54 protein-coding genes, 4 pseudogenes and 1 riboswitch (1 of these 59 only partly in view) are annotated in these 49,240 nt (G+C 40.7%); of the genes and pseudogenes, 42 read left to right on the top strand and 16 right to left on the bottom strand.

What is annotated here, in order from left to right:
• The 4 genes and pseudogenes from FKZ59_RS14705 to FKZ59_RS06510 form a co-directional block, all read left to right on the top strand.
• Positions 1-748, top strand: a pseudogene (locus tag FKZ59_RS14705) (IS21 family transposase); the annotation flags it as partial.
• 123 nt (positions 749-871) lie between these two features.
• A pseudogene (locus FKZ59_RS06520) lies at positions 872-1,108 on the top strand (ATP-binding protein); the annotation flags it as partial.
• Positions 1,109-1,648 (top strand): hypothetical protein, encoded by a 540-nt coding sequence (locus FKZ59_RS14700; protein ID WP_181733212.1) that lies wholly within the window; start codon positions 1,109-1,111, stop codon positions 1,646-1,648.
• Positions 1,649-1,661: 13 nt separating this feature from the next.
• Entirely contained in the window at positions 1,662-1,958 is a 297-nt protein-coding gene (locus tag FKZ59_RS06510) for a hypothetical protein (RefSeq protein WP_100664556.1), read from the top strand.
• Between the two features lie 472 nt (positions 1,959-2,430).
• On the opposite strand, the pseudogene FKZ59_RS06505 reads toward FKZ59_RS06510, so the two are convergent.
• From FKZ59_RS06505 to FKZ59_RS06485, 5 genes and pseudogenes are all read right to left on the bottom strand, one after another.
• A pseudogene (locus tag FKZ59_RS06505) lies at positions 2,431-3,572 on the bottom strand (IS256 family transposase).
• Positions 3,573-3,786: 214 nt separating this feature from the next.
• On the bottom strand, positions 3,787-4,356 hold the full coding sequence (locus FKZ59_RS06500; RefSeq protein ID WP_141601949.1) for a manganese catalase family protein: 570 nt from the start codon (positions 4,354-4,356) through the stop codon (positions 3,787-3,789).
• Between the two features lie 29 nt (positions 4,357-4,385).
• A complete protein-coding gene (locus FKZ59_RS06495; protein ID WP_141601936.1) occupies positions 4,386-4,649 on the bottom strand; it encodes a spore coat protein CotJB in 264 nt (87 codons plus the stop codon).
• The gene (locus FKZ59_RS06490; protein WP_141601935.1) at positions 4,646-4,870 is read right to left on the bottom strand and encodes a spore coat associated protein CotJA; all 225 of its coding nucleotides are present in this window, start codon (positions 4,868-4,870) and stop codon (positions 4,646-4,648) included. The genes FKZ59_RS06495 and FKZ59_RS06490 overlap by 4 nt, the downstream gene beginning before the upstream one ends.
• A 253-nt stretch (positions 4,871-5,123) precedes the next feature.
• A pseudogene (locus FKZ59_RS06485) lies at positions 5,124-5,447 on the bottom strand (ATP-binding cassette domain-containing protein); the annotation flags it as partial.
• 252 nt (positions 5,448-5,699) lie between these two features.
• Between FKZ59_RS06485 and FKZ59_RS06480 the strand changes: the two are divergent.
• The gene (locus FKZ59_RS06480; RefSeq protein WP_141601934.1) at positions 5,700-6,692 is read left to right on the top strand and encodes a lipoate--protein ligase; all 993 of its coding nucleotides are present in this window, start codon (positions 5,700-5,702) and stop codon (positions 6,690-6,692) included.
• Between the two features lie 166 nt (positions 6,693-6,858).
• Complete coding sequence (locus tag FKZ59_RS06475; RefSeq protein ID WP_141601933.1) at positions 6,859-7,356, top strand: GNAT family N-acetyltransferase; 498 nt, start codon at positions 6,859-6,861, stop codon at positions 7,354-7,356.
• 266 nt (positions 7,357-7,622) lie between these two features.
• Here the strand turns inward: FKZ59_RS06475 and FKZ59_RS06470 are convergent, their stop codons facing one another.
• Positions 7,623-8,360, bottom strand: coding sequence for an SDR family NAD(P)-dependent oxidoreductase (locus FKZ59_RS06470; protein ID WP_141601932.1), 738 nt, complete (start codon positions 8,358-8,360; stop codon positions 7,623-7,625).
• 378 nt (positions 8,361-8,738) lie between these two features.
• Between FKZ59_RS06470 and FKZ59_RS06465 the strand changes: the two genes are divergently transcribed.
• The 9 genes from FKZ59_RS06465 (at position 8,739) to FKZ59_RS06420 (ending at position 16,094) form a co-directional block, all read left to right on the top strand.
• On the top strand, positions 8,739-9,014 hold the full coding sequence (locus FKZ59_RS06465) for a GNAT family N-acetyltransferase (protein ID WP_246045835.1): 276 nt from the start codon (positions 8,739-8,741) through the stop codon (positions 9,012-9,014).
• 657 nt (positions 9,015-9,671) lie between these two features.
• Complete coding sequence (locus FKZ59_RS14695) at positions 9,672-10,058, top strand: hypothetical protein (RefSeq protein WP_181733211.1); 387 nt, start codon at positions 9,672-9,674, stop codon at positions 10,056-10,058.
• Positions 10,059-10,171: 113 nt separating this feature from the next.
• Positions 10,172-10,780 carry a DUF3267 domain-containing protein gene (locus FKZ59_RS06450; RefSeq protein WP_141601930.1) on the top strand — a complete coding sequence of 203 codons (609 nt, stop codon included), beginning with the start codon at positions 10,172-10,174 and terminating at the stop codon, positions 10,778-10,780.
• A 183-nt stretch (positions 10,781-10,963) separates the two neighbouring features.
• Complete coding sequence (locus FKZ59_RS06445; RefSeq protein ID WP_141601929.1) at positions 10,964-11,359, top strand: hypothetical protein; 396 nt, start codon at positions 10,964-10,966, stop codon at positions 11,357-11,359.
• 182 nt (positions 11,360-11,541) lie between these two features.
• Positions 11,542-12,051, top strand: a complete 510-nt coding sequence (locus tag FKZ59_RS06440; RefSeq protein WP_141601928.1) for a type 1 glutamine amidotransferase domain-containing protein — start codon at positions 11,542-11,544, stop codon at positions 12,049-12,051.
• A 417-nt stretch (positions 12,052-12,468) separates the two neighbouring features.
• The gene (locus tag FKZ59_RS06435; RefSeq protein WP_141601927.1) at positions 12,469-13,464 is read left to right on the top strand and encodes a helix-turn-helix domain-containing protein; all 996 of its coding nucleotides are present in this window, start codon (positions 12,469-12,471) and stop codon (positions 13,462-13,464) included.
• 349 nt (positions 13,465-13,813) lie between these two features.
• Positions 13,814-14,872: a site-2 protease family protein gene (locus FKZ59_RS06430; RefSeq protein ID WP_181733210.1), complete on the top strand. Its 1,059-nt coding sequence runs from the start codon at positions 13,814-13,816 to the stop codon at positions 14,870-14,872.
• Positions 14,873-14,928: 56 nt separating this feature from the next.
• Complete coding sequence (locus tag FKZ59_RS06425) at positions 14,929-15,153, top strand: hypothetical protein (protein ID WP_141601925.1); 225 nt, start codon at positions 14,929-14,931, stop codon at positions 15,151-15,153.
• Between the two features lie 254 nt (positions 15,154-15,407).
• Positions 15,408-16,094 carry a DUF2225 domain-containing protein gene (locus FKZ59_RS06420; RefSeq protein ID WP_141601924.1) on the top strand — a complete coding sequence of 229 codons (687 nt, stop codon included), beginning with the start codon at positions 15,408-15,410 and terminating at the stop codon, positions 16,092-16,094.
• Positions 16,095-16,400: 306 nt separating this feature from the next.
• Here FKZ59_RS06420 and FKZ59_RS06415 read toward each other — a convergent pair whose 3' ends face one another.
• Positions 16,401-17,150, bottom strand: a complete 750-nt coding sequence (locus FKZ59_RS06415) for a glucose 1-dehydrogenase (RefSeq protein ID WP_141601923.1) — start codon at positions 17,148-17,150, stop codon at positions 16,401-16,403.
• Positions 17,151-17,531: 381 nt separating this feature from the next.
• Between FKZ59_RS06415 and FKZ59_RS06410 the strand changes: the two genes are divergently transcribed.
• Genes FKZ59_RS06410 through ssuD form a run of 4 tightly spaced genes read left to right on the top strand, consistent with a single transcriptional unit; the run spans position 17,532 to position 21,289 of the window.
• The gene (locus FKZ59_RS06410) at positions 17,532-18,299 is read left to right on the top strand and encodes an ABC transporter ATP-binding protein (protein ID WP_141601922.1); all 768 of its coding nucleotides are present in this window, start codon (positions 17,532-17,534) and stop codon (positions 18,297-18,299) included.
• A gap of 12 nt (positions 18,300-18,311) precedes the next feature.
• Positions 18,312-19,307 carry an aliphatic sulfonate ABC transporter substrate-binding protein gene (locus FKZ59_RS06405; RefSeq protein WP_141601921.1) on the top strand — a complete coding sequence of 332 codons (996 nt, stop codon included), beginning with the start codon at positions 18,312-18,314 and terminating at the stop codon, positions 19,305-19,307.
• A 1-nt stretch (position 19,308) separates the two neighbouring features.
• The gene (locus FKZ59_RS06400; RefSeq protein WP_141601920.1) at positions 19,309-20,130 is read left to right on the top strand and encodes an ABC transporter permease; all 822 of its coding nucleotides are present in this window, start codon (positions 19,309-19,311) and stop codon (positions 20,128-20,130) included.
• Positions 20,131-20,158: 28 nt separating this feature from the next.
• On the top strand, positions 20,159-21,289 hold the full coding sequence (ssuD, locus tag FKZ59_RS06395; protein WP_141601919.1) for an FMNH2-dependent alkanesulfonate monooxygenase: 1,131 nt from the start codon (positions 20,159-20,161) through the stop codon (positions 21,287-21,289).
• Between the two features lie 161 nt (positions 21,290-21,450).
• Here the strand turns inward: ssuD and thiO are convergent, their stop codons facing one another.
• Complete coding sequence (gene thiO / locus FKZ59_RS06390; protein ID WP_141601918.1) at positions 21,451-22,596, bottom strand: glycine oxidase ThiO; 1,146 nt, start codon at positions 22,594-22,596, stop codon at positions 21,451-21,453.
• Positions 22,597-22,716: 120 nt separating this feature from the next.
• A riboswitch (TPP riboswitch) is annotated at positions 22,717-22,824 on the bottom strand.
• Positions 22,825-22,973: 149 nt separating this feature from the next.
• On the opposite strand from thiO, the gene FKZ59_RS06385 reads away from it, so the two are divergent.
• The 3 genes from FKZ59_RS06385 to FKZ59_RS06375 all read left to right on the top strand — a co-directional run bounded on the left by FKZ59_RS06385 (position 22,974) and on the right by FKZ59_RS06375 (position 26,465).
• A complete protein-coding gene (locus tag FKZ59_RS06385; RefSeq protein ID WP_141601917.1) occupies positions 22,974-24,158 on the top strand; it encodes a class I SAM-dependent rRNA methyltransferase in 1,185 nt (394 codons plus the stop codon).
• 278 nt (positions 24,159-24,436) lie between these two features.
• Positions 24,437-25,117: a response regulator transcription factor gene (locus FKZ59_RS06380; RefSeq protein ID WP_141601916.1), complete on the top strand. Its 681-nt coding sequence runs from the start codon at positions 24,437-24,439 to the stop codon at positions 25,115-25,117.
• A complete protein-coding gene (locus FKZ59_RS06375; RefSeq protein ID WP_141601915.1) occupies positions 25,107-26,465 on the top strand; it encodes a sensor histidine kinase in 1,359 nt (452 codons plus the stop codon). The genes FKZ59_RS06380 and FKZ59_RS06375 overlap by 11 nt, the downstream gene beginning before the upstream one ends.
• Before the next feature lie 180 nt (positions 26,466-26,645).
• On the opposite strand, the gene FKZ59_RS06370 is transcribed toward FKZ59_RS06375, so the two are convergent.
• Genes FKZ59_RS06370 through FKZ59_RS06355 form a run of 4 tightly spaced genes read right to left on the bottom strand, consistent with a single transcriptional unit; the run spans position 26,646 to position 29,099 of the window.
• Positions 26,646-27,197, bottom strand: coding sequence for a ferric reductase-like transmembrane domain-containing protein (locus FKZ59_RS06370; protein ID WP_141601914.1), 552 nt, complete (start codon positions 27,195-27,197; stop codon positions 26,646-26,648).
• Entirely contained in the window at positions 27,181-28,128 is a 948-nt protein-coding gene (locus FKZ59_RS06365) for an FAD:protein FMN transferase (RefSeq protein WP_141601913.1), read from the bottom strand. The genes FKZ59_RS06370 and FKZ59_RS06365 overlap by 17 nt, the downstream gene beginning before the upstream one ends.
• A complete protein-coding gene (locus tag FKZ59_RS06360) occupies positions 28,103-28,345 on the bottom strand; it encodes a hypothetical protein (protein ID WP_141601912.1) in 243 nt (80 codons plus the stop codon). Before FKZ59_RS06360 ends, FKZ59_RS06365 begins: the two co-directional genes overlap by 26 nt.
• 13 nt (positions 28,346-28,358) lie before the next feature.
• Entirely contained in the window at positions 28,359-29,099 is a 741-nt protein-coding gene (locus FKZ59_RS06355; protein ID WP_141601911.1) for a copper amine oxidase N-terminal domain-containing protein, read from the bottom strand.
• 253 nt (positions 29,100-29,352) lie between these two features.
• Between FKZ59_RS06355 and FKZ59_RS06350 the strand changes: the two genes are divergently transcribed.
• Together FKZ59_RS06350 and FKZ59_RS06345 are read left to right on the top strand one after the other, a co-directional pair.
• On the top strand, positions 29,353-30,195 hold the full coding sequence (locus tag FKZ59_RS06350; protein ID WP_141601910.1) for an ADP-ribosylglycohydrolase family protein: 843 nt from the start codon (positions 29,353-29,355) through the stop codon (positions 30,193-30,195).
• A gap of 143 nt (positions 30,196-30,338) precedes the next feature.
• Positions 30,339-30,977, top strand: a complete 639-nt coding sequence (locus FKZ59_RS06345; RefSeq protein WP_141601909.1) for a hypothetical protein — start codon at positions 30,339-30,341, stop codon at positions 30,975-30,977.
• A gap of 11 nt (positions 30,978-30,988) precedes the next feature.
• Here the strand turns inward: FKZ59_RS06345 and FKZ59_RS06340 are convergent, their stop codons facing one another.
• Positions 30,989-31,615, bottom strand: coding sequence for a LysE family translocator (locus FKZ59_RS06340; RefSeq protein WP_141601908.1), 627 nt, complete (start codon positions 31,613-31,615; stop codon positions 30,989-30,991).
• Positions 31,616-31,786: 171 nt separating this feature from the next.
• Between FKZ59_RS06340 and FKZ59_RS06335 the strand changes: the two genes are divergently transcribed.
• The 3 genes from FKZ59_RS06335 (at position 31,787) to FKZ59_RS14910 (ending at position 33,047) form a co-directional block, all read left to right on the top strand.
• A complete protein-coding gene (locus FKZ59_RS06335) occupies positions 31,787-32,032 on the top strand; it encodes a hypothetical protein (protein WP_141601907.1) in 246 nt (81 codons plus the stop codon).
• Between the two features lie 212 nt (positions 32,033-32,244).
• Positions 32,245-32,595 (top strand): VanW family protein, encoded by a 351-nt coding sequence (locus FKZ59_RS14915; RefSeq protein ID WP_246045834.1) that lies wholly within the window; start codon positions 32,245-32,247, stop codon positions 32,593-32,595.
• A complete protein-coding gene (locus FKZ59_RS14910) occupies positions 32,511-33,047 on the top strand; it encodes a VanW family protein (RefSeq protein WP_342777675.1) in 537 nt (178 codons plus the stop codon). The genes FKZ59_RS14915 and FKZ59_RS14910 overlap by 85 nt, the downstream gene beginning before the upstream one ends.
• Before the next feature lie 150 nt (positions 33,048-33,197).
• On the opposite strand, the gene FKZ59_RS06325 is transcribed toward FKZ59_RS14910, so the two are convergent.
• Complete coding sequence (locus FKZ59_RS06325; protein WP_328215923.1) at positions 33,198-34,076, bottom strand: cation diffusion facilitator family transporter; 879 nt, start codon at positions 34,074-34,076, stop codon at positions 33,198-33,200.
• Positions 34,077-34,364: 288 nt separating this feature from the next.
• On the opposite strand from FKZ59_RS06325, the gene FKZ59_RS06320 reads away from it, so the two are divergent.
• The 10 genes from FKZ59_RS06320 (at position 34,365) to FKZ59_RS06285 (ending at position 42,545) form a co-directional block, all read left to right on the top strand.
• A complete protein-coding gene (locus FKZ59_RS06320; protein ID WP_141601906.1) occupies positions 34,365-34,553 on the top strand; it encodes a PLD nuclease N-terminal domain-containing protein in 189 nt (62 codons plus the stop codon).
• On the top strand, positions 34,550-35,434 hold the full coding sequence (locus FKZ59_RS06315) for an ABC transporter ATP-binding protein (protein WP_141601905.1): 885 nt from the start codon (positions 34,550-34,552) through the stop codon (positions 35,432-35,434). The genes FKZ59_RS06320 and FKZ59_RS06315 overlap by 4 nt, the downstream gene beginning before the upstream one ends.
• On the top strand, positions 35,431-36,210 hold the full coding sequence (locus FKZ59_RS06310) for an ABC transporter permease (RefSeq protein ID WP_141601904.1): 780 nt from the start codon (positions 35,431-35,433) through the stop codon (positions 36,208-36,210). Before FKZ59_RS06315 ends, FKZ59_RS06310 begins: the two co-directional genes overlap by 4 nt.
• 258 nt (positions 36,211-36,468) lie before the next feature.
• Positions 36,469-36,639, top strand: a complete 171-nt coding sequence (locus FKZ59_RS14690; protein WP_181733209.1) for a hypothetical protein — start codon at positions 36,469-36,471, stop codon at positions 36,637-36,639.
• A 271-nt stretch (positions 36,640-36,910) separates the two neighbouring features.
• The gene (locus FKZ59_RS06305) at positions 36,911-37,894 is read left to right on the top strand and encodes a tRNA dihydrouridine synthase (RefSeq protein WP_246045833.1); all 984 of its coding nucleotides are present in this window, start codon (positions 36,911-36,913) and stop codon (positions 37,892-37,894) included.
• Between the two features lie 145 nt (positions 37,895-38,039).
• Entirely contained in the window at positions 38,040-38,900 is an 861-nt protein-coding gene (locus tag FKZ59_RS06300) for a zinc ribbon domain-containing protein (RefSeq protein WP_141601902.1), read from the top strand.
• Between the two features lie 304 nt (positions 38,901-39,204).
• Positions 39,205-39,681, top strand: a complete 477-nt coding sequence (locus tag FKZ59_RS06295; protein ID WP_141601901.1) for a BTB/POZ domain-containing protein — start codon at positions 39,205-39,207, stop codon at positions 39,679-39,681.
• A 47-nt stretch (positions 39,682-39,728) separates the two neighbouring features.
• Positions 39,729-41,042, top strand: coding sequence for a DUF2642 domain-containing protein (locus FKZ59_RS06290; RefSeq protein ID WP_141601900.1), 1,314 nt, complete (start codon positions 39,729-39,731; stop codon positions 41,040-41,042).
• Positions 41,043-41,069: 27 nt separating this feature from the next.
• A complete protein-coding gene (locus tag FKZ59_RS15095) occupies positions 41,070-41,204 on the top strand; it encodes a hypothetical protein (RefSeq protein WP_281279197.1) in 135 nt (44 codons plus the stop codon).
• Positions 41,205-42,545 carry an arsenic transporter gene (locus FKZ59_RS06285; RefSeq protein ID WP_141601899.1) on the top strand — a complete coding sequence of 447 codons (1,341 nt, stop codon included), beginning with the start codon at positions 41,205-41,207 and terminating at the stop codon, positions 42,543-42,545.
• A 115-nt stretch (positions 42,546-42,660) separates the two neighbouring features.
• On the opposite strand, the gene FKZ59_RS06280 is transcribed toward FKZ59_RS06285, so the two are convergent.
• Positions 42,661-43,728 (bottom strand): CotH kinase family protein, encoded by a 1,068-nt coding sequence (locus FKZ59_RS06280; RefSeq protein ID WP_141601898.1) that lies wholly within the window; start codon positions 43,726-43,728, stop codon positions 42,661-42,663.
• A gap of 100 nt (positions 43,729-43,828) precedes the next feature.
• On the opposite strand from FKZ59_RS06280, the gene FKZ59_RS06275 reads away from it, so the two are divergent.
• From FKZ59_RS06275 to FKZ59_RS06250, 5 genes are all read left to right on the top strand, one after another.
• Positions 43,829-44,320: a hypothetical protein gene (locus tag FKZ59_RS06275; protein WP_141601897.1), complete on the top strand. Its 492-nt coding sequence runs from the start codon at positions 43,829-43,831 to the stop codon at positions 44,318-44,320.
• 474 nt (positions 44,321-44,794) lie between these two features.
• On the top strand, positions 44,795-45,082 hold the full coding sequence (locus FKZ59_RS06265) for a phage holin family protein (RefSeq protein ID WP_141601896.1): 288 nt from the start codon (positions 44,795-44,797) through the stop codon (positions 45,080-45,082).
• Between the two features lie 135 nt (positions 45,083-45,217).
• Complete coding sequence (locus FKZ59_RS06260) at positions 45,218-46,462, top strand: Zn-dependent hydrolase (RefSeq protein WP_141601895.1); 1,245 nt, start codon at positions 45,218-45,220, stop codon at positions 46,460-46,462.
• A 180-nt stretch (positions 46,463-46,642) separates the two neighbouring features.
• Complete coding sequence (locus tag FKZ59_RS06255; protein WP_141601894.1) at positions 46,643-47,692, top strand: NAD(P)/FAD-dependent oxidoreductase; 1,050 nt, start codon at positions 46,643-46,645, stop codon at positions 47,690-47,692.
• Positions 47,693-47,947: 255 nt separating this feature from the next.
• On the top strand, positions 47,948-49,039 hold the full coding sequence (locus FKZ59_RS06250; RefSeq protein ID WP_141601893.1) for a tetratricopeptide repeat-containing glycosyltransferase family 2 protein: 1,092 nt from the start codon (positions 47,948-47,950) through the stop codon (positions 49,037-49,039).
• A 38-nt stretch (positions 49,040-49,077) separates the two neighbouring features.
• On the opposite strand, the gene FKZ59_RS06245 is transcribed toward FKZ59_RS06250, so the two are convergent.
• Positions 49,078-49,240: the end of a glycosyltransferase family 2 protein gene (locus tag FKZ59_RS06245; protein ID WP_246045837.1), read on the bottom strand. 842 nt of this gene lie beyond the right edge of the window; only the last 163 of its 1,005 coding nucleotides appear in the window; the start codon falls outside the window, past its right edge; its stop codon occupies positions 49,078-49,080.

Genomic DNA, 49,240 nt, shown 5'->3' with positions numbered 1-49,240 from the left:
CTTTGATGTGCAGGTATGCAATCCAAGAAGTGGCCATGAAAAAGGAAATGTTGAGAATAAAGTTGGATATATACGCTATAACTTTTTTACTTCAGCTCCAATAATGGACAGCTATGAGGGTTTAACTGATCAATTATTTCATAAATTAGAGGCGGACAGAAATAGAATTCATTATGCCAAAAACGTACGTATTGAGGACTTATGGCAGGAAGAACGGGATTATCTTCTAGCGTTACCAGAAAAGCCCTATCCTGTATTTAAAGAGCATCTTGTTAAAGTAAACAAATATAATGAAGTGAAAGTGGATCAGACGTTGGTTCATGTCCCTAAGGGTGGCAACTATAGTCAATTACAAATGATATTAACATGGGATCAATTAAAGATTGTTTCACCTAATGGGGAGATATTATTGGATGACTATCGGCCATATATGAAAAAGCGAAAAGCATTACCATGGCTTTCAATAATTAAAACATGGATTCATAAACCAAGGGTTGTAGAATATTCGCGCTATAATAAGTATTTACCGGGAAGAATTAAAGAATTTTTGTTGGTAGATAATTTAATTATTCGACGAAAACGATTAGAAGCTCTAGCTAGTTTATTAGTTTCTCATGACATGAAGAAGATTAATGAAGAGTTCTATGAATTAATTGCACAGGATAAGCTACCTAGTGATAATAATCCTTATGAAGTGGACTGGAGTAAATACGATTCATTAGCTCCTAGAGAGGAGGCTGTCAATTGAAACAGGACATTAAAGAATTGTGTAAGTCATTGAGGTTAGCTTATGTTGCGGATGTATACGAGCAAATACCGTTTGAAACTCCGAAACAATTCTTGTATGGGCTACTTAAGGAGGAAATAAGATGGATACTTACCATTTAGTAAAGAAGGAGCTGAATTATTATTCCAAATTATATCGGAGTTTTATGAACAGAAAAGCGTAATTATTACATCTAACTTAGAATTTAGTCAATGGAACCGGATCTTTACAGATTCTCGTTTAACAGCAGCGTTAGTGGACAGGCTAATTCATCACGCCCATATCATCTCTTTTCATGGCGAGAGCTATAGACTGTCCCACGCATTGTCGAAAAGGAATTAAATGGGTGGCAAACCTCTGCATTTTTCATTGCATTTCTCTGCACTTTTCTATTGCAAAATACAACTCGCTCCACTGAAATCCGAAGCTGTAACTTCCAATGATATTCCGGATCATTCAGAAATTAATTCAGAAATAACTAATATTGTGATTGCATATACTAAATTCGATGAGAAGAAAAATAAGATTGTTATTACAAATAAGAAAGAGTTAAAGGAACAGCTAAATTTAATAAATAATGCGCCATCATACAAAGAGGTAGTTAGTGTCATTAAAAAATTTAACAAAGTTATAAATAGTGCTGAAGGTGAAAACTTAAAAGAAAGTATTTTAGAAGAAGTAAATACACAAAATAATAATATAGTATCGATACAAAAAATCAGCGGTTGTGGAGCAGCATCCATTGCAGGTTTCGCGCATACTACTGCGTTTACTGGTCTTATGACTCTTGCTGGAATAAGTGGTCCAGCTGGTTGGGCAATAGGAACTGGTGTTGCCGCGGTATGGTTAGGGGCTAGTGCTGCTGCTGGTTGCTTACGATAGTAAGGGGGATAATATGAGCAAAAGTGACTTTAAAGCATTTCTGGGTGGAAAGGTAGATATTTTTTCTCGAGGCACTTTTCAGCAACTCACTTTTCTAATTATCTTTTCTCCCCTTTTCACAAGCATGTTTAAGGAAAAAGTTTTGCTTTATGCCATCTTTGTTTTATTAATTACAATCAGTAATTTGGGTGTTGAGTATTTTGCTATAACAAAAAAAGGTCCTAGTCCTAAAAATTATATAGGATTGTTTTTGTTAATTAGTCTCCCTATCAATATTATAATTTTGTTGATTTTTTATATCATGCCTTAATAAGTATTTTCAAAGTAATGACCCTATAATTTATCATTTTATAAAAAAACGCCTAGCAGAATGAAGTAATCCAAAAGAAAACACCTCCTGAATCGAATGTATAACTCCATTCGATTTGTGGAGGTGTTTGTCGTATGGGGACAAGAGTTCATATGATTTAACCGTCCTTCTTTTTTATTTAGGCTATGTTAATGACTATTGTTGATAATAATTTTTAGAGTATTCCATCTTCAACAAACCTGCCCCGTTAGTTAACCAAGAAATCGTTCCACAACTTTTAAAAAATGAGCACTTCAAATTTTAAATTTCGTCAGGTACCGTCAAGAATTTTGTGTAATGTAAATGGGGTAGGGTTTCTCTGAAATGGATTTGAATTGATAGGGGACTGATTTTCTCCACACAGGAGACTGAATATTCAGTCTCCTGTGTGGAAAGGGAGAATCCCCCTATTTTGTTTATTTACAGTATTTGGTTAATGATAACGTTCTTCAAACATTCGCTCGAGGGCTTCCTGCGCTTCGGCAAATCCTCCTAACTTTCGCCCTGCCCATTTCTCATTAAAATCTTGAATGGTCAAATACAGCGGCTTCTAAACTATTCAAACTGTTCATCGGTTTTAGGCGTTTCCGAATCTCCTTAATCGTTCGTTCGATGGCATTCGTCGTGTAAATCACACTTCGAATACTACTTGGATCATCCATAAATGTAAGGAGGACATCCAACTCATTGGCCCAAGATTGAACTTCTCTCGGATACTTGCTTGACCATTTCGACTCAAACTGTTGAAACATCTGTAATGCCATCTCCTTATTCGGCGCGCGATAAATCAGCTTGAGGTCCTCTGCCACTTCGAATTGATCTTTTTTCCGAACACGATTTAAGGTATTACGTACTTTGTGCACGACACAACGCTGCACATCGGCTTTCGGATACACCGCCTTAAAGGCTTCCTCCAACCCCGGTAGTCCATCGAATACGCCCAGAAGCACTTCCTTTACGCCCCTGTTGTATAGTTGTTGAAGAATCTCCTGCCATACATAGGCGCTTTCCTGTCCCCCCACAAAGAAATCAAGAATTTCGCGATATCCTTCTTCATTCACCCCTAACACCACATAAATGACTTCTTTCTCTACCGTATCGCGGCGAAGTTTCACGTACAAAGACCGAATAACGTTTGGATAGTGGACGATGGTACCATTTCTCGATGTCTTCTTTCACGACATCGGTAATCCGGCTGATCGTCGCTGGAGAATAAGCATTTCCTAGAATTCGTTCGATAAACTTGCCAATTTCCCGTGTACTCATGCCACTTTGATACATCCTAATGATGGCTTCCTCCAGCCGGCCGGTGTGCCGTTGGTATGAGGCAAACAACTGTGTTTGAAATTCCCCGTTTCGGTCTCTTGGAACCAAAAGACCCTCAATCCGGCCATATTGCGTATCTAGATTTCGCTGATAGTAACCGTTTCTCATATTCTGCGTTCCAGCCTGTTCGATTTCGAGGAAATGTTTGATTTCTTCCCGCATGATCAGTTCTAATTTTTCCTTTACAAACTGACGAATGACACTTTCCAGTTGATTTGCCCAGTCGACATTCGGTATACTTTTAGACATAGGTAGGGTTCTCCTTTCTCTGGAATGTTTGGGTTCAATCAGAGAATACCCTACCTTTTTTCTTTTGGTCTAGCAAAATGCTTTACACAAAATTTTATACATCATCATTGGATAAAAGCAGATTTATTATATATCCAGAAAAAATATACAAATTGATTAAAATAAAACAATCAAGTTGAAAATCCAACTTGATTGTTTTAGATAGCATTTACTTTTAAAAGAATTTTTTTGTATTCCGTTCTTCTTTGAGGATTTCGACGGCCTCTCTGAATCGGAGGGAGTGGACAATTTCTCTTTCCCTTAAAAATTTCAAACTGTCATTTAAATCCGGATCGTCAGACAAATCAATGATCCACTGGTAGGTTGCGCGGGCTTTTTCTTCTGCGGCAATGTCCTCGTACAAATCGGCGATCGGGTCGCCTTTTGCCTGAATATATGAAGCGGTAAATGGTACGCCGGACGCGTTTTGGTAGAACAGGGCTTTATCATGATTCACGTAATGATCCGCCAGCCCCGCCGCCTTTAATTGTTCCGGTGTCGCATCTTTTGTCAGTTTGTAAATCATCGTGGCAATCATTTCAAGATGGGAAAGTTCTTCGGTTGCGATATCGGTTAATAATCCGACCACTTTATCCGGAAGGGTATAGCGTTGGTTCATATAGCGCAATGCGGCTGCCAACTCCCCATCAGCGCCTCCATATTGTTCAATTAAATACTTTGCCAGCATTGGATTACAGGTACTTACCTTCACCGGATATTGAAGCTTTTTTTCATAATACCACACCATTTGTTCCTCCTAACGAATATAGGTGATTAAACCTGCCAAGGCCAAGGGGTATCCACCCAATTAAACGGGTAATTCGAAAAACTTTTGCCAAAATTCATCAGCGGCCCGAACTTCTTTTCAAATTGTATTTTCAATTTCATACTTTTCTCAGTGAAGTCATTGAATTGCTTGATGGCTTCAAAATCGTTAGGGTGAGTATCCAAATATAGGTTCAACTCCACAATGACAAAATCGATCGCCTGAATTTCCTCCAGCATCCGATAATACTCCGGGGGCATTGTTTTACTCACGATTTTTCATTCCTTTTTTGTGGATTTGGATAAGGACTGTAAAGCTGAGGCCATAATGTACCGTGCATCAATGCTTCTTTCGCGGTTGGAAATTGAGGTAATCCAATTGGTTGGAATGCTATATAAAGTTGAGGGGGAGTAGAATAGCTTTTGATTTTGATAGGGGGACAAGGATCGTGTGGACTGACATAAGGATACCAATATTTATATTGGGTAAACAAAAAATCCTCCTCTCCGTATTCTGCTTATTAATGTATGGCGATGATGTTTTAAATATGATGATGCCTTAGTGAAAAAAGGATGTACACTATCAGGGGATTTTCACGTAAGTCTACATATGAATGGAGCCATCTTGATCATCCATTTTGTTCTCTCCTTAGATTGAAAGTGTGGACAACTTTTCAATTCAAACTGAGAGAAAAAACGGAGATAAGATGGCCCATCAATTCAGCTGTACAAGATTTTATTAGAGGATCAATTTATATAACTGAATGCCATATCGTCTTTTTCCAATTTAAAATGATTGATCCGATAGACTTCATCACATAGCAACGTGATGTCTTCATGATGATGGCTTGTCAAAAGGATTGTTCTTCCTTCTTCTTTAAACGATTTTAATAATGCCCGCACTTGCTGTACACTATTATAATCCAATGCATTGAACGGTTCATCCAAAATGAGGATTTGCTGGTTTTCCATGATGGCCTGGGCAAGGGCCAATTTTTGTTTCATTCCCAGTGAATAATTTCTCACTTTTTGTTTTATATCCGGACGCAATCCGACAAGTTTCATACTCTGCACAATATCTTCATCCGTTATTGGAGAAATAATAGATAGAAGAAATGCATAGATTTTGGCCTTTCTTCATTTCTTTTACAACATTCATCCAACCAGATGAAATGCCCAACCTTATTTCAGAAAGTGTTGAACCGGAATCTATCTAGCAAAATTTGCAATGGTTGAGGAAAAATTCAATCATACTAAAAAAATCAGTATGAGCCATTTTTCGTGTAAAATAGATATGGACAATTTGCATAGGAGGCTACATAGATGTATTTTGTTGATAATAAAGGCATTACAGACCCAAGGGTGAACTTGGCGATTGAAGAATATCTTATAAGAAACATGGATATTGAGCAGGATGATTTTTTGCTGTTCTATATTAATCAACCGTCGATCATTATCGGCAAAAATCAAAACACATTTGAAGAAATCAACACAGACTACGTTGAAGAAAATGGCATTATTGTCGTTCGTCGGCTTTCCGGCGGTGGAGCGGTGTACCACGATTTAAATAATTTAAACTTCAGCTTTATCACAAAAGACGACGGAAACAGCTTCAGCAACTATAAAAGATTCACGCAGCCTGTGGTGGACGCGTTGGCAAAATTGGGGGTAAAGGCGGAACTTTCCGGCCGCAATGACATTTTAGTGGAAGGACGGAAAGTGTCAGGGAACGCGCAATATGTAACGCGCGGCCGTTTGGTCAGCCACGGTACATTAATGTTCAATTTGGATCTGGATGCGGTGACGAATTCGTTGAAAGTGAAGCAGGACAAAATTGAGTCCAAAGGCATCAAATCCGTACGTTCCCGTGTTGCCAACATCATCGATTTCCTGCCTGAAAAAATTACCGTTGAACAGTTCCGGATGGAAATTTTGAAATCCATTTTCGGCGGCGAGGAGAATATCCGATATTATGAGTTGACGGAACAGGATTGGGAAAAAATTTATGCTTTGTCGGAAGAACGCTACCAAAAATGGGAGTGGAACTATGGAAAATCCCCGCGCTTTAATATGCAAAAGCGAAAACGCTTCCCGTCAGGAGAAGTCGATATCCGTTTGGAAGTGAATAAAGGCATCATCGAAGAAATCAAGATTTTCGGCGATTTCTTCGGCATGGAAGACGTGGAGGAAATCGAGAAGCGTCTGGTTGGGCTGCGCTATGCTTCCAAAGATATTGAAGAAGCGTTGGCGGATGTGGATATTTCCAGATACTTCGGCGGTGTGACGAAAGGCGATTTCTTGCACTTGATTTATTAAGTGATGGTTTGATAAATGGGGATCAAAGCAATGGGATTTTGCACCAGGATTTATACCGGGGCAAGATCCCTTTTTATAATCCCTTGAAAAACACTTGGAATTATAAAGATAAATATATAGACTAAAGTCAAATTCATGAATAAAAGTTTAAAGGGGTGTATAACAGATGATCACATTAAGAAATGTTCGGCCGGAAGATTTGGAAGATTTGTTGCGCATTGAAAATGAAGCTTTTTTGAAGAAAGAGGCCGCAACGAAAGAAGCTTTTGAAGAAAGGATTCAAATGATTCCCGATACGTTTATTGTTGCGGAAAAGAATGGGGAAATTGTCGGGTATATTAATGGGCCGGTGATTCAACAACCGTACATTACAGACGATCTGTTTAAGCGGATCAATAGAAATCCGGAAAAAGGTGGCTATCAGAGCATTTTGGGGGTAGCCGTGGATAAGCGCGCCAGAAAACAGGGAATCGCCAAAATCCTGATTAGGAAAATGGAAGAACTGGTGAAAGAAAATGAAAGGGAAGGAATTACTTTGACATGTAAACTGGAATTGGTTCCTTTTTATGAGAAACTGGGATTTGCAAATCATGGCATATCCAAATCACAACATGGCGGAGTTGTATGGTATAATATGGTAAAAATGAAGGAAGATATAAAATAGTATTGCCCATCCGTTTTAGGGATTCAGTGATTATCGGCAATAAAAAAGTGGCAAAACAGCTCGGAAGTGCAGGATTTCAAAAAGGAAATGCCGCAACATACTCTACTGAAAGTGCAGGCTATTGTCGTTGTGAGTGAAAATATCATCACACCTCATACTCTGATAGATGAACCGGCATTTATACGGAAAAGATTGTCAAAATGAAAATAATAAATAAAAGGTAGAAGGGATTTGACCCTCTACCTTTTTTATAGAAATGAATTGCCTTATTGCGCCGTATAGCCACCATCAACAACCAGGGCGCTTCCGGTCATGAAGGATGAATCATCGCTTGCTAAAAATAAGACGGCTTTTGCAATTTCTTCCGGTTTACCCAAGCGTTTCATCGGTGTCGCCTCAATTAAACCGTTCCGATCTGTATCCCCTAAAATTGGAGTGTCTATAAATCCAGGGCATATCGCATTGATCCGGATATTTCGGTTAGCATATTCCAACGCAATGGAACGGGTAAAGTTGACAACCCCGGCTTTTGCTGCATTGTAGGCGGCACTTCCTGCGGCACCTACCAAGCCGTACATCGAAGCGGTATTAACAATGACACCGCCGCCGGATTGTAAATATTCTTTGATGGCTGCACGTGCAAACAGAAATACACCGTCCAAGTCAACGGCAATTGTTTTCCGCCATTCACTGAATGGAAGTTCATCTGTCGGTTTCACAGCCCCAATACCGGCGTTGTTGAAAAGAATATCAACTTTGCCGAAAGAGGCTTTTGCCTTTGCGAATACATTTTGAACATCTTCTTCATTGGTTACGTCCGCTTGTACAAAAAGCGCTTCTCCGCCTTGATTTTTTAATTCTTCTTCAAAGGCTTTTCCTTTTTCCTCATTCACATCAACAATAACAACTTTTGCGCCTTCTTCCACAAAAAGTTTTGCGGTTGCTGCGCCAATTCCTGAAGCTCCACCTGTAATGATTGCTACTTTGCCGGTTAATTTGCCCATAACATCAAACCCCCTTTTTATTCAGTATAGCTTATTATGTAAGGGTTTTCATAAAAAGATTAAAGTATTGTTGATTTGTAAAAAAAATGATACATAAGTCCCCCCCTTGCAATAAAGAAGCTCATATTTTTTAACAGAAAATAAGAGGAATTTGATAATATGGTTAAAAAGAACTCCAAGATGAAACATCCTTACATGCATTGGTAATTGAAGAGGATTCCACCATGTGGGCACCAGTAGGATAGGGTTTGAAAATAGTCTAGCTTTGCAATTCGGGAATGCCAGTTCGAAAAAAGCAGCGGCTGATGTTGATTGGGAAACATTGAAATAACTATTCAGGCAAGGATCAATGTGTCAAAAATAAAGGGGTTATGTGCAATGATCAGATTTTTGGAAAAGAAGGATATTCCGGAAGTGCTGAAAATTTATCAATCAGGAATTGATACAGGCATAGCGACATTTGAAACAACCGTACCTTCCATGGATGAATGGGATAAAAAATATCATCCATCCCTTCGATATGTCTATGACGAAAATGGAACAATTTTCGGTTGGGTATCCATTACCCCCGTTTCTCAAAGGGAGGTTTATAAAGGTGTCGGCGAAGTGAGCATATATGTACACCCTGATGCCCAAGGGAAAGGGGGTTTATGATCGAATGAGATTTTTCCAATTTATCTTCAATGTAATCCAAAGAAAAACAGCCGTATGGATCCGCAAATTCACCGATTGCGCGGGACAGGTTGTCAACTACAACCCTTAAATCCTCAAACTGCCTCTGGTCTTCCAAAGAATTGATTTCATACATAATTTCATGGGCAAGGTGTTGAATCTTTTGAAGACGCACTTCTTTTTCCTGCACACATTTCCTCCTTTGCTTGGCATACAACAATCATTATATGGCGGAAGATTGAATAACATGAAAATACTTAGATAAAAAGGTAAAAGCATTGACTGTTTGGAAAACGGCTGCTCGATTATTTTCAGGCTGTTAATATAAAACATTTTCCAAAGTCAATTAATCGCCAATCCGGATAAGAAAATCGCCGATGAGAAGAACATAATCGCCAAAGGGAAAAGTATCATGCCAGATTGAAGTCCCATTTAGAGAAACAGATCACTATTATGAATAGGAAATATCCAAAGTTCGTTTTGAAATAAATGTCAGAATTTTTAAATAGATAGAGATGTTTTAAAATGATTAATAGTGGTACGATTTTAGAAAAGGGTTGAAAATATTTTCTTACCCTTGAAATTTAAGGAATATTTTGCAGTAAAATACTGAAAGGTTCCTTTTTAGCGGGAATAACGATGACGGATTTGAAAACAGAGGAGGGGTTGAAAGTGAGGCTTGCCGGCATCCTTTTTGGTGTAATAGCTGGATTATTCAGTATTGGCTTGTGGGTTATTTTTGTTTTTTATAATCCTTATTCATCCACACCAGTTGAAGGAAATACGGTGATGACGACATTTATGATGTTGTGTCTCCCTGCTTTATTGGCAATTTTTTCTTCATTCATCCAAAAAGAGTATCTGATGTTCATCGCTTTTATTTTGTCCTTGCCAATAAGTTTTTATTTATTTGGAACACCGGGGATCTTCCGTTTGTTTTTTGCATCCTGCATTGCCTATTTCATCGGTTTCCTTCTCCTGTTTTTTTCCAGGAAAAACAGAGTGCAGTTCTTTAAATCAGGATGAGATGTATAACAATCTGGAACGAAACAAACAAAGAGCAAAAGTGAGAGGTTATTTGGAACATAAAAATAAACAATGGAAAATTGATATTTGTTAATAAAAGCGGGTTGAGCGGAATGAAATTCGTGAGGAAATTGCCCAATGTGGATCCTGTTAAACACGAAGAGCTGATTCGGGCGCAATGGCATCCTTTAAAAGAACCAAAAACTTTTCTTGGAGCATTTTTATTATCCATCCCTTTTATGGTGATTGCGGTATGCATTTCGTTTTGGATTATCAAAACCTTTTCTGGCATTTCGCTTAGTGAGTTTGGGATTCATGATGACCGGATCCGTTTTTCGATTCCTATCAGTTCATTTTTATGGTTGCTTCTTTTATTGGTGCTGCATGAATTGCTTCATTTAATTTTTATACCAAATTTTATTCAATCGAAGAAAACCTATGTGGGAATAAATGGATTTGGAGCGTTTGTCACAACAGAAGAGAAAATAACCAAATCGAGATTTATTCTGGTTACGGTAACGCCTTACCTAATCATTTCAGTCCTGTTCCCGCTATTATTGGGGAAATTTGGCCTGCTTACACCGGCATTCAAGTTTTTCATACTTTTAAATGCAGCGGCCTCTTCCATTGATCTGCTCACCTTATTTCTTATCATTTTTCAAGTGCCGACTTATGCGGTTTTAGTTAATAATGGGACGCGGACTTATTGGAAAATAAAATAACAGCTGATTAAATCCGGTGATTATTAAATTAAGCTTATATAAATGGAATTTGTGATCAAACCCTTGCAAAAGGGGTTTGATTTTTTATGTTTTTGCAGGGGTGGCTGCGCCTATATTTTTGATTTTTTGTATTCTACTTTCTTCTAAAAGCATATACAATAACTGGAAAGGGGGCGCGTGTTGATGAGAAATATCGGATTGTATATTTTAAGCCCTGTGTTATCGTTTATTGCCGGAATCTTCTCATACATGCTTATTTTAAAATGGGTGTGGAATGAAACGTTAGGCGGGGATTTGGCTGCCATCTTGTTTTATGGCGGAATTATCTTTTTAACAATCTGTTTTCCAATTTATTTAGGAGTTATCCATTTGATCGATAAATGTTTTCATCAATACAAAGGGCTTCTGTATCCTCTTGGCTGCATGCTTGTATTTTTTATACCGACATTATTTCTGAACCTTTTATTTGGAAGTTTTGATTTATTGTCGCCTGAATCGATGCTGTTCCACTCATTTTTCTTGACGGCCGGATTCATTTTTGGGGTATGCCATTGGTGTTTAAAACACACGTTCATCTAGCTGGAAAATCTTTATGCGTGGTAATTAAAAAGTGGCATTCCCATAGGCAAATTAAAAACTATTGGATAAGGAAACGGATGAGATAACCGATTCAATGAAATTATAGGAAACTTCATATTTTGCAATTTTATACAAAAATAAATTATACTAATATTATAAGATTACTAATAGGAGGTTTTCTAATGGCAAAGGTTGCATTTTTACTTGCAAATAATTTCGAGGATTCGGAAATGAAAAATCCATATGAAGCGGTAAAAGAAGCGGGCCACGAAGCGGTGATTGTCGGCTTGGAAAAAGGTGCGGAGTGCAAAGGGAAAAAGGGCACCGTCACTTATACTGCGGATATAGGCGCAAGTGAGGCGAAAGCGGAGGATTTCGATGCCGTGATCATTCCGGGCGGAAGTTCTCCGGAAGCATTGCGTGTCAATGACGATGTTGTCCGTTTCGTAAAAGAAGTCAATGAACAGGGCAAATTGATTGCCGGTATTTGCCACGGGCCGCAAGTGATGATCAGCGCGGATATTTTGAAAGGGAAAGCGGCGACTTGCTACATCGGCATTCGGGATGATGTGAAACTTGCCGGGGCGGATTATCGCGACGAAGAAGTCATTGTCAGCGGAAACCTCATCACATCCCGCACGCCGAAAGATGAACCTGCATTTATTCGGGAGATTTTGGCGAAATTGAATTAAGGGCTGTTCAATAGCCTCTTTTTCGGATAATGTGGAATATTTCAAAAGAACGAATTCTTTATTGAATTCGTTCTTTTTTTGGTCATACAAAGAATTTGATTTGAAAGCGCCTTCAACATAATCACCAACGGGCCAGATTTATGGATATTTCACTTGAAGATGTTTTTGAAGGGTTTGTGTCACTGCAAGGAATGTGCCAGTGCGGCGAAGAAAAATAATAATAAAGAGTTCTTAACATAAGAGTGTAACGAGAAAGATTCAAAATGTTTGGATACATGCAAAAATACAGTGGCGGCGCGGGTTGCAACCGGCAGTTGACAAACTTCCAAACGGACTTTATAGAATGCAACTTTCCTTTTGGGTAGGATGTGATTGAAAAAAGAAAAGCAAATAATGAATAAAAAAGGATGATGAAAAATGATTTTAGCAGACAAAATCAGGGAAGAACGAAAGAAGAATGGTTGGAGCCAGGAAGAATTGGCGGAAAAGCTCGGCGTTTCAAGGCAGGCTGTATCCAAATGGGAAAGCGCCCAATCGGTGCCGGATCTGAACCGCATTTTAAAAATGGCCGAATTGTTTGGCGTGACGACCGATTATCTGTTGAAAGATGAATTGGGGCAGATGGCATCTCCGCTTCCAATGGATGAAGCGCCGGAAGAGTCAAGAAACATTCGCAAAGTGAGCATGGAAGAAGCGGTGGATTTTTTGAAATTGCAGGAAAAACAGGCACCTTTGATTGCATTCGGCGTATCGCTCTGCATTTTATCTCCTTCGATATTAATCGTCCTTTCGGGATTGGCGGACGACAAACTCTTTGGCATTACCGACAAGGTTGCCGGCGGTATAGGCATCACCGCTTTATTGCTTATGATTACCGTGGGAGTGTTTATCTTTATCAAGTGCGCCAACGAATCGCAAAAGTACGACTATCTCAATACAGAAGCGATTGAAACGGAATATGGCGTCAGCGGAATGGTGCGGGAGAAAAAGAACGCGTTTACCGGCAAGTTTAATTTATTCGTGTCAATCGGTGTGGTCCTATGTATTTTAAGCTGCTTGCCACTCATCATCAGCGGCTTGCTTACACATAAAACCTATATTATCACCTTGATGGTCGGTTTGCTTCTGGTAATGATTGCGATTGCCGTAAACATGTTTGTAAGGGTCGGCATTGTGAAAGGAAGTTATGAAAAACTGCTTCAAGAAGGGGATTATACAATAGGGAAGAAAAAATCATCCGTCGTGATTGGCAGAATCAGCGGTGCGTATTGGTGTGTCGTAGTTGCGGTTTATCTTGCATGGTCTTTGACTGGCATGAAATGGGAGGTTACCTGGGCGGTTTGGCCGGTGGCAGGTGTGCTTTACGGGGCGTTTATATCCATCGTGAAATTGGTATTGAAAGCGGAAGAATAAGAAGGTTGATGCCGGGCTGATCAGAAAAATGCGGAATATGGAAAAGGACTGTCTTTGGCAAAGTTTTTAATAAAACGGATCAAAATCCTGATCTTCGAAGGCCTGCTTTTATTGGAGGGCCCGCAAGCTAAGAGGAAAATTCATTTCCCTTAAGCAGAAGACATTGGATATAAAATGTCTTCTGCTTTTTTATTTCGCAGTTGCCGATGAGAGGAAAAGTGTATAAAAGCAGATGGAAATGAATAGGATGAAACAATTTCGCTATAATAAACGTATTTAAAATTAAACGTTTTACATAAGATTACTTTTTATAAAATTTGTGATGATACTGAACAGCTGGAGTGATATTATGGAAGCTTCAAGAAAGAAAAATTCGATTTGGGGCATCCTCAGCGTAGCCGCCCTTTTTTTGGTCGGCAAATTAAAATGGCTGCTTCCGTTCCTAAAATTTCTCAAATTAAAAACCTTGATCAGCATGTTGATTTTCTTGGGAACTTATGCGGCATTGTATGGATGGAAATTTGCGGTGGCCCTTGTATATTTGATATTTGTACACGAATGCGGCCATCTCTATGCCGCAAGGAAATTAAACATCCCGACGAGTCCGGCGATTTTTATCCCCTTCATGGGCGCGGTCGTTGGAACGAAGAAACAGCCGAAGAATGCCAAGGAAGAAGCTTTTATAGCATATATGGGTCCGTTATTTGGGCTGCTTGCCTTTTTGCCCGCCGTACCGTTGTACATGTTTACAAAAGACAGTTTTTGGGCATTGGTAATCGTGTTGGGTTCAATCCTTAACCTGTTCAATCTGATTCCGATCACACCTCTTGACGGGGGACGTATTGTTTCCGCCATCAGTACAAAATTGTGGGGGCTTGGTTTGATTCTGCTTTTGGTTTTTGCCATTTGGAGCCAAAGTTTTTTGGCGTTTGTCATGATGTTTTTGGGGCTTTTTCAATGGTCTTCCATTCGGAAAATACAAAAAAATATTAGTGACGACCGGAAACGTGTAATAGAATATCAAGAGATGCTTGCTTCATTGAAAAATATCGCGGAAACTTCCACTTACGAACATTTGCAATATTTCGCCAAATCCTTGGAAAAGAATCTGAAAGAAGAAAGGGAATTGCTGGAAACATTGGATATATTAAATGATGAACAAGAACATGAAAAAGAAATGTCGGAAGAAGAAAGGGAAAGAACAAGAGAACAAAAGAAACAGGCGTTTATTTCTGGCTTTGAACGGGAAGTGGAGAACATACATAAACGGGTTGAACAAACGGCTTCCTATTATCAAACAGACGGTAAAACCAAACTTTTTACCTTTCTGATTTATTTCGGGCTGGCTGCGGTTTTAGGAATCAGCAGTTATTTAAGCTTTTCTTTGCTTCCTCCTGCTTTGGAGTAATGTTCAAAAATACAGCATTCGGATTCAGGCTCATTAAAAATGGAGGGGGATTGATTATGAAAGTAAATTTATTTTTCATTCGATTGTCAGTAATTATCATGATTATTTTTGGCGGCGTATTCATGATCCGCTATTTCGCAAAAGGCGAGCTTTTATTAGACCAGCTGATTGGCGCTTCGGCCGGTTTGATTCTCCTCATTTCCTCATTGATTTGGAGAAGATATGGAATATCGGGCAGGAAAAGAATGAATCATGATATGAAAAATTCATTGCCAGATTAATAAAGTTGCAAACGCGCACCATTCCGGATGGTGTGCGTTTTTTGATTTCATGGTCAAACCATGCGTTTGCAAAATCTCTCTTGCTTCATAAATTTCTGCAATTTTAATGAAATTTTCCTATTTTCATCATCAAAATATCAGGGTTAAAAGTTATAATATAAAGAAAGACCTTGGATTCATAGTCTATTTATTCATTGTTATAAATTTCCTATTATTCTCCATTTTTTTGAAAAATTTAAAGGGATTGGTATGATATGTCATTTAATCTGGATTATTACGAAAGCAAGATGGTGTGCAATTTTTGCAGGAAGAGTTATACAACATATAAAGTCCGCCCCGGCCGTTTTAAAGTGAAAGGGCAGGATATGGATTTTATGCCGATATACGAAGGGGTGAATCCCTTGTTATATGAAGTGGCTGTTTGTCCGCATTGCGGATACGCCTATCATAAGTCGATGACGCGGACTTATGGGCCATTTCTTTCCCTCGCCGGTGAAAGTTATATCAACAAATTGCAAAAGGTGATGAACCTTTGCAGAGAACGGACAATTGATGAAGCCGTTGCAAGTTATCAAATGGCTTATTTGGTCGCAAAAGCTTCCATGGAAGAAGAACTTGTCTTGGCGAATTTCGCCTTAAAAATTGCCTGGCTGTATCGGTTAAAACAAGATCGGATGTCCGAAAAGCGCTATCTGCAGTCGGCAAGGGACTTGTTCAATAAGTCCCGCGCAGCCAACAAAGAGAGCGAAGAAAAAATACAATATTTGGTTGCGGAAATAAGTCTCCGATTAGGGGATCTTGCGGAAGCGAAAAGGGGATTTTCCCGGTTGTTAACTGGCAGGGAAATTTCAAATAAATACCGGAACTTTGCCCGGAAACGATGGGAAGAGTACAAATATCAGCATCAGGAGGCGGCAGAAAACAACATTAACTTTCTGTAGCAAATGGAGACTCTTGATATCACCGGGTTCATCTAATGAAAATTCATTCGAAGAAAGCCATTCCTTTCTGGAGAAGCACGGGATTGATTTTGTTATTGTGCAGCGCGGCAATCTCCCGTTCATCCACGGTCGGAAACGGGGGTTTCTTTTCCGATTTCTTTGGTCGGTGTCTTTTCTTTGGGCTGCCGCGTTTTTCCTGCGGATTCGAAACATAAAAAAACCGATGCTGGCGTAAAAATGTCATATAAAAAAGGAGAAGCCGCGAACCATGAAAACAACCCGCATAGTTCAGGCTTCTCCTATTTTTTATTCCACATAAATCATTTTTCTCGTCATACCGCCGTCGACAACCAGATTGATGCCTGTAACAAAGTCGTTTTCTTTTGACGTTAAATAGAGGCATGCTCTGGCAATATCATCCGGTTTGCCTACACGTTTTGAGAAATGCTGTTCATGGTCGATTCTCCGCAATTTTGAATAATCGCCCGTTTCAATCCAGCCCGGAGAGATGGCATTGACGGTAATCCGATATTCGCTGAATGATGCGGCCAGGGCGTGGGTCAAAGCGACAATGCCGCCTTTGGAGGCCGCATAAGCTTCCGAATTCGGTTCGGACATAATGGCGCGCGTGGAGGCGATATTCACAATTGCACCGCCATCCCGGTTCTGCCGCATATATGTTGCCGCTTCCCTCGAAGCCAGGAAGACGCTTCGTAAATTTGTATTGATAATGTTGTCCCATTCTTCGACCGTTAATTCGAACGGGGATTTAAATACCGATATGCCCGCATTATTGATTAAAATATCGATGCGGCCATATGCTTCATGGGCAGCTTTCATTAACCGGACAATATCTTCTTCCACTCTGACATCGGTTTTTACGAAAATTGCTTTTCCGCCCTGTCCTTTGATTTGTTGAAGAACTTGATTTCCGCCATGTTCATCGATATCAGCGATAACGACATTCGCGCCTTCTTTCGCGTAAAGCGACGCAATCCCTTTTCCAATCCCGTTTCCTGCACCTGTAACAATCACGGTTTTATTTGAAAATCCCATGGCATTCACTTATCCTTCTTTCATATTTACTGAAATAATATCATAGAGAATCTGAGGAAGGAAAATCATTGCATTGTTAGATCTTGCTTGAGAATTTTTGTCCTTTTTGAAGTGTCAAGGCACTGAAATAATGAGTTTGTGATAATGCAAGAGAAAAACGAATGAAAACCAGCAAAGAAAAAGTATTGACATTTTTATACGATTATTTTATATTAAACATATAAAACTACTAGGTATTAAACAATATTAAGTCTCTGCTTAGTAAAATCAGAAATAATAAACAAGACTTGCCAGACAACTGGAGGTCTTCATACATGCCATTCATGATAAACGCATGGTGAAGGTCTCTTGTTGTCTTTTTTTATTGGGGGAGGTTTATGTATGGGGGTAAAGATTTCGATTCAAGAAAAGAACTTTCGCATTGAACAAGAACGGAAGCTTGTGCTCGACGATATTCAGTTGACGCTTAATAAAGGAGATTTTTTAACGATTATTGGGCCGAGCGGTTGCGGCAAAAGTACGTTGCTGAAAATCGTGGCCGGACTGGATACGGATTACCGCGGTGCCGTCATCGTCAATGGACGTCAAGTGGAAAAGCCGGGGATTGCTCAAGGGTTTATTTTTCAAGAACATCGTTTGTTTCCTTGGATGACGGTGGAGCAAAATATCGCGGCAGACTTAAATCTGAAAGATCCGGAAGTCCGCGAAAAAGTGGATGAAATAATAGAAATTGTCCGGCTCAAAGGCTATGAGAAAGCATATCCAAGCGAAATTTCGGGCGGTATGTCGCAACGGGTAGCGATAGCGAGGGCTCTTATCCGGGATCCGGAAATATTGTTGCTCGATGAACCGTTTGGCGCATTGGACGCGTTCACACGCCAACATTTGCAGGATGTGCTCATCGATATTTGGCAACGCAAGAAGATCACGATGATGCTTGTAACCCATGATATTGACGAGGCGGTGTATCTTGGGACACATATTGCGATTTTGAGTGCAAATCCGGGAAGAGTGGAAAAGCTCGTCCCTGTTGAATTAAGTTATCCGCGCTCAAGAACAAGTCCTTCATATCAGGATGTAAGACAGCGGGTATTACAGGAATTTGAAAAAACGGAATATGAAAAATATCGGGATGGAGAAGGCATCTAGGAGGTATGGATTATGAAAAAACGATTTCTATTTATGTTAGCATTGTTTGCTTTGTTATTGGCTGCTTGTTCATCTGATTCGGAAAGTGAAAATAAAAACAGTTCATCTTCAACAAAAACTATTAATCTGGGAATTCAGCAAGTCCTTTCCCCTTTGTGGATAGCAAAAGAAAAAGGATGGCTGGAAGAAGCGTTTGAAGAAGTCGGAGTTAAAATCAATTGGACTGAATTCCAAAGCGGCCCCCCTCAATTTGAAGGTATTGCCGCAGGGAAACTGGATATTACAGAGGTAGGAAATACACCGCCGCTTTCTGGGCAAGCAGCAGGCATTGATTTTAAAGAAATAGCGTTATTATCCAAAGGTAAAACCAATAATGCAGTTTTAATTCCGGAAGATAGCGACATTAAATCTATTAAAGATTTAATAGGAAAAAAAGTTGCCGTTGCGAAAGGAAGCAGTGCTTATGGTTTGTTATATGAAGCTTTTGATAAAGAGGGGGTTGACCCGTCAAAGGTTGAGATTATCCAGCTTCAGCCGGATGAGGCGCAGCCTGCATTTGAAAATGGCACAGTGGATGCATGGGCTACATGGGAACCGTTTATTTCCTATCAAACTGTAGGGAATCATGCAAAAGCGCTGATAAAATGTGAGGATATTGGTGTATTTAGTCCATTGTTCACCATTGCGCGGACAGATTTTATAGAAGAAAATCCTGAGCTGGTATCTATTTATCTGAAAGTATATAAAAAGGCGACCGATTGGCTGAATGAGCATCCTGAGGAAGCGGTGCAATTTTTTGCAGACTTAAAAGGGCTTGACCCTGTCGTTGTGGAGGAAGTCTTAAAAAATACGCCATATGAGATGCAAGTCATTGAGGAAGATGTCATTGAGAGCCAACAGAGAGTGGCGGATTTGTTTGTGGAACAAGGCGTATTTGGCAACAAAATCGATGTGGAAACAGTAGTGGAGAACCGATTTATTGAGAAATTATTAAAAGGTGGTGAGTGATATGGTCCGGGCTCAGGCATTGAATAAGCCGATTGCCGGCGGGAAAAAAGCAAAAAAATCATCGGCGGCTTGGGGAAAAGGATTGGTTTTCCCGCTGCTTGTAATCATCATTTGGCAAATAGTTTCTTCAAGCGGTCTTGTTTCCGTAACAGTTCTTCCAAGTCCTCTTCAAATTGTATCAACTTTTTATCAGTTGATTATTAGCGGTGTGTTATTGGAACATTTGCAGATTAGCATCTATCGTGCTGCAGCAGGCTTTTTGCTCGGAGGCGGCATCGCCTTGATTCTTGGCTTTCTTGTAGGTTTCTCAAAGCAATTTGAAAGCTATTTAGATCCAACGATGCAAATGCTGAGAACAATTCCAAGCTTAGCGGTAACCCCATTATTTATCTTGTGGTTTGGATTAGATGAATTATCGAAAATATTGCTCATCGCATTTGCGTCATTCTTTCCGTTATATGTAAACACTTATAATGGCATACGTTCTGTTGATATGAAACTTTTTGAAGTGGCGCAAGTATTGGAATTTAGTAGATGGAAAAAGGTTACTAAATTAATTCTGCCATCAGCCCTTGGCCATATTCTTGTCGGAATTCGCCTATCCCTTGGAATTGCTTGGCTCAGCCTTGTTGTGGCTGAGTTGATGGGATCCAGTTCAGGGGTCGGATATATGATTATGGATGCACGACAGTTTTCCCAGACAGATAAGGTATTCGTCGGCATCATCATTTTCGGAGTGGTCGGAAAATTAACTGATTCCCTTGTCCGTTTATTGGAGAAAAAATTGCTGAAATGGCAAACCAACTTTGAAGGTGTTGAATAACAAATTCTTATAAAAAGGAGAGAGTGTGATGGACTTTTTCTGGTTTATTCCAACTTATGGAGACGGCAGATATTTAGCTACAACGAAAGGTGCACGCGAAACAAATTTCCCGTACATTAAGCAAATTGCGCAAGCGGTTGATGAGCTTGGCTACGAAGGAGTATTGATTCCGACAGGAAAATCATGCAACGATCCTTGGGTAACAGCGTCAGCGTTGTCAACAGTGACTCAAAAGTTAAAATTTTTGATTGCGGTTCGTCCAGGGGTGATGAAACCGACTGTTGCGGCACGTATGGCAGCGACGCTCGATCAAATTTCAAATGGACGTTTGTTGATCAATGTTGTTGCCGGGGGAGATCCGGTGGAACTGGCCGGAGACGGCATATTCGCTTCCCATGATGAACGTTATGAAATCACAGATGAATTTTTGGATATTTGGCGCGCCTTGTTGGCGGAAGAAAAAGTGGATTATGAAGGAAAACATTTGAAAGTGGAAGGCGGGGAAATCATGTTCCCTGGCATCCAAAAGCCTCACCCACCAATTTACTTCGGCGGTTCATCCGATGCGGGAATCAAAGTGGCGGCAAAGCATTCCGATGTGTACTTGACATGGGGGGAACCGCCTCGACAAGTGAAAGAGAAAATTGAAAAAGTCCGGGCAGAAGCGGCAAAACATGGCCGTGAAGTAGAATTTGGGTTGCGTGTCCATGTCATTGTCCGGGAAACAAATGAAGAAGCGTGGAAGGCGGCAAACGACTTAATTAAATACGTTGATGATGAGGCGATTAAAAAAGCCCAAGAAGTGTTTAAACGCTACGATTCAGTCGGACAAAAGAAAATGACAGAATTGAACAAAGGGGAACGCGGCAATCTGGAAATCTACCCAAATTTATGGGCAGGGGTCGGCCTTGTGCGCGGAGGCTGCGGAACAGCAATTGTTGGAGATCCGGAAACAGTGGCGGAACGCATCCGCGAATATCAGGAAATTGGCATCAATAAGTTTGTTTTATCAGGCTATCCTCATTTAGAAGAAGCATATCAATTTGCAGAGCTTGTATTCCCATTGCTGGGTTATAAGCAAGATAAAAAATCAACCGGCGCTCCAAAGGGAGAAGTTGTTGGCTACGATTATACTGCCGAGAAATTGGCGCGAGTGTAAAATTATATTTGATTATTACTCATGTCTAAAATCTGAACTTTACTGTTTTCAAAAAAATAAGGCGAATGGGAAGAGAAAAAGGTTCTCCCATTCGCTTTGTTGTTTTGAAATTAAACTTTGCGAAAAGAGCGAATAAATAAAAAGATTCGAGCCGTATATTTTCAGTTTATCAGAGTGATTGTGTCTTGTTCTGCATGCCGGGTCAATGAAAACGGCGATAAATCGATCCCCGTTTCTTTCCTCTCAACCAAGTCTGCCATCAGACGGCCGGTGAGTGCGCAAAGCAAAATGCCGTTCCGGTAATGGCCTGCCGCGACAAACAGTCCTTGCCGCTCCGGATGTTCCCCGATGTATGGCAAGCCGTCTTTTGTCTGCGGACGGATTCCGCCCCATGTTTTGATCCATTCAGCTTGTTGGATGTCCGGTACAAGAGCGGTTGCGCGGTGAAGCAGACTTAGCACTCCGCCAGCGGACACACGGCCGTCATATGTCTCCGGTGTAGAGGTCGCGCCAATAAGAAGTTGATTGCCCCGCTTCGGTACGATATAGCAGCCGTTTTTGGCAAAAATGGTTGTCCGCAGCAATGGAGCCTGTGTGCGTACCATGAGGCATTCCCCTTTGACCGGATACATGGCAAGAGGAAGGCCGATCATTGCCCCGAGCCGTGCAGTCCAGGCACCCGCGGCGATGACAACCGCCCCGGCGGCAAACGTCCCATTCGTTGTATCGACGAGATGGATGCCGTCTTCGGAACGAATGTTCAATACCTCTGTATAATCATACAGCTGGGCGCCGGCCGAAATCGCGGCATATCCGAGGGCCCTGGCCAAATCCGGAGCGCTCACTTGCCCGTCGCCTTCAATGTACATGGCTCCAACAATTGCTTCTTTTGCAAGAGACGGCTCCATCTCAACCGCTTCCTCTTTCGTCAGCCAGCGCACCGGATAATCCGTTTCTCGCCAGAATTCAAAATGGCGTTGGAGCTCTTCCGCTTCTTTCTCTGTGGTTGCAACTTTGATCATTCCTTTTTCCACAAGGCCGATATCAATCCCTGTCCGATCCTTCAGCTCTACCGCCAAGGATAGCATAAGGGCCCGGCTTTTTAGGGCGAACGGCACGAGCGGACTTGGCGAGAAAAACTCCGATTGCGCCCCCAGCATGCCGGCTGCCGCACTTGATGCTTCGCAAGCCGCTGTCCGTTTTTCTAATATGGCGACCCGGTGCTGCCGTTTGGAAAGTTCGAAGGCTGCCGCGGCACCAATTACCCCGCCGCCGACAATCACGACATCATAATGTTGAACACTCATTTGAACCTCTCCCCTCAATATAAAGCAGTTTCTATAATAAAAAAGCCGCTTTCTTTACGGACGAGCGTAAAGAAAGCGGCATGAGCCCACAATTTATGATGGCAACGCCATGTTGCCCTTGTAAACTCCTCTCCACTTCCCTACGCTGGTATTACCCAGATCAGGTGCTAAGGGTCTCAAAGGCACACTTTGATCTCAGCCTTTCTGAAGGCACCCCTAGTGGATGTTTCAACATCATGCAATTTTTAATTTACGTTTATCATATCACTCCACTGCCGGTTGTCAACCGACTTTCTGCCCAATGTTTGCGCAGTTTTGCGGGATTCGCTATTATTATAACGCAACGACTGACAATCGAATGGGAGTGAAACAGATAGATGGCAAAAGTTGTTTTGAACCGGAAACGAAAGAAGCGTCTTGAACAAGGCCATCCTTGGGTTTTCCAAAGCGAAGTCGATTATATCGAAGGAGAAATCACGCCCGGAGACTTCGTTGATATCTATAACCATGAGGGATTTTGGCTGGCGAAAGGATATATCAATCCGGCTTCACAAATCATTGTGCGTGTGATGACGCAGAACCCCGATGATGAACTGAATGAACAGTTTTTTGTCAACCGCATCCGCCAGGCGTGGGCATACCGCGAACGAATGATACCGGGTGTCCGTTCCTGCCGCGCCGTCTACGGGGAAGCTGATTTTTTGCCGGGTCTCATTGTCGATAAATATGAGGACGTTCTTGTGGTGCAAATTTTGGCGCTCGGAATGGAAAAACATAAAGATTGGATTTTGACCGGTTTGCTTGAAGTATTTGAACCGAGGGCCATTTATTTGCGCAATGATGTAAACGTACGGGAATTGGAAGGTTTGGAGAAAGAAAAAGGTTTTTGGTATGGGGAAGCGGAAACGGAAATTGAAATCGAGGAAAACGGCGTCAAATATATTGTCGATATTGAAAATGGCCAAAAAACCGGCTTTTTCTTCGACCAGCGGCAAAACCGCGCCGCCATCCGCCCGCTGATCGGCCCGGACACAACGGTGCTTGACTGCTTCACCCATACCGGTTCATTTATGTTAAACGCCTGCCTATATGGGGCAAAACATGTCACTGCCGTGGACATTTCCGAACATGCGATTGAAACGGCGAAACGGAACGCGGCCTTAAACGGCTTTACAAACGTCGACTTCGTGGTCGACAATGCGTTTGATTATTTGCGCCAGGCAGTGCGCAACGGCAAACAGTGGGATGTCGTCATCCTTGATCCGCCGGCATTTGCGAAATCGGCCAATGCCGTCCGGAAAGCGCTGCGCGGTTATAAAGACATCAATCTTAATGGATTGAAGCTTGTCAAAGACGGCGGCTTTTTAGTCACTGCAAGCTGCTCATACCATGTCCGCCCTGACAAGTTCCGGGAGATGATTGCCGATGCGGCGTTTGATGCCAAAAAAGTGTTGCGCGAAGTGTATTGGAGCGGCGCCGGCTATGACCATCCCAAATTGCTCGCCGCCGATGAAGGGGACTATTTGAAATTCGCCATTTATGAAGTGCATTCGAGACGTTGAAGAAAACGCTTAAGGGCTGACCTTAAGCGTTTTTTATTATTCCCGGAGGAGAAGTTTTTCTTTGGGCTGCCGGATGAAACAGCATTCGGACAGGTCGGCCCATTTCTTTATCAAAGTTGTGCAGAAAAATTGAATCACTCCGTACAAATAAGGTTGCCGAATGCAGATATAAAATAAAAAGCCTTTAATTATCCTTGAAGTATAAGAAATTTTCAATTTCTTTTCAGATTTTTTTGATACGCTAATAAAAAAGACTGTACTCAAGAAGGTGAAGATGAATGAACATATTATTTGCCGAAGATGATGAGCACTTGGGGAAAATGGTCTATCATTTATTGAAAAAGGAATATGGACGGGTGGATTGGGTAAAGGATGGCCAAAGCGCCTATGATTATGCCATGTTCACGGACTATGACGTCATCATTTTGGACTGGATGATGCCGGAATTAAGCGGCCTGGAAGTGTGCAAACGTCTAAGAGAAAACGGTTATAATGGAGGCATTTTGTTTTTGACCGCCAAAGATTCCGTTGAAGATGTGGTGGAAGGATTGGATTCGGGGGCGGACGATTATTTGATCAAGCCTTTTAAATTTGAAGAGCTTGTTGCAAGGATACGGGCATTGTCGCGAAGAGTCGACAAACCTTTTGAAGAGACTTTAACATTTGACGATTTGGAGCTGAATTTAAATACCCATGAAGTGAAAAGAAACGGCAAAGTCATTGAACTTTCAAAAAAAGAATACGAATTGCTGGAATTGTTGCTCCGAAATAAGCATCAAGTATTGCCGCGGGAAATGATTATCGAGAGAATTTGGGGATTTGATGCGGAAATTACAGATAACGCTTTGGATGCCTTGGTGAAACTGCTGCGAAAGAAAGTGGATGTGCCCGGAAAACCGTCCATCATTAAAAATGTGAGAGGCGTCGGCTATAAATTGAGGGATCAAAATGGAATTTAAGAAGGTCAAATTGAAACTTACATTGATTTACACGGGATCGCTTTTACTTATCCTAATTATTTTCATTACTGTGCTCTATCTTTTTATTTCCAATGCGATTAACAAACAGGAAGTCCAAGAATTGGAACGTTATTATGAAAGCGAACGCCATGAATTCATCGAAGAGTTATTTAAAAGATATAGGGGAGGTGAAATAAAACAAATACTGGAGGGGAAACGTAAAAAAAGAGTTATTGTGGAAGAGTATGGAGAACCGGAACGCGAAGAACCTGACTACGACGAAGAGGAAATTGAAGAAATTGAACCGGTGAAATATAGGCCGGAAAGGGATATATTTTACTACGTATTTGACACGGATTTCCGTTTAATCGAAGGGGAAGAAACCGTCCAAGACTTTGCAAAATATATTGGAGAAACGGGTTTCCGTCCACAGGCTTCAGCGATAGTAAAAGAAACAGAGTGGAACAAAGCGCATGTGCTTTTTATCTACTATCCTCTTAAAATTGACGGGCAATTAATCGGCAGTGTGATTGTCGGAAAGAATATAACAGATGAAAAGCATCTCATTCAAAACATCGTTTGGATTTTATTGTTCCTGACGGTTGTATTTAGCTTGCTGTTTGCCCTGGCCGGAAGTTTCTTTGCAGAGCAGGCGATGAAGCCGATTCAACGGTCTTATGAAAAACAAAGGAAATTTGTTTCCGACGCTTCCCATGAACTTCGTACGCCGCTAAGCGTTTTTTATAGCTCCATTGATGTTTTGGAAAGCGAAGAACAGGAAAATTTGAGCCCGTTTGGCAGACAAGTGCTGGAAGATATGAGACAGGAAGCGGAAATGATGCATAAATTGCTGGATGATTTATTGTTTTTGGCAAGAAGCGACCAGGACCGTGTTGAACTGAATATAGAGGAATTGGATCTTTCTTCAATGATCCGTTCTTTATTAAATCGATTTAAAAGAACCCTTCCATCCCATCTTGCATTGGAAGAAAAGATTCAAGACGGCGTGGTGATGAAAGGGGATAAGGCGAGAATCCAGCAGCTCGTTTATATATTGCTGGATAATGCGGTCCGCTACACAAAAGAAGGTTCCATTACTTGTTCGCTGGTTTGCCGGGAGGAAAAAATCGTACTGAGCGTAAAGGACACGGGAATCGGGATTTTGCCAAAAGATTTGGAGCATATTTTTGAACGTTTTTATCGTGGAGATGCTTCAAGAAAAAGAAACGGAACGGGCCTTGGACTGGCCATTGCCAAGACGATTGTAGAGGCGCATGGCGGGGAGATTGGGGTGAAAAGCGAAGTAGGGAAAGGAACCGAGTTTATTATTACATTCCATAAAAAATAAAGAAAAGGTGACCGGAAAAATCTTTCCGGTTGCCTTTTCTTTTTAATTTGAATAAAAAAAACCCCTGCAGCGGCAGGATTCGTCTCCAAATCACGATTTATATGAATGAGGGGTTCAATTTTCGTGTTAGGATGGGTTTGTTATGGCCACTGCAAGGGTGGAAAAACGGTTTTCAAAAGATTAACTTGCTTTATGGCTATTTACGGCTTTCACTTTGCCTTCAAGAATCCGCATAACAAGCAAAGCCGTAATCAAAACGATGCTCGCGCAATAGATGAAGATGGCCCAGACCTGTCCGGAATCCGTTCCAATGAAGATGCCATGGAGAGTCATGAAGACCCAGGCAGGGAACACAAGGAAATGAAGTTTTTTCCAAAGCTGAAAACCGAGTTTTTTCATGAAGAAATCGGAAGTGGCCATGACGATTAAGAACAGATAGAAGGAGAGGGTTCCGATTCCGGAATGGAAAGGTTCGTTTTCAGCCGCAAATGGAATCAACAATTCCACAATATTATAAGGAACATATTTGTCTACCAATAGCAAAGTTCCATGGAACACAACGGTCAATACTCCGGTCCAACCGCTGATTTTGTGGAGTTCCATCAAAAGCGGTTTGTGGTTTTGAAAATCGGATAATTTCTGCATACCGCCGGCCATAATGGAAAGGGTCAATAGAAAATAGGCAAGAAAGCCTGAAGCGCGTATGAGATTCCAGTTAGTAAACACGTCCATAAGTTTTATTCCCTCCTGTTATGATGTTTCCATCGGATTTCACAAGCACATAGCTGAACTTTTTGCTGATGTTGGAAAGAATCGAATCAATCGAATCATCCTTTGACATAAAGCAAACTTTGGCACCGACTTCGGCATCGATGCAATGCTCCATTACTACCGTTGCCTGGACAATGTCCGTTTCAACGGGCATGCCGTTTCTTCCGTCCAATAAATGATGTTTTTTCCGATTTCCTTGCATCCAGCTGCGGTACACGATGTTTGATGTGGCAATTCCCGCGTTTTGGATGGAAAATGATCCGATCGTCCGGCTTTCATCAAAAGGATTTTTGATTCCTATTTTCCATGTTTTTTGTCCATCCGACCAAATGGCCATATCGCCGCCGCCGTCCACGATGCCGTATTTGCTGCCGGTATGCTGCTTCAGCCATTTTGCGGCAGCTTCGACTGCATATCCTTTTGCGATTCCGCCTAAATCAACTTTTTGGTCCGTATTTTTTGTGATTTGAAAATCTCCTTTGAAAACAAGCGGGTTGTTTTCATATTGATAATGGATGGCTGATTCTTCATGTTTTGCTGAAACAAAAGGGAAGGATCGGGAATAACCGTGGCTTTCCAAAGGAATGAGCATGTAGGGGGAGAATCTGCCCCCTGTTTTTTGCCGATACTCTTCAGCTTTTTTCAGCATGTCGTAAAGAATGGGGGAAACACGGATGGTCTGATTCCGTTTGGCTTCATTAAAACGCCAGAGTTCATTGTTTTTGCGGAATCTTGAAAATTCCTGATTGATATATTCCAGGAAGGAAATGACTTCCCCCTTCCATTCAATTCCATTGTGGTTTTCGATGTTTATACGAAAAGTGGTATTCATGATATTTAATTGGAGGGACTCCATTTCAGCGTTATTATGATCTTCTAGTAGAGAAATCATAGTAATCGGCCCTTTGTTCGAGAGTAAAGTTGCTCCAATCAAGTTGGACAAGTTCTTTTTCGCGTTCGCTCATGGAATCATTGACTTCCGTAACCATGCCGATATTGTTCGTGTTTGAAGAATAAACTGGTGTATCATCCAATTGCCCTAATACAAAGGCAGTAAATGCAGTACCTGCAATGCCGACGATCCATTTCGCTTTTTTTCCTGGTTTCATTTCCATCACCTCATTATTTAAATTGCTCCAAAGTGAATGTACCTGTGCTTTCGTCCCAGTCTACGCTGTATCCAAAGGCATTGGCAATCACAGAAACAGGAAGATATACAGTTTTTTCATAATAAATGGCTTTGGTTGGCAATGGTGTTTTGACCATGTTTTCGTAAGCAGCATTCGTACCGGCTCTTACGATCAATTCTTCTCCATTTTTCGAAAGTTCCAAAATTCGGCTTTGGCCGTAGAATTTGCTTTTGATTCCGAGAAAGTCGGCCATTTTTTCTCCGGAAACGAGCAATTGTCCGTCAGAAGGCAGTACTAACAGGTTTGTTGTTTTTCCGTCCAATTCAAAAGGAACGGTTTTCGCTTCCTGAACAGGAAGGTTATTGCTTACAGTGACGTTCGTATCTCTTGTCCAAATGTTCCAGTAGGAAGGTCGGCCTAAATTTCCTTGGAAATTGTATTCGGATCTTCCCCATTTGTAATCATCGTCATCGTCGTCATCATGTTTTCTGAATTTCTCGCCGAAATAATCATCATTGTCATCATATTTTTCGAATTTTTCGCGGTAGTGGTAATCCGCTTGATCAACTTTGTAGTTATCAATTTTGTAGTAACCGTCATGATCAACGTTGAGATAATTGTAGTCATCTTTATATTTGTGGTGATCTTTCGCATAGGCAATAACATTCACAGACAAAAACAAAAGACAGAGAATGCTGCAGAAAACAACCCACTTTGAAATTCTCGTTTTCATCTTCACTTCTCCTCCTTTTGTCTTTCATTCTAGACGGCGTTTCTGAAAATAAAATGAAAGCAAGGAGAAAATTAAAAAATTTTTTTGAATTCATTTATGAAGCTATAAGGAAGGGGTGTTTAGAAAAATTTTTTGAAGGGGGTTTATTGAGCTTTTTGATTCCATTCAATGGAAAAGTGATTATAATTAATGGTAGGGATAATTAGGTACAAATGCCCAATGGAAACTTAAAAGGAGTGCGAATTGAAGCCGGATGATTGGCGCAATTATTGGTGATATCGCAGGTTCCCGTTTCGAGTTGAATAACTATAAAAATAAAGACTTCGACCTTTTTACAAAAGATTGCAAAGTGACGGATGACAGCATCATGACACTTGCAGTAGCGAAAGCCATCATGGAAACAGAGAAAAAGTTTAAACCTTCCTATAGAAATATAAATCCCGCTTATTATTTGGAAATTGAAAAATCAAGCGTTCAATATATGCAAGAAATTGGCCGGAAATATCCAAATTGCGGTTATGGGGGCATGTTCAAAAAATGGGTTTACAGTGACAAGCCGGAGCCTTACAACAGCTTTGGGAATGGCGCGGCGATGCGGATTAGCCCGGTCGGATTTGCAGCGGAGACGGAAAAAGAAGTGACTCTGCTTTCCGAAGCGGTTACACGGGTGACCCATAATCATCAAGAAGGAATAAAAGGCGCCGAAGCGGTGGCTGTCAGCATTTATATGGCTCGCAACGGGTTTTCAAAAGAAGAAATCCGGAGAAAAATTGAGAGCAATTATTACCCATTGGATTTTACGATTGATGAAATCAGGGATTCCTACGGGTTTAAATTGTCCTGCCAGGAAACGGTTCCGCAAGCAATCAAAGCATTCCTGGAATCCACTTCCTTTGAGGATGCCGTGCGTACGGCCGTTTCGATTGGCGGCGACAGCGACACGTTGGCCGCCATCAGCGGAGCCATTGCGGAAAGCTATTATGGTGTCCCGGCCGACTTGAAAGAAAAGGCGCTGACTTACCTCGATGATGAACTTCGATCCATTTATCATGATTGGGAAGAATTTTATGAACGAAAGCAAGTTTCAGGTTTTTAATCAGTATCAAACATGAACGGAAAAGAAAGGGCCTTGCATGATTGCAAGGCCCTTTCTTTTTTGCAGAAAATCGAATCCATTTCAAGGTTTTATTCGTACTTAAAATAGAAAAGTGGAATTCTAAGGAGATTAAGGTGTGTCAAATGAAAGAGATATTCATGAACATTCGGAAAGCGGAACAGATTCCTTTATCCAAAAAGATATGGTATACCGGTTTTATTTTGCTCTGCGGAATCAGTCTGGGCATTATTTCAAAGTTCCTGGATATGACGGCCGTCAATGGCCTGCCTTCTTTCCTGCAAACTTTGGATTTAGGAAACTTCTTTTCACGTTTGGGAGTCTGGATTTTCTTGGGAACGGTAATTGCCGTATACAGCAAATCCCCACTAAGGGCGGGACTGAATGTATTTTTGTTTTTTGCCGGTATGGTCGCCAGTTATTATGTTTATACCGTGGCGGTAGCCGGCTTTTTTCCGAAGTCCTATATGATGATTTGGGTATTCCTGACTTTCCTTTCTCCGATAATGGCAGGAATTTGTTGGTATGCAAAAGGGGACAGCATTGTTTCAATCATCATTTCATCCGTGATCCTTATGGTGATGGCAAGCCAGACTTTTGTGTTCGGATTTTGGTATTGGGATTTGATAAACCCGTTGGAATTGCTGCTTTGGATTGCTACGATATTGGTTTTATATCAATCCCCCCGTCAAATTGCGAAGGTAATCGTTACAGGAATGTTTCTATTCTTGATTGTTGGAAGCCGGATCCCTTTGCTTTATTGAATTGTCGACGTTTAATTTGCTTTTTCCAATGCCAATTTGATTCCAAACCCGATAATGATGGAACCGGTAATCCCTTCAATGAGATGTTTGGCAACGGGTTTTTTCATCAATGCGCTGATATGATGGATTAAATAAATATAGATGAACAGCCAGACGGCCGACAATAAAGTGAAGGTGATGCCCATGATTAAAAAGGGAAAAACGGTGCCGCTTCCCGGTTTCACGAATTGAGGGAAAAAGGATAGAAAAAAGATGGCGACTTTCGGATTGAGGATATCCGTCAGGAACCCCTGTTTAAAACAAGGGGTTTTTTCATTGTCAGGGATCATCACGTGAACTTCTTCTTTTTCCCCCTTTTTCATTAATGACCACAAGATTTTTGCGCCCAGGTAAATCAAATAGACTGCTCCGGCATATTTGATGATGGAAAATAAAATGGCCGATTTGACAATAATTGCCGATAAGCCAAGTACGGCCGCCATTGTGTGAATCAGCAGGGCGCAAAGGATGCCCAAAGAAGTTTTTATTCCTCCAATCCGATGGCAAAGGAGTGTATTTTTTGTCACAACCGCGGTATCCGGACCTGGCAAAATAATTAGAAAAATGCTCATGAGGACAAACAGATAATAATTTTCCAAATTTGGCTGCTTCCTTTCTTTGGATGAATTCTTACAACGTATTATATAAAAATCACTTTGCGAATTTAAGATGATATGGGAATTTTGAAGGTTTTTTTCTATTCGTAATAGAAATATTGAATAAGATGGTTTCCGTTTGAATAAAAAGATAAGGGAATGGGAGGGATGGCGATGATGCTTTTCGGTGCGACGGTAGGAAATGTCGGAGATGTATTGGCGGCAATCTTTCTTTTGGGATTTATCATAATAATGATTATGATTGGTGCTTTACTATTGAACATGTATAAGAAAAATAAAAAACGTTTAGAAGAGCTGATAATGCTTGAAAAACAACAAAATATCATTTTGAAAAACCGGGCGGATGATATAAATGAACGTTTAAGCAGAATCGAAAGATTATTAAAGGAGAAGAATTAATTTAAACCGGGGATATTCCTTATTTCAGATGTTACTTTCGCAAGCAAAATGTTGGCAATAAAAAGCAGGCTGTAAAATCAAATGAGAGATTACGGCCTGCTTTTTTCTATTATTTTTCTAAAATTTCAAATTTTTTATATTTTTTTACAAAACACTTTGTCATATATTTAATATAAATAAAGTAATATGATTTGATAGAAAGATGGATTGATTTGAGATTATCTGAAATTCATCCAATTTTCTATCATGCCAGAATAGAACAAAAGAGGCTTTTCCGGACAATCGCGGATTTAAAAGACAGAAAGCGTTTTGCCAAAACGCGGGAATTAAACTCCACTTTTCCTTACACTTGCAAAAAACACCAGTCCTTATTAAGAAGAAAATTGGGAAATAGCGATCCCCGGTTGCAAGAAAATAAAATTACCAATCTAAAGATTGCGACGGGTGAAATTGACGGCGTCATCATCAAACCGGGGGAATCTTTTCCTTCTGGAAACTTGTCGGGCGGACAACGAAGTCAAAAGGTTATATTGAAGGCATGCTGCTTAAAATGGGAGAAGTAAAAACGGGGATTGGCGGAGGAATTTGCCAACTAGCCAACCTGCTTTATTGGATGGCCCTGCATACGCCACTCGTAGTGATAGAAAGACATCACCATAGTTTCGACCCGTTTCCTGACTCCGGGCGCATCCTTCCGTTTGGAAGCGGGGCAAGCGTCTTTTATAATTATGTGGATTTGCGGTTTTATAATCCGACCGATTACTCTTTTCAAATCAAAGTATGGGTGACTGACAAGCATTTAAAAGGGGCCATCTATGCCAATGAAGAAATGCCGTACTCATATCATATCGAAGAAAGAAATCATCGTTTTTTGCAAAGAGAAGGGAAAAACTATCGCCAAAATGAAATTTGGCGAAAAACATACGATAAGAGAACAGGAAAAATGATTAAAGAAGAATTGCTGATCAAGAACTTTTCGGAGGTAAAATATCCTATACCTGATGAGTACCTTTAGCAAAACGGATGCGGATGTTATGAATTTGATGAGGTTAGAGAAAATGTAAATATTTAGAATAACATCCTTAATCTCTTGGGATATGCGGATTCAGGGAGTGCTTTCCTATCAACGAAAAGTGCCGGGCACCTTGAAGCGCCAGGCACTTTTTTATCTCTTTTCAATTTGGATCGTCATATGATGCAATGAAAATTCATCGTGAAGCATCTTCTGGATTTTCCGCAAAACGGCCTGTTCATCCGCATCTTGTGCAACAACTACATGGCAAGTGAAAGATGGATAGTCGGATGTGATCAGCCAGAGATGCAAATCGGCCACATCCACTACTTCTTCAATCTCAAGCAGTTTTTCTCTAATGATAAGGGTCGATAATTCCCTCGGTGCGGCTTCCATAAATATGTTGAAAGATTCCCTCACCACCCGAAAACCGCTGGTGCTGATGACCGCCGCAACAATCATGCTGGCGATGGGGTCTGCCAACTTCCAACCGAAAAACAAGATGATGAGAGCCGCGGTAATCGCCCCGACGGAACCGAGCATATCTCCCAATACATGGAGAAATGCACTTTTCACGTTTAAATTATCTCCTTTTCCTCTATTTAAAATAAAAGCAACCGCTATATTGACCAAAAGGCCGATCACTGCCACAATCAGCATTCCCGTGCTGGCGATTTCGGGCGGTGCCGTAATGCGGTGAATTGCCTCAACCACAATAATAAGAGCTATGCCAATCAATGTCATCCCGTTCAGGAGGGCGGCGAATATTTCAATTCTGCGGTATCCGTAAGTTTTTTTACTGTTCGCTTCCTTTTGTCCAATGATGAGGGCCAACAAGCTGAATCCCAAAGATAAAGAGTCCGTCAACATATGGCCGGCATCCGACAACAAAGCCAGGCTGTTTGTGATCAGCCCTCCAGCCACTTCGACCATCATAAAACCGGTGATAAGAATAAAAGCCCATTTTAGCGCATTTTTATTTTTGTTATCTTCCAGCTGGCCGTGGTAATTAAAATGATTTGGATCCATCATAAAGAACACTTCTTTCCATATTTGTTTACTTCTACTCACAGCAAAAACGGGCGACAAAATTTTTTGGCAAAATCTTATTTCTATATTTTCTTTTGTTTTATTGTCAGTCTGCAATTATGAATGTTCAAATCGTAACTATTATTTTATATTAATTTGCTCTTTTTTTCATTATCATAAGAAAAGAAGGGATTGGTTCTGACACTTTGGAAAGAACAGATTTTTTCCCTTCCAGCAAAAAGCGGCGGATTTATAATCCGGCATGCCATTGAAAGGTGGAGAGGTTCGATAATGATGGATATCAATTGGGCGCTAGTTGCCCCTTTATTGGTGATTCAAGTGGTTTTGCTGATTGTTGCGCTGGTTGATTTAATACGCATTGAATCGACGAACGGGCCGAAGTGGGTTTGGGCTTTGGTCATCATCTTTTTTAATATCCTTGGGCCGATTGTGTATTTTATCTTTGGGAGGAAATCATGATTACCGTTCAACATTTAACGAAAAATTTTGGTGCGCAAACAGTGGTATCCGATGTTTCCTTCACCCTTGAAGACGGTTCCTTTACGGCGCTTATTGGCCCGAATGGCGCAGGAAAAACAACGATATTGTCCATGCTTGCCGGTTTGTTGAAGCCAACCGGCGGATCCGTAAAAATGGAGGGAATAAAAGATATCCGGAAAGAAATCGGTTTTTTGCCCCAATATCCACAATTTTATCCATGGCTGACGGGAGTGGAATTCATTGAACTGACGGCAAAGTTAAGCGGAATTTCTGCAAGAGGGGCCAGAAAAGAAGCGGAAAAAGTGTTGGAATTTGTGGGCCTTAAAGACGCCATCCACAAAAAAACCGCTCAATACTCCGGAGGGATGAAACAACGGCTTGGCATCGCGCAGGCGATTGTTCATAAACCGAAGCTGCTGTTATTGGATGAACCTGTATCTTCCCTCGATCCGGTTGGAAGAAGGGAAATCATGAATCTGTTGAAACAATTGCAGCGCGGATCCACGATATTGTATTCGACTCATATATTAAATGATGCGGAAGAAATGACCGATCAACTTCTCTTTTTGAAAAAGGGGAAGGTTGTGGAAAAAGGTTCGTTAAATGAAATTCGGGAAAAATTTGATGTACCCCGTATCCGTATCCAATTTGCGGGAGTTGAAGAAGCGGCCGGATACTCTTCCCAAACGGAGTGGCCCACTGAGGTTGAAGGAAATGTTGTTTATGTCTATATAAAAGATCATTTCCCCACAATGCAGCAAGTTATGGGCGAGCTTTCCAATTCTCCATTTACGGTAGTAAAGGTGGAAAGGGATAGGTTGAGCCTTGAAGAGATTTTCATGAAGGTGGTATCACCATGAGGACATTCGCTGTGTTATTCCAAAAAGAGTTGCGGGAAAGTTGGCGCAGTTTCAAATTTTTATGGATGCCGCTCCTTTTTATATTTCTTGGCATCTCGGATCCAATTATGAATTATTATATGGAAGATATTTTAAATGCGGTGGGAAATTTGCCGGAAGGGTTCACCATCACATTGCCTGATTATGCGCCTGCGGATATTTTGCTTGCTTCCACTGGCCAGTTTCAATCCATCGGTTTGATTGTGCTTGTCGTTATTGCGGCAGGAATGATCAATCGGGAGAGGCAGAATGGAACAGCGCTTTTCATCTATGTACGGCCCATTTCATTTGCAGCCCTGTATTTCAGCAAGTGGGCGGTAATCAATTTGCTTGCTGTCTTAAGCGTCATTTTGGGGTATGGGGCGAGCATGTACTATACAGCCATTTTATATGGGACCGTTGAGCCTCTTCTTTTTATTCAAATGGTTGCAAGTTATTGTGTATGGATTTTATTTGCGACCACCATCGCCCTTATGTTCAGTGCGATGTTCAAAACTGCCCTTTCCATTACATTCACGGTGATTGTCTTGCCCATAGGCGTCCTGGTCCAGTCGTTGATCGGTCAGTTTTGGAACGTTTCACCGTGGAAATTGGCGGATTACAGCGTCCAATTATTAACGCAAAGCGAAAACGAATATTATTTGAAAACATTGCTGTTAACGATCATTTGCACAGTCATCTTTATATTGATCGGCATCCTGTTCACCCGGAAAAATGCTTCCTCTGTGAAAGTATAAAATAAAGGGAGACTTTTTCATCATCAAGAAAAGGTCTTCCTTTTTTATTATTTGCAGCCCTTCCAATCATAGCCCTAATCGATGGTTTTTCATTTGTTAAGACAAAAGTGTTTTCGGAAAATGCACCCGTTTAATGCTCAATTAAAATCCCCAATTTATCCATTGCGGATTTCCTTAATTTAACAAGTGACTTATTCTTCTTTGCTGATCGGTGTGTATTCTTACCATTCCGCCAAGGAGAAATTATAGGAGCGAATATTGGGTGATGTATCGGATAATGTTTCCCGAATGAATGAAGCCATTAATGATTTGGTCCAATCGAAAGCGACGGATATCGTTGCATTGGCGAAACAGATTAAAGCAGCACAATCCCTTTCTTCCATGGAGGAAGAATTAAAATCAGCCGTCTCCGCATTTAAATATCAATAATTTTGCGGGCTTCACCCAGTTCCTTACCTGGGGAAGCCCCGCTTTTAATGATTAGCTCATCGTTGCAGCTATTAATTATGGATGGCTTGATTGGCTATTCCAGGGGGAATTATATTATATTAATAACGGAGATGAACGGAAAGAATATGATTATACTTCTCCATGATTTATAATTTCTAAAGTTTGATAACGATTGATCAAACCTGATATATAAAAATTAAGTAAATTGTTTTATCATTAGATATTCATCATGAGAGGAATTGAGAATTACATGAGAGAAAATTTTTGGTTGAATTTGCCTCGGCCATTCTTTGTTCTTGCCCCAATGGAAGATGTAACGGATGTAGTGTTTCGGCATGTCATCAGCAAAGCGGGCAGACCGGATGTGTTTTTTACGGAGTTTACAAATTCCGACAGTTATTGTCATCCGGATGGAAAAAACAGTGTCCGGGGACGTTTGCTGTTTACGGAAGACGAACAGCCGATTGTGGCGCATATTTGGGGAGACAAACCCGAATATTTCCGGCAGATGTCCATCGGAATGGCGGAAGAAGGATTTAAAGGCGTTGATATTAATATGGGATGCCCTGTGCCGAATGTTGCATCCCGTGGAAAAGGGAGCGGGCTTATTTTGCGTCCCGATGTGGCGGCCGAGTTGATTGACGCTGCCAAAGAAGGGGGGCTTCCGGTCAGTGTAAAAACGAGATTAGGATATACGGACGTTAGTGAATGGGAAGAGTGGCTGACTCACCTTCTGAAACAAAACATTGCCAATCTCTCCATTCATTTGCGGACAAGAAAGGAAATGAGCCAGGTCCCTGCCCATTGGGAACTCATCCCTGAAATCAAAAAATTGCGCGACCGGATTGCTCCTGAAACGATTTTAACCATCAACGGGGACATTCCGGACCGCAAAACGGGACTTGAGCTGGCTGAACGGTATGGTGTGGATGGCATCATGATTGGAAGAGGGGTGTTCAAAAACCCTTTTGCTTTTGAAAAAGAGCCGAGAGAACATACAGTCCGGGAGTATTTGGACTTATTTAAATACCATTTGGATTTGCATGATCGGTTTATCGAAGAAATTCCACGTTCCATCACAGCTCTTCACCGTTTCTTTAAAATTTATGTAAAAGGTTTCCGGGGAGCGAGTGAGTTAAGAAATCGGCTGATGAATACGAAATCCACGGATGAAGTGAGGGAGTTGCTTGCGGAATACGAGCAGCGGATTGATTTGGATGCCATTGTAAAATAAACACATGAAAAGGAAGGGCCATCGGAGTTATTGATGGCCCTTTTTTCATGGAGAAAAAGATGTATGGAGAATTCATTTTTGGATTTATCAGAAATTTCTATGTATTATTGTATTATCAGTAACTGATGAGGATGTGTAAAAAAGAATGCCAAAATGGAGCTGTCCGAAGTGCTATCATTTGAACAACAGCCATGCGACATACTGTTTGAAGTGCGGATATTATAAAGAGGGACAGGATGAAGAACTGTATTTTTGGAAATGTCCTGTCTGCAATGAAGAAAACAGCAATCATACGATTTATTGCATAAAATGCGGCCATCATTATAGCGGAAACAAAACGGTATTTTTGGAAGAACGGCCGGAACAGCCGGGATCGAAATGGAAACGGTTAAGCGAAAATGTTTGGGTTTTTTTAATCATGGAGTTGCTAATAATCGGAATCGCAATCTCCATTTCCGTTTATCAAAAAGAAAGTGTGGCAAATATTTTTTCCGTCATTTTCTTTATTCATTTATTTTTTGGAATGTATTATATCATCGTCTCTTTTGTGAAAAGCGGTTACGGCGAAATGATGAAATCGATACTGATCCAGGGCGTGGTTATGGTCGGACTTTTAATGATTGTCGGGATGGCGAATGGAGACAAAGACAAAGGAATGGATGATTATTCTTTAAACTACCTTAAGGACCACGCAATGGAAGTGGATTATGATGAATTGCATCATATTGCCTTTGAACGGTACGGAAGCCAAAGAAAACAATTGGTCAATTTTATTGGAAAAGTGTTTCTGGTAGATGGCGGTGAATACTTGATGATTGACATGTCAAAGGAACCAGGCAAAAAACAAGTAGTGTATGTGAAAAGAAAAGAATGGGATGCCGAAGTGAATGTAAATGATCGGGTGGAAATTTACGGAAAAGTGTTGGGGACCGCATCTGCAGCCAAACATCTTGATGAAGGAACCCCGGTTCCGGTAGTGGAGAGCTATTCATTGGAGCTGCGCTAATATCTGAGCGGACACCAAAAAGCCGATATTTTTGAATTGGAAAATGCAGCGTTTTGCCGATTTTGGGCAAAGCGCTGCATTTTTTAGTTTAGGCCAAAGAATTACAATTTCAGCATTTCAATAATTTCGTATGGAATTCAACATCTCTTTTTTTGGGAAATCATAATGTCAGATTCCCGCCGAGTCTCATACAATAACATAACGCCAATCCCCAATTTATTGTCGATGTATAGGCGGATAACTATGTACCTCTTTGCCTTTACACGTATAAATAATAATGAATTTTATAATGGGAGGAACAACGATGAACAGGGAGTTAATGAATTCTTTAGTAAACAAAGTGGTAAAAGTAGATCGCGGTGGACCTGAGTCAAGAGTCGGAAAAGTGCTTTCTGCCCATTCCGATTATTTCGTATTGTTAACAGAGGAAGATGGAGTCGTTTATTACAAGTACCAGCATGTTAAGAGTATTACTCAAAATTCCAAAAATGAAATGCCGTTTAAAGTGAGGGTTCCGAAAGATTTTAAATATATCACCGGAACAGACTTCAGAGCCGTATTAAATCAATTGCGCCATAATTGGGTGAAAATAAACCGTGGAGGTCCGGAGTCGGTAGAAGGGGTATTGGAAGAAGTATTCGATGAATATGTGACAATCGTTTCCGATAAAGAAGTCATCCGCTCGGCGATGTTCCATATCCGAAATGTAAGCTATGGCTTAAAACCGGATAAGGAAAAAGAAAAGGAACATGAAAATAACCAACACAATAGCCTCTTCTAATGCAAATGGGGAGACTTTCTGCGGATTGCATGTAAAAGGAGGCCCTCATGTTGAATGCAGAAAATTTGCTGGATTCCATAAAAAGTCTGGAAGGAGCAGAAATAGGGTTATTTCTGGATGAAAACCATTCCGTTCAAGGCACATTGTTAAGTGTCCAAAAAGATCATTTGATCGTGAAAGTTAAAGAAAATATTTTATATTTCCCTATCAACCAGATCAAAGCTTTATCAAGAAACATCAAAGAAACGGTCATCACAAATCAGGAAACGAATCATGCAAAGGTCGACAGGATAAATCTTGAAGAAATTTTGAAATCGATGTATTTGCAATGGATTACGGTCAATAGTTTCAACAAACAGAACTTTTCGGGAGTGCTCAGTGAAATTTCAAAAGATTATATTGTGTTGATCAATGGCGATAAAGAGTACTTGATTCTGAAATCCCAGATTACAAATATTCTGAATGAACAAGTGGATGAAAATCACATTGCCGGAATGGATTCGGCACAATCAGCCGGGTTCGCTGACAATTCATCTGATTCGGGTTTGACCCAAGAACAGGTCCAGTTGAGCACACAAGAAAATATCATTAGCGAACAAAAGAATCAGATTTTCCGGCATAAAGAAAAGGGGCATTATGCATCTGCCAATGAAGAGAAGAATGATGCAACAGCCAAAAAACAAGGAGAGAAAAATTCCGAGCAGCAGATTCAATCCGCTCTCCGGAACGAAAAAGCAGAAGCGACAGAAGCTGCATCGCCGTCGCCAACAACTGGGGAAGAGAAAAACAAAGCTGCCGACAAAAAAGTGAAGAAAAATCAAAATAGAGCATTTTTTCAAGAAGTGAAATTCAACTCTCCGATGCAAGAATGCACGTGGGATGTAATCCCGGTGGTTGACACTAAAGATTCTCCTCATCAGGATGATCAAATAGAAGAAATGGAGAATAAGGCTGAAATGAATAAAACGGAAGATGGAACGGAGGGAAATACCGCAAAGACCGAAGAAAAAGAAGAAATTAAACTTGAAAATACGTTGCAACCTTTGGAAGAGACGCAGGATGAAGCTAAGAAAGAGCTTGAAATTCAGAGGGATTCAGGAGAGATTGTGGCGGTCCAGGAAGAAAACGTTTCAGAAGAAAAGTTGGAACCATTTGAGATGGAGTTATCCGACGAAGAAAACGAATATCTGCATACACCTGTAAAAATGTTAATGGAAGACAATAGAAGACTATTAAAATATCAATACTATGCCTTAATGAAATTTGCGGAAAAAATGTATCATATCGAAAACCAATATAGAGCTATCATGAAACATGCCGAGAAGATGTATTCGCAATTAAAGGAGAGACGATATTACTGAGGTTGATAGGAGAAGGAGGGAAACAAGATGATGCTCCTTTACTTCTCAATTGTAGGTGTTTTGTTTTATAAATTATTTTTACAATCGCCATTACCTGCAAAAGAAGAAACTGTGGCAGGCACGAATCAATCAACTTATGAACAATCTAAGGCGGCTGTTTAAATGGTCGATTTTTCAACGATATTAATGTTAACCATATTTTTGTTCTCCATTGCACTTATGCTTTGGAGGCCTAAAGGAATCAATGAGACGATTCCGGTTTCTATAGGGGCTGCGTTTATAGTTATACTTGGGATAGTAGATTTTAAAGATTTAAAAAGTATTCTAAGTATTGTAAGTGGCCCCTCACTTACAATACTTTCTACTATCATGATGTCCATCGTTCTGGAGAGCATCGGATTTTTTAAATGGATTGCACAAAATATCATCCTGAAGTCTAATAATTCCGGTATCAGACTTTATATATATATCAATTTGCTATGCTTTTTTATGACAATGCTGTTCAATAATGACGGCAGCATACTCATCACAACCCCCATTATTATTCACATCATCAGATTTTTATCATTCAAACCCCATCAATATATCCCGTATCTAATTTCCGGGGCGCTGATTGCAACCGCTTCGAGCGCTCCAATTGCTGTAAGCAATATTTCCAATTTGATCGCATTAAAAATCGTCGATCTGGATTTGAACAGTTATGTCAAAATCATGTTTATCCCTTCAATGCTTGGTATTTTGACAATAAGCATATTATTATTTTTGTTATTCAGGAAACATATTCCTAAACAATTAGGGTTCATTACACTCAATGAAAAAATGACGAATCCCTTTACGCATCCCCTTGATCCATCAGTGAAAAATGAAATAGATAGAAATCTGTTTAAAATCTGCATTGCTGTAGTGGTGATGACAAGAGGGGCATTTTTCGTTCTTTCCCCCCTTGGAATTCCGCTTGAAATGATTGGATTGCTTGGCGCGTTCGTGTTGATTCTGATCCGGTGGGTTAAAACGAAAGCGGGAATCAAAGATGTTATATTCAATTCTCCATGGCATATCTTAATATTTGCATTCAGCATGTATGTGCTCGTATATGGGTTAAAGAATGCAGGGCTAAATACATTGATTATTTCATCATTCGGGAATATTGTAGAATTGGGAACTTTCCATGCAACTTTGAGCATGGGGTTATTGACGACCATCATGTCCAATATTTTTAACAATTTGCCGGCGGTCATGATTGGGACGCTGGCGATTACCGAAATGGATTTAAATATTACATTATTGCAAGTGGCATATCTTGCAAATGTCATAGGAAGCGATATCGGATCATTGTTGACTCCGATTGGAACATTGGCAACATTGCTTTGGATGTTTATATTAAAAAAACACCATATAAAAATGACTTGGGGAAAATATATCGGTGTTACCGTTTTAGTCGTTCCGGCCGCATTAATCGTCAGTTTGCTAAGTTTATATTTGTGGGTGCTGCTTATTCTGTAAAATGCATGGAAACGATATGAAACAAATGATGAGGTGTAAAGAAATTAATAAGCATATTCATCCTTCTCCTCCTCTATCGCAAAGTTTTTGTGCCGTATAGAGGGGGAGAAGTTATTTATGCGAGCAATTGAAGCTGTTCCATTAAAAATTGGCTGCGCTTTTCAATAAACTCCAAAATATAATCTTTCTCACCAATAAAGATTTCTCTATTTTTTTGAATATATGGATCTTTTTCAATATAGGGCAAAATCAATGTTTGCAGCTCCTCTATTTGTGGCCGGATGTTTGCAGGGGTAAACAGTTCTTGCAACAACATTTCTATAATTTGGCGATATCTCCGCTTAAAATCATTGTTTTCCAATAATCTGGCCGTCAATGTGTTATATCCCCGGATCGGAACATATTCTAATTCAAGGGGCTCCCCATGCAAGTTTCTCCCCCAGGAGCCGTCATAATCCCATGGAGAAATTTCGAATAATCGGGTTTTGCTATTGTGATATAAAGCATAATTATGGATAAACCCGTCAAAATTTTGAGTACAAACAACCCCGGCCAGCCAACGCAAATATTTTTCAACATCCAGTATTTTTTCGATTTCTTCATCAAATTGCTCCTTGGGTTTGGTGTTGATGATAAGCATCAATTTTTTTAAATGATTTTCATCTTGATAAGTATATTTTGGGGTATATCCGTCCAATAAAGTTTCTTTCAAATATCCTTCTGGGGTATAAAGCGAAAAATTGGCATCATTATTGGTGGCGTAATAAATGGAACCTTCAGGCAAGTTTCGCCTTTTTAGATAATATTGATCAAAAGACTCGATGGCCAGATATATGCCCTCACTTTTTCCGTTGATGAACAATTGAATATGGTTCGAATCAGGAGCGAGCACCCCGGCTTTTTGAAAGAAGTCAAAGGAAAGTTTGTTTCTCATTAAGGAAGGATCGTTATATTCCGCGTTTAGATGCAATTCATGATGTCCATCCATAAAAAAAGGCCTTTGAAATTTAATATGGTAGGATTTTTTTTTATGCTTCCTCAGCTGATTCCCTCTAAAACCGATTTGAACGTCATACCGTTTGTTTTCGATTATCAGGTTTGCAAATACATAAGTTTCTGTCCAAATGTTTTTATAGAGTTTTCTTAAATTGTTTTTTGAGATTTCAATAAAATAGGATTCCACCCAAATGCCTCCCCAATAGAAATTCAGTGTTGAATATCACCCAGCGCTTCTGAAACCTGTTTCATACACTAAAATGAACGGATTTTGGTATTTGGAGGGGATGAAGATTCGTACTGTAATGGACGATAATCTACGGAAATTGGCCGAAATTGCAAAAGAAAATGGGATAATCCAGTATATGTACAATAATCCGGTTGAAGACATGAATTTGGCTGGAACAACAGTTGAAGCGAAAAATAAGAAGTCCCATGGAAGCAAAGGTGTGAAGGGATCCAAAGGGGCCAAAAGCGGAGGTTCAAAAGGCGGCAAACAAGGAAGCAAGGGATCCAAAGGGGCCAAAAGTGGAGGTTCGAAAGGCGGCAAACAAGGAAGTAAAGGGTCAAAAGGGAATAAAAGACAAGGATCAAAAGGCGACAAACATCACGGTGAAGACAAAAAGGATAAAAGGGAAGATTTCACGGAGGATAGGCAAATAAGCAAAGGATCGGACGGAAATAAAAGCATCGCTTCTCCAATCACTGATATAGAAGAGATCAGGAGGCTGGAAGAAATCATTAAAAAACAAATCAGAGAATTATTTCATAACAATTAGTATTGCATTCACTTAGAAAATGAAAAAATCAATTAGGTTTCTGTAAAAGAAACCTGATTTTTTTCGATCATATATCATCGCTCTTAAATTAATCAAAAACTGCTACCAGGCGCCCTTTGACTTCATGGTTTTTTAATTATTCCAAACCTTTGTCGATTCCTTCAAACGGAATTGCAATCAAATTAGGGCTCATTTTACCCGTGATGAAACAATCGTATACGCCTTTCTAAGCTTCCACAGTACCGCCGATGCTTCCAAGAAGCTTGATTTCTTTTGTAATCATTTTAGGCTATTTGGCCGCTGCAGTTAAATCAATGAAATGTTGGTTATTTCCTCCGTCAAAAGCGGGATGATGATTATGCCGGTTCGATAAATAGAATTTGAACCTTATTTTTCATCCCCACATAAACTATTAAGGGGAAAACTTTATATAGCTTTTTCTCTATTAATCTTCGCATGGACGAGGGATGAAAAATGGATTTTATTATATTAGAAGATTATATTTATCCGGAATCTGTTGTAATTATTCCGGTGCTATATTTGCTCGGGCTGTTTTTAAACCGGACACCGAAAGTTCCTCCGTGGGTTACGCCTTGGGTTCAAGTGGTCCTCGGCATTGCCTTTTGCATCGGCTATTATGGTTTTATTATAGAAGCGTTCGTTCAGGGAGTATTGGTGGCCGGCGCAGCCGCGATTATGAAAGATTTATTCCACAAAGCAAATTATTTCACAAAGAAAGAACGAAACGGAAAAGATGGATAATTTCATCTTTGAAAAATGTGCTGAATCCCTGGGGATTCAGCATTTTGTTTTTTTAAATCTGTCATAGTTTATTTTTTTTGGCAAGCTGACATATAATTGTTAAATATAGCTAAATGGTGAGGCAGGCGATTCGATATGGATCTGAAAGAAAGATATAAAACGCTGCTGGATAAAATCAACCAGTATAATTCCGGAGAAAAAGGAATCACAAGAGTCGCATTTACGAATGAAGAGCAAGCCTGTACGCAAGCATTTATGCGAATGTGCATGGATGCGGGAATGGCCGTCCGCATGGATCAATTCGGAAATGTGATTGCCAGAAGAGAAGGACGAAAAAAATTGCCCCCCGTTTTAATGGGGTCCCATTTAGATACGGTATATCAAGGCGGGAAATATGACGGGTCTGTCGGTGTAACGGCCGCGCTTGAAGTGGTGCGGCGTTTAAATGATAAAGGCATTGTAACGGATCATCCAATAGAAATCATTTCTTTCGCCTGTGAAGAATCCTCCCGTTTCGGCGTGTCGACATTGGGGAGCAAAGCAATGGCGGGATTGTTCGACAAAAAAAAATTACGGCATTTAAAAGACCGTAACGGCATCACCTTGGAAGAGGCGATGGCTTTGTGCGCCCTGGAAATTGATGCGGCTGAGGAAGCCAGCAGGCGGGGCGAACCCATTAAGGCTTTTATTGAGATGCATATCGAACAAGGACCGGTATTGGAAAAGGAAAATAAAAAGATTGGCATTGTTACCGGAATTGCGGCACCTGTCCGTTATTCCATCAAAATCATAGGCTCCCCTTCCCACTCCGGAACTACTCCCATGAATATGAGAAAAGATGCTTTGCTTGGAGCATCCGAAATCGCGTTGGAGCTGGAAAAAACCGCGTTGAAAGAACAGCGATACGGTACGGTGGCAACGGTAGGAGTGCTGGAAGTCGCATCCGGGGCCATGAACGTAGTGCCGGGGGAAGTGGAAATCAAAGTGGATATCCGCGGAACGTCAATCGAGTCCAGAAGCCGGGTCGTCGATCATTTGCATGAAACGATTCAATTGGTGAAGCGGAAGCGGGGACTGGAAATAATCGTCCAAGAATTAAGCAATGAAGAACCCGTGCTGCTTTCAGAAGAAATCATTGAAACAACTGAAAGAATTTGCAGAAAGAAAAACATCCCTTATAAAAAAATGCCAAGCGGGGCGGGACATGATGCCATGAATATGATGAAGCTTTGTCCGACAGGCATGATTTTCGTCCCATCGGCAAACGGTCTCAGTCACCACCCTGATGAATTTACCGAATTGGATGATATTTTGATTGGGATTGATGTATTGGAAGAAATCATCCTCCATTATGCCAGCGAGAATTCGATCATTGAATAAAGGGAAAAGAAGCAGGGCGGATTATTTTGCTTACTTGGCCTTGCTTATTTTTTGGCCGATTTTTTTATTTTGGCCATGTCCACATAAAATACCCATTCCCTATAAATTTTTAGTGTGTTAAAATTCTTAATGAAATTGATAATCGTTATCATCCAAATGTTCATCCAGGAGGATTCAATAATGGGAATACACGAATTATATGATGTAACAATTATCGGCGGCGGACCTGGCGGGTTATTTTCCGCTTTTTACAGCGGTTTAAGGGAAATGAAGACAAAAATTATCGAAGCCCAAAATTACTTGGGTGGGAAGGTGAACGTTTATCCGGAAAAACTGATTTGGGATATCGGTGCATTGCCCCCGATTTCCGGGGAGAAATTGATTCAACAAATGGTGGAGCAGGCCATGACCTTTGATCCGACTGTTGTTTTAGGAGAAAAAGTGACGGAAATTTCCAAGAATGATGAGGGCGTCTTTGTATTGAAAACGGACCAGGGACGAACTCATTTTTCAAAAGCGGTGATTGTAGCTATCGGTGGAGGCATCATCACTCCTCAGAAACTGGAAGTGGAAGGAGCTTCAAAGTTTTATAGTTCCAATTTGAATTACACTATTAAATCATTGAAAAAATTCAAAGATAAAGTGGTGATTGTTTCCGGAGGGGGCCATACGGCGGTTGATTGGTGCAATGGGCTGGAGCCGATTGCGAAGAAAGTCTTTTTGAGCTGTCGAAAAGGGCGGTTGAATGCCCATGAAGCCCAGGTGACCCAATTGCTGAACAGCTCTGTGGAGTGCCTGTTTTACACTGAAATTACAAGATTAATTCCCAACCAGGACGGCACGGCCATTGAGCAGGTGGAATTGACCAATAACGAAACCGGGGAAGTCACTTATTTGACCGTGGATGAAGTAGTTGTAAACCATGGCTTTGCAAGGGAGAAATCATTGTTTGAACATGGGCCGTTAAAGGTTGATTTTGTAAATGAATATTACATCAAAGGGAATGTGCATTGCGAAACCAACGTACCGGGGCTTTATGCCGTCGGTGATGCGGTGGATTATGATGGGAAAGTCCACTTGATCGCCGGCGCTTATACAGACGCCGTCAACGCCGTGAACAGGGCAAAACTCTATGTTCAGCCTGACGCGGAAGCGACAGGGATGGTGTCTACCCATAACGAAATTTTCTATCAACGTAATCGGGAATTGATTCAAAAAATCCTTAAATAACTTATTATAATCTGTGAGTATGCGGAATGCCGGATTAGATGATTTTTCCATTGAACAGTTTTCAATCTAGAAGGTTGATGAAAATATGTATGTCGTAACAAAGAGATAGTTTTGAGATGCGTGGGAAGAAGTGATGATGATGGGAAGAATCCCGCATAAAAACTGTTGGAACAAGAGTTTTTAATGAGAAGCCCGCTCACAGAATCCAATAGGGTTCATATACTAATATGGATTCTGTGTTGCGGAGGTTGATGCATGGTTACAATCAGTTTGTGCATGATCGTCAAAGATGAAGAAAAGGTGCTGGAACGCTGTTTGAACAGCGTAAAGGATCTTGTCGACGAGATTGTCATTGTCGATACGGGTTCGACGGATCGCACGAAGGAAATTGCCCGGCGATATACGGAAAAAGTCTATGATTTTGAATGGAGCGATGATTTTTCCGCGGCAAGAAACTTTGCATTTCAACAAGCGACAAAAGACTATATTTTCTGGATTGATGCGGATGATGTCATCACGGAAGTGGACCGGGAGAAATTTAAAAAATTGAAGAATTTTTTGAAACCCGAAGTGGATGCAGTGTCGATGCTTTATCATATCGCTTTTGACGAGTACAATAATCCGACGTTCAGCTATAGAAGATATCGTTTGGTCAAAAGGGAAAAGAATTTCAAATGGAAAGGCCCTGTCCATGAATATTTGGAAGTTGGCGGAAGGATTCTTCATTCAGATGTGGCGATAACGCACCGAAGAGAAAAAAAGGAAGGGCGGAGCGATCGAAATCTGCGAATCTATGAAAAACGCTTGGAAAAAGGCGAAGAATTGACACCGAGGGATTTATTTTATTACAGCAATGAATTAAAAGACCATGGGCAATATGAAAAAGCGATAGAGCATTATGAAAAGTTTTTGAAACTGGAAGACGGCTGGGTGGAAGATAAAATCCGCGCTTGCATCAATCTGGCTTCTTGCTATAGAAGCTTAGGCAATTTGGAGAAGGAAATCGAAGCCCTGATCCGGTCAATTCAATATGATGTCCCAAGGCCCGAAGTATCGTGCCGGATGGGGGATTTGTATCTCGAAAGAAAACTGTATGATAAAGCAATCATGTGGTATCAGTTTGCAATCATGGTCGATACATCAAAAATACCGGGATTTGTACAAAAAGCCTACTCCACATGGTATCCATACATGCAGCTTTGCATTTGCCATTGGCATAAAGGGAATAAAGAATTGGCATTCGAATGCCATAGAAAAGCGAAAGAATATCGTCCAAACGATCCAAAAATCCTTTACAATGAAAAGTTTTTTAAACAATATATGGAAGAAAAGAAGGCTGAAAAATAAAAAACGAGGCTGTATCCATCCGATACAGCCTCGTTTTCTTATTTAGTTTGTTGCCGGCCGAGCTTTTCTAAGCATTGGGCTTTGTACTGCTGCGCCCTGAAACTGCCGGTCCCTTTTAAAATTAAATATTTTGAGTTTTGTTCTCCAAGTTCAAGGCATTTTTCAAAACATGCAAGAGCCTCGCTGAATTTTTCTGTTTGA

The sequence above is a fragment of the Ureibacillus terrenus genome, assembly GCF_006569205.1.
GTDB lineage: Bacteria > Bacillota > Bacilli > Bacillales_A > Planococcaceae > Ureibacillus > Ureibacillus terrenus.
The sequence above is the reverse complement of the archived record's forward strand: the minus strand, read 5'-3'. Positions and strand labels throughout refer to the sequence as shown.

Excerpts from the sequence above, each read along its gene's own strand:
- FKZ59_RS14700 (WP_181733212.1), top strand. The coding sequence starts at position 1,109 with ATGGGTGGCAAACCTCTGCATTTTTCATTGCATTTCTCTGCACTTTTC.
- FKZ59_RS06510 (WP_100664556.1), top strand. The coding sequence starts at position 1,662 with ATGAGCAAAAGTGACTTTAAAGCATTTCTGGGTGGAAAGGTAGATATT.
- FKZ59_RS06480 (WP_141601934.1), top strand. The coding sequence starts at position 5,700 with ATGTATTTTGTTGATAATAAAGGCATTACAGACCCAAGGGTGAACTTG.
- FKZ59_RS06475 (WP_141601933.1), top strand. The coding sequence starts at position 6,859 with ATGATCACATTAAGAAATGTTCGGCCGGAAGATTTGGAAGATTTGTTG.
- FKZ59_RS06470 (WP_141601932.1), bottom strand. The coding sequence starts at position 8,360 with ATGGGCAAATTAACCGGCAAAGTAGCAATCATTACAGGTGGAGCTTCA.
- FKZ59_RS06465 (WP_246045835.1), top strand. The coding sequence starts at position 8,739 with ATGATCAGATTTTTGGAAAAGAAGGATATTCCGGAAGTGCTGAAAATT.
- FKZ59_RS14695 (WP_181733211.1), top strand. The coding sequence starts at position 9,672 with ATGACGGATTTGAAAACAGAGGAGGGGTTGAAAGTGAGGCTTGCCGGC.
- FKZ59_RS06450 (WP_141601930.1), top strand. The coding sequence starts at position 10,172 with ATGAAATTCGTGAGGAAATTGCCCAATGTGGATCCTGTTAAACACGAA.
- FKZ59_RS06445 (WP_141601929.1), top strand. The coding sequence starts at position 10,964 with ATGAGAAATATCGGATTGTATATTTTAAGCCCTGTGTTATCGTTTATT.
- FKZ59_RS06440 (WP_141601928.1), top strand. The coding sequence starts at position 11,542 with ATGGCAAAGGTTGCATTTTTACTTGCAAATAATTTCGAGGATTCGGAA.
- FKZ59_RS06435 (WP_141601927.1), top strand. The coding sequence starts at position 12,469 with ATGATTTTAGCAGACAAAATCAGGGAAGAACGAAAGAAGAATGGTTGG.
- FKZ59_RS06430 (WP_181733210.1), top strand. The coding sequence starts at position 13,814 with ATGGAAGCTTCAAGAAAGAAAAATTCGATTTGGGGCATCCTCAGCGTA.
- FKZ59_RS06425 (WP_141601925.1), top strand. The coding sequence starts at position 14,929 with ATGAAAGTAAATTTATTTTTCATTCGATTGTCAGTAATTATCATGATT.
- FKZ59_RS06420 (WP_141601924.1), top strand. The coding sequence starts at position 15,408 with ATGTCATTTAATCTGGATTATTACGAAAGCAAGATGGTGTGCAATTTT.
- FKZ59_RS06415 (WP_141601923.1), bottom strand. The coding sequence starts at position 17,150 with ATGGGATTTTCAAATAAAACCGTGATTGTTACAGGTGCAGGAAACGGG.
- FKZ59_RS06410 (WP_141601922.1), top strand. The coding sequence starts at position 17,532 with ATGGGGGTAAAGATTTCGATTCAAGAAAAGAACTTTCGCATTGAACAA.
- FKZ59_RS06405 (WP_141601921.1), top strand. The coding sequence starts at position 18,312 with ATGAAAAAACGATTTCTATTTATGTTAGCATTGTTTGCTTTGTTATTG.
- FKZ59_RS06400 (WP_141601920.1), top strand. The coding sequence starts at position 19,309 with ATGGTCCGGGCTCAGGCATTGAATAAGCCGATTGCCGGCGGGAAAAAA.
- ssuD (WP_141601919.1), top strand. The coding sequence starts at position 20,159 with ATGGACTTTTTCTGGTTTATTCCAACTTATGGAGACGGCAGATATTTA.
- thiO (WP_141601918.1), bottom strand. The coding sequence starts at position 22,596 with ATGAGTGTTCAACATTATGATGTCGTGATTGTCGGCGGCGGGGTAATT.
- FKZ59_RS06385 (WP_141601917.1), top strand. The coding sequence starts at position 22,974 with ATGGCAAAAGTTGTTTTGAACCGGAAACGAAAGAAGCGTCTTGAACAA.
- FKZ59_RS06380 (WP_141601916.1), top strand. The coding sequence starts at position 24,437 with ATGAACATATTATTTGCCGAAGATGATGAGCACTTGGGGAAAATGGTC.
- FKZ59_RS06375 (WP_141601915.1), top strand. The coding sequence starts at position 25,107 with ATGGAATTTAAGAAGGTCAAATTGAAACTTACATTGATTTACACGGGA.
- FKZ59_RS06370 (WP_141601914.1), bottom strand. The coding sequence starts at position 27,197 with ATGGACGTGTTTACTAACTGGAATCTCATACGCGCTTCAGGCTTTCTT.
- FKZ59_RS06365 (WP_141601913.1), bottom strand. The coding sequence starts at position 28,128 with ATGATTTCTCTACTAGAAGATCATAATAACGCTGAAATGGAGTCCCTC.
- FKZ59_RS06360 (WP_141601912.1), bottom strand. The coding sequence starts at position 28,345 with ATGAAACCAGGAAAAAAAGCGAAATGGATCGTCGGCATTGCAGGTACT.
- FKZ59_RS06355 (WP_141601911.1), bottom strand. The coding sequence starts at position 29,099 with ATGAAAACGAGAATTTCAAAGTGGGTTGTTTTCTGCAGCATTCTCTGT.
- FKZ59_RS06350 (WP_141601910.1), top strand. The coding sequence starts at position 29,353 with ATGATTGGCGCAATTATTGGTGATATCGCAGGTTCCCGTTTCGAGTTG.
- FKZ59_RS06345 (WP_141601909.1), top strand. The coding sequence starts at position 30,339 with ATGAAAGAGATATTCATGAACATTCGGAAAGCGGAACAGATTCCTTTA.
- FKZ59_RS06335 (WP_141601907.1), top strand. The coding sequence starts at position 31,787 with ATGATGCTTTTCGGTGCGACGGTAGGAAATGTCGGAGATGTATTGGCG.
- FKZ59_RS06325 (WP_328215923.1), bottom strand. The coding sequence starts at position 34,076 with ATGATGGATCCAAATCATTTTAATTACCACGGCCAGCTGGAAGATAAC.
- FKZ59_RS06320 (WP_141601906.1), top strand. The coding sequence starts at position 34,365 with ATGATGGATATCAATTGGGCGCTAGTTGCCCCTTTATTGGTGATTCAA.
- FKZ59_RS06315 (WP_141601905.1), top strand. The coding sequence starts at position 34,550 with ATGATTACCGTTCAACATTTAACGAAAAATTTTGGTGCGCAAACAGTG.
- FKZ59_RS06310 (WP_141601904.1), top strand. The coding sequence starts at position 35,431 with ATGAGGACATTCGCTGTGTTATTCCAAAAAGAGTTGCGGGAAAGTTGG.
- FKZ59_RS06305 (WP_246045833.1), top strand. The coding sequence starts at position 36,911 with ATGAGAGAAAATTTTTGGTTGAATTTGCCTCGGCCATTCTTTGTTCTT.
- FKZ59_RS06300 (WP_141601902.1), top strand. The coding sequence starts at position 38,040 with ATGCCAAAATGGAGCTGTCCGAAGTGCTATCATTTGAACAACAGCCAT.
- FKZ59_RS06295 (WP_141601901.1), top strand. The coding sequence starts at position 39,205 with ATGAACAGGGAGTTAATGAATTCTTTAGTAAACAAAGTGGTAAAAGTA.
- FKZ59_RS06290 (WP_141601900.1), top strand. The coding sequence starts at position 39,729 with ATGTTGAATGCAGAAAATTTGCTGGATTCCATAAAAAGTCTGGAAGGA.
- FKZ59_RS15095 (WP_281279197.1), top strand. The coding sequence starts at position 41,070 with ATGATGCTCCTTTACTTCTCAATTGTAGGTGTTTTGTTTTATAAATTA.
- FKZ59_RS06285 (WP_141601899.1), top strand. The coding sequence starts at position 41,205 with ATGGTCGATTTTTCAACGATATTAATGTTAACCATATTTTTGTTCTCC.
- FKZ59_RS06275 (WP_141601897.1), top strand. The coding sequence starts at position 43,829 with ATGAAGATTCGTACTGTAATGGACGATAATCTACGGAAATTGGCCGAA.
- FKZ59_RS06265 (WP_141601896.1), top strand. The coding sequence starts at position 44,795 with ATGGATTTTATTATATTAGAAGATTATATTTATCCGGAATCTGTTGTA.
- FKZ59_RS06260 (WP_141601895.1), top strand. The coding sequence starts at position 45,218 with ATGGATCTGAAAGAAAGATATAAAACGCTGCTGGATAAAATCAACCAG.
- FKZ59_RS06255 (WP_141601894.1), top strand. The coding sequence starts at position 46,643 with ATGGGAATACACGAATTATATGATGTAACAATTATCGGCGGCGGACCT.
- FKZ59_RS06250 (WP_141601893.1), top strand. The coding sequence starts at position 47,948 with ATGGTTACAATCAGTTTGTGCATGATCGTCAAAGATGAAGAAAAGGTG.